The organism is Paracoccus sp. pheM1, from assembly GCF_018499825.1.
In the GTDB taxonomy this organism is placed as follows: Bacteria; Pseudomonadota; Alphaproteobacteria; order Rhodobacterales; family Rhodobacteraceae; genus Paracoccus; species Paracoccus versutus.
Genome location: NZ_JAGXCX010000003.1, coordinates 394,237 through 449,624 on the forward strand (window position 1 = coordinate 394,237; position 55,388 = coordinate 449,624).

55 protein-coding genes (2 of these 55 only partly in view) are annotated in these 55,388 nt (G+C 69.5%); 24 read left to right on the plus strand and 31 right to left on the minus strand.

What is annotated here, in order from left to right:
* From KF941_RS24625 to KF941_RS24655, 7 genes are all read right to left on the minus strand, one after another.
* Positions 1–125, minus strand: the 5' end (the start) of a protein-coding gene (locus tag KF941_RS24625; protein WP_036757377.1) for an acyl-CoA thioesterase. The gene continues 295 nt to the left of window position 1, outside the view; 125 of the gene's 420 nt are visible here — the first part of the coding sequence; the start codon lies at positions 123–125; its stop codon lies beyond the left edge, outside the window.
* A complete protein-coding gene (locus tag KF941_RS24630) occupies positions 125–577 on the minus strand; it encodes a cupin domain-containing protein (RefSeq protein WP_214274862.1) in 453 nt (150 codons plus the stop codon). The genes KF941_RS24625 and KF941_RS24630 overlap by 1 nt, the downstream gene beginning before the upstream one ends.
* 14 nt (positions 578–591) lie before the next feature.
* Entirely contained in the window at positions 592–1,728 is a 1,137-nt protein-coding gene (locus KF941_RS24635) for an acyl-CoA dehydrogenase (RefSeq protein WP_214274863.1), read from the minus strand.
* 95 nt (positions 1,729–1,823) lie between these two features.
* A complete protein-coding gene (locus KF941_RS24640; RefSeq protein ID WP_140847577.1) occupies positions 1,824–2,645 on the minus strand; it encodes an enoyl-CoA hydratase family protein in 822 nt (273 codons plus the stop codon).
* Complete coding sequence (locus tag KF941_RS24645; RefSeq protein WP_036757366.1) at positions 2,642–3,079, minus strand: MarR family transcriptional regulator; 438 nt, start codon at positions 3,077–3,079, stop codon at positions 2,642–2,644. The genes KF941_RS24640 and KF941_RS24645 overlap by 4 nt, the downstream gene beginning before the upstream one ends.
* A complete protein-coding gene (locus tag KF941_RS24650; RefSeq protein WP_214274864.1) occupies positions 3,076–3,813 on the minus strand; it encodes an SDR family oxidoreductase in 738 nt (245 codons plus the stop codon). The genes KF941_RS24645 and KF941_RS24650 overlap by 4 nt, the downstream gene beginning before the upstream one ends.
* Positions 3,810–6,095, minus strand: a complete 2,286-nt coding sequence (locus tag KF941_RS24655) for a bifunctional salicylyl-CoA 5-hydroxylase/oxidoreductase (RefSeq protein ID WP_214274865.1) — start codon at positions 6,093–6,095, stop codon at positions 3,810–3,812. Before KF941_RS24655 ends, KF941_RS24650 begins: the two co-directional genes overlap by 4 nt.
* A 140-nt stretch (positions 6,096–6,235) precedes the next feature.
* Here KF941_RS24655 and KF941_RS24660 point away from each other — a divergent pair, with 140 nt between their 5' ends.
* A complete protein-coding gene (locus KF941_RS24660) occupies positions 6,236–7,345 on the plus strand; it encodes a 3-hydroxyacyl-CoA dehydrogenase NAD-binding domain-containing protein (RefSeq protein WP_214274866.1) in 1,110 nt (369 codons plus the stop codon).
* A gap of 164 nt (positions 7,346–7,509) precedes the next feature.
* Here the strand turns inward: KF941_RS24660 and KF941_RS24665 are convergent, their stop codons facing one another.
* The 8 genes from KF941_RS24665 to KF941_RS24700 form a co-directional block, all read right to left on the minus strand.
* Positions 7,510–8,247: a fumarylacetoacetate hydrolase family protein gene (locus KF941_RS24665; protein WP_214274867.1), complete on the minus strand. Its 738-nt coding sequence runs from the start codon at positions 8,245–8,247 to the stop codon at positions 7,510–7,512.
* Positions 8,244–9,179, minus strand: coding sequence for a sugar kinase (locus tag KF941_RS24670; protein WP_214274868.1), 936 nt, complete (start codon positions 9,177–9,179; stop codon positions 8,244–8,246). Before KF941_RS24670 ends, KF941_RS24665 begins: the two co-directional genes overlap by 4 nt.
* Positions 9,157–10,101 carry a 2-hydroxyacid dehydrogenase gene (locus KF941_RS24675; protein ID WP_214274869.1) on the minus strand — a complete coding sequence of 315 codons (945 nt, stop codon included), beginning with the start codon at positions 10,099–10,101 and terminating at the stop codon, positions 9,157–9,159. The genes KF941_RS24670 and KF941_RS24675 overlap by 23 nt, the downstream gene beginning before the upstream one ends.
* The gene (locus KF941_RS24680; RefSeq protein ID WP_214274870.1) at positions 10,098–10,832 is read right to left on the minus strand and encodes an amino acid ABC transporter ATP-binding protein; all 735 of its coding nucleotides are present in this window, start codon (positions 10,830–10,832) and stop codon (positions 10,098–10,100) included. The genes KF941_RS24675 and KF941_RS24680 overlap by 4 nt, the downstream gene beginning before the upstream one ends.
* A gap of 52 nt (positions 10,833–10,884) precedes the next feature.
* Positions 10,885–11,682 (minus strand): transporter substrate-binding domain-containing protein, encoded by a 798-nt coding sequence (locus tag KF941_RS24685; protein WP_036757346.1) that lies wholly within the window; start codon positions 11,680–11,682, stop codon positions 10,885–10,887.
* Positions 11,683–11,717: 35 nt separating this feature from the next.
* Positions 11,718–12,371 carry an amino acid ABC transporter permease gene (locus KF941_RS24690; protein ID WP_208021280.1) on the minus strand — a complete coding sequence of 218 codons (654 nt, stop codon included), beginning with the start codon at positions 12,369–12,371 and terminating at the stop codon, positions 11,718–11,720.
* A gap of 4 nt (positions 12,372–12,375) precedes the next feature.
* Positions 12,376–13,044 carry an amino acid ABC transporter permease gene (locus KF941_RS24695; RefSeq protein WP_036757342.1) on the minus strand — a complete coding sequence of 223 codons (669 nt, stop codon included), beginning with the start codon at positions 13,042–13,044 and terminating at the stop codon, positions 12,376–12,378.
* A gap of 67 nt (positions 13,045–13,111) precedes the next feature.
* Positions 13,112–14,125 carry a LacI family DNA-binding transcriptional regulator gene (locus KF941_RS24700; protein ID WP_072461178.1) on the minus strand — a complete coding sequence of 338 codons (1,014 nt, stop codon included), beginning with the start codon at positions 14,123–14,125 and terminating at the stop codon, positions 13,112–13,114.
* Positions 14,126–15,062: 937 nt separating this feature from the next.
* Here KF941_RS24700 and KF941_RS24705 point away from each other — a divergent pair.
* The 13 genes from KF941_RS24705 (at position 15,063) to KF941_RS24765 (ending at position 28,122) form a co-directional block, all read left to right on the plus strand.
* A complete protein-coding gene (locus KF941_RS24705) occupies positions 15,063–15,743 on the plus strand; it encodes a GntR family transcriptional regulator (RefSeq protein WP_114535370.1) in 681 nt (226 codons plus the stop codon).
* Between the two features lie 25 nt (positions 15,744–15,768).
* On the plus strand, positions 15,769–16,749 hold the full coding sequence (locus KF941_RS24710) for a TRAP transporter substrate-binding protein (protein ID WP_214274871.1): 981 nt from the start codon (positions 15,769–15,771) through the stop codon (positions 16,747–16,749).
* Positions 16,750–16,813: 64 nt separating this feature from the next.
* On the plus strand, positions 16,814–17,320 hold the full coding sequence (locus KF941_RS24715; protein WP_072461176.1) for a TRAP transporter small permease: 507 nt from the start codon (positions 16,814–16,816) through the stop codon (positions 17,318–17,320).
* A 4-nt stretch (positions 17,321–17,324) separates the two neighbouring features.
* Positions 17,325–18,605 (plus strand): TRAP transporter large permease, encoded by a 1,281-nt coding sequence (locus KF941_RS24720; RefSeq protein ID WP_214274872.1) that lies wholly within the window; start codon positions 17,325–17,327, stop codon positions 18,603–18,605.
* A gap of 1 nt (position 18,606) precedes the next feature.
* On the plus strand, positions 18,607–19,650 hold the full coding sequence (locus KF941_RS24725; protein ID WP_214274873.1) for an L-idonate 5-dehydrogenase: 1,044 nt from the start codon (positions 18,607–18,609) through the stop codon (positions 19,648–19,650).
* Positions 19,651–19,654: 4 nt separating this feature from the next.
* Complete coding sequence (locus tag KF941_RS24730; RefSeq protein ID WP_214274874.1) at positions 19,655–20,812, plus strand: alpha-hydroxy acid oxidase; 1,158 nt, start codon at positions 19,655–19,657, stop codon at positions 20,810–20,812.
* An 18-nt stretch (positions 20,813–20,830) separates the two neighbouring features.
* Entirely contained in the window at positions 20,831–22,039 is a 1,209-nt protein-coding gene (gene uxuA / locus KF941_RS24735) for a mannonate dehydratase (RefSeq protein WP_214274875.1), read from the plus strand.
* Positions 22,036–23,484, plus strand: a complete 1,449-nt coding sequence (locus tag KF941_RS24740; RefSeq protein WP_214274876.1) for a mannitol dehydrogenase family protein — start codon at positions 22,036–22,038, stop codon at positions 23,482–23,484. Before uxuA ends, KF941_RS24740 begins: the two co-directional genes overlap by 4 nt.
* Complete coding sequence (locus KF941_RS24745) at positions 23,481–24,398, plus strand: sugar kinase (RefSeq protein WP_214274877.1); 918 nt, start codon at positions 23,481–23,483, stop codon at positions 24,396–24,398. The genes KF941_RS24740 and KF941_RS24745 overlap by 4 nt, the downstream gene beginning before the upstream one ends.
* A 140-nt stretch (positions 24,399–24,538) precedes the next feature.
* Entirely contained in the window at positions 24,539–25,171 is a 633-nt protein-coding gene (locus KF941_RS24750) for a CerR family C-terminal domain-containing protein (protein ID WP_240540616.1), read from the plus strand.
* On the plus strand, positions 25,164–26,105 hold the full coding sequence (locus KF941_RS24755) for an HlyD family efflux transporter periplasmic adaptor subunit (RefSeq protein ID WP_214274879.1): 942 nt from the start codon (positions 25,164–25,166) through the stop codon (positions 26,103–26,105). Before KF941_RS24750 ends, KF941_RS24755 begins: the two co-directional genes overlap by 8 nt.
* Complete coding sequence (locus tag KF941_RS24760; protein WP_214274880.1) at positions 26,102–27,010, plus strand: ABC transporter ATP-binding protein; 909 nt, start codon at positions 26,102–26,104, stop codon at positions 27,008–27,010. Before KF941_RS24755 ends, KF941_RS24760 begins: the two co-directional genes overlap by 4 nt.
* Entirely contained in the window at positions 27,007–28,122 is a 1,116-nt protein-coding gene (locus tag KF941_RS24765; protein WP_214274881.1) for an ABC transporter permease, read from the plus strand. The genes KF941_RS24760 and KF941_RS24765 overlap by 4 nt, the downstream gene beginning before the upstream one ends.
* Before the next feature lie 12 nt (positions 28,123–28,134).
* Here the strand turns inward: KF941_RS24765 and KF941_RS24770 are convergent, their stop codons facing one another.
* The 8 genes from KF941_RS24770 to KF941_RS24805 all read right to left on the minus strand — a co-directional run bounded on the left by KF941_RS24770 (position 28,135) and on the right by KF941_RS24805 (position 35,618).
* A complete protein-coding gene (locus tag KF941_RS24770) occupies positions 28,135–29,511 on the minus strand; it encodes an amidase family protein (protein ID WP_214274882.1) in 1,377 nt (458 codons plus the stop codon).
* A 12-nt stretch (positions 29,512–29,523) separates the two neighbouring features.
* Positions 29,524–30,258, minus strand: a complete 735-nt coding sequence (locus KF941_RS24775) for an SDR family NAD(P)-dependent oxidoreductase (protein WP_024843807.1) — start codon at positions 30,256–30,258, stop codon at positions 29,524–29,526.
* 20 nt (positions 30,259–30,278) lie between these two features.
* The gene (locus KF941_RS24780) at positions 30,279–31,019 is read right to left on the minus strand and encodes an SDR family oxidoreductase (RefSeq protein WP_214274883.1); all 741 of its coding nucleotides are present in this window, start codon (positions 31,017–31,019) and stop codon (positions 30,279–30,281) included.
* Positions 31,016–31,837 (minus strand): polysaccharide deacetylase, encoded by an 822-nt coding sequence (locus tag KF941_RS24785; protein WP_036760779.1) that lies wholly within the window; start codon positions 31,835–31,837, stop codon positions 31,016–31,018. Before KF941_RS24785 ends, KF941_RS24780 begins: the two co-directional genes overlap by 4 nt.
* 11 nt (positions 31,838–31,848) lie before the next feature.
* Entirely contained in the window at positions 31,849–32,637 is a 789-nt protein-coding gene (locus KF941_RS24790) for an ABC transporter permease (RefSeq protein WP_052096316.1), read from the minus strand.
* The gene (locus tag KF941_RS24795) at positions 32,634–33,485 is read right to left on the minus strand and encodes an ABC transporter permease (RefSeq protein ID WP_214274884.1); all 852 of its coding nucleotides are present in this window, start codon (positions 33,483–33,485) and stop codon (positions 32,634–32,636) included. The genes KF941_RS24790 and KF941_RS24795 overlap by 4 nt, the downstream gene beginning before the upstream one ends.
* On the minus strand, positions 33,482–34,543 hold the full coding sequence (locus tag KF941_RS24800; protein ID WP_214274885.1) for an ABC transporter ATP-binding protein: 1,062 nt from the start codon (positions 34,541–34,543) through the stop codon (positions 33,482–33,484). Before KF941_RS24800 ends, KF941_RS24795 begins: the two co-directional genes overlap by 4 nt.
* Positions 34,544–34,607: 64 nt before the next feature.
* A complete protein-coding gene (locus tag KF941_RS24805) occupies positions 34,608–35,618 on the minus strand; it encodes an ABC transporter substrate-binding protein (protein ID WP_231486648.1) in 1,011 nt (336 codons plus the stop codon).
* A 176-nt stretch (positions 35,619–35,794) separates the two neighbouring features.
* Here KF941_RS24805 and KF941_RS24810 point away from each other — a divergent pair, with 176 nt between their 5' ends.
* Together KF941_RS24810 and KF941_RS24815 are read left to right on the plus strand one after the other, a co-directional pair.
* Positions 35,795–36,343 (plus strand): MarR family transcriptional regulator, encoded by a 549-nt coding sequence (locus tag KF941_RS24810; protein WP_231493207.1) that lies wholly within the window; start codon positions 35,795–35,797, stop codon positions 36,341–36,343.
* Between the two features lie 3 nt (positions 36,344–36,346).
* A complete protein-coding gene (locus KF941_RS24815) occupies positions 36,347–37,549 on the plus strand; it encodes an alpha-hydroxy acid oxidase (protein ID WP_072461161.1) in 1,203 nt (400 codons plus the stop codon).
* A 203-nt stretch (positions 37,550–37,752) separates the two neighbouring features.
* On the opposite strand, the gene KF941_RS24820 is transcribed toward KF941_RS24815, so the two are convergent.
* The 5 genes from KF941_RS24820 to KF941_RS24840 form a co-directional block, all read right to left on the minus strand.
* Positions 37,753–39,261 carry a catalase gene (locus KF941_RS24820; RefSeq protein WP_214274886.1) on the minus strand — a complete coding sequence of 503 codons (1,509 nt, stop codon included), beginning with the start codon at positions 39,259–39,261 and terminating at the stop codon, positions 37,753–37,755.
* A gap of 389 nt (positions 39,262–39,650) precedes the next feature.
* Positions 39,651–40,577, minus strand: a complete 927-nt coding sequence (locus KF941_RS24825; protein ID WP_214274887.1) for an FAD-binding protein — start codon at positions 40,575–40,577, stop codon at positions 39,651–39,653.
* Entirely contained in the window at positions 40,577–41,335 is a 759-nt protein-coding gene (locus tag KF941_RS24830; protein ID WP_214274888.1) for an electron transfer flavoprotein subunit beta/FixA family protein, read from the minus strand. The genes KF941_RS24825 and KF941_RS24830 overlap by 1 nt, the downstream gene beginning before the upstream one ends.
* A gap of 35 nt (positions 41,336–41,370) precedes the next feature.
* The gene (locus KF941_RS24835; protein WP_052096011.1) at positions 41,371–43,656 is read right to left on the minus strand and encodes a 3-hydroxyacyl-CoA dehydrogenase/enoyl-CoA hydratase family protein; all 2,286 of its coding nucleotides are present in this window, start codon (positions 43,654–43,656) and stop codon (positions 41,371–41,373) included.
* Between the two features lie 13 nt (positions 43,657–43,669).
* Entirely contained in the window at positions 43,670–44,449 is a 780-nt protein-coding gene (locus tag KF941_RS24840; protein ID WP_214274889.1) for an enoyl-CoA hydratase-related protein, read from the minus strand.
* A gap of 280 nt (positions 44,450–44,729) precedes the next feature.
* Here KF941_RS24840 and bktB point away from each other — a divergent pair, with 280 nt between their 5' ends.
* Positions 44,730–45,905 carry a beta-ketothiolase BktB gene (gene bktB / locus KF941_RS24845; protein WP_214274890.1) on the plus strand — a complete coding sequence of 392 codons (1,176 nt, stop codon included), beginning with the start codon at positions 44,730–44,732 and terminating at the stop codon, positions 45,903–45,905.
* 292 nt (positions 45,906–46,197) lie between these two features.
* Entirely contained in the window at positions 46,198–47,373 is a 1,176-nt protein-coding gene (locus KF941_RS24850; RefSeq protein ID WP_072463270.1) for a DcaP family trimeric outer membrane transporter, read from the plus strand.
* A gap of 73 nt (positions 47,374–47,446) precedes the next feature.
* On the opposite strand, the gene KF941_RS24855 is transcribed toward KF941_RS24850, so the two are convergent.
* The 3 genes from KF941_RS24855 to KF941_RS24865 are packed head-to-tail and all read right to left on the minus strand — an operon-like array spanning position 47,447 to position 50,281.
* Positions 47,447–48,604, minus strand: a complete 1,158-nt coding sequence (locus tag KF941_RS24855) for an acetyl-CoA acetyltransferase (RefSeq protein WP_214274891.1) — start codon at positions 48,602–48,604, stop codon at positions 47,447–47,449.
* The gene (locus KF941_RS24860; protein ID WP_214274892.1) at positions 48,594–48,980 is read right to left on the minus strand and encodes an OB-fold domain-containing protein; all 387 of its coding nucleotides are present in this window, start codon (positions 48,978–48,980) and stop codon (positions 48,594–48,596) included. The genes KF941_RS24855 and KF941_RS24860 overlap by 11 nt, the downstream gene beginning before the upstream one ends.
* 8 nt (positions 48,981–48,988) lie before the next feature.
* Positions 48,989–50,281: a CoA transferase gene (locus KF941_RS24865; protein ID WP_231493205.1), complete on the minus strand. Its 1,293-nt coding sequence runs from the start codon at positions 50,279–50,281 to the stop codon at positions 48,989–48,991.
* Positions 50,282–50,433: 152 nt separating this feature from the next.
* Between KF941_RS24865 and KF941_RS24870 the strand changes: the two genes are divergently transcribed.
* The 6 genes in view from KF941_RS24870 to KF941_RS24895 are tightly spaced (at most 20 nt apart) and all read left to right on the plus strand, a layout consistent with a single transcriptional unit that may run on beyond the window.
* Complete coding sequence (locus KF941_RS24870) at positions 50,434–51,195, plus strand: SDR family oxidoreductase (protein ID WP_214274893.1); 762 nt, start codon at positions 50,434–50,436, stop codon at positions 51,193–51,195.
* Positions 51,196–51,215: 20 nt separating this feature from the next.
* Positions 51,216–52,496: an aromatic ring-hydroxylating dioxygenase subunit alpha gene (locus tag KF941_RS24875; protein WP_214274894.1), complete on the plus strand. Its 1,281-nt coding sequence runs from the start codon at positions 51,216–51,218 to the stop codon at positions 52,494–52,496.
* On the plus strand, positions 52,483–52,947 hold the full coding sequence (locus tag KF941_RS24880) for a MaoC/PaaZ C-terminal domain-containing protein (RefSeq protein ID WP_214274895.1): 465 nt from the start codon (positions 52,483–52,485) through the stop codon (positions 52,945–52,947). The genes KF941_RS24875 and KF941_RS24880 overlap by 14 nt, the downstream gene beginning before the upstream one ends.
* A gap of 12 nt (positions 52,948–52,959) precedes the next feature.
* The gene (locus KF941_RS24885; RefSeq protein ID WP_214274896.1) at positions 52,960–53,703 is read left to right on the plus strand and encodes a ThuA domain-containing protein; all 744 of its coding nucleotides are present in this window, start codon (positions 52,960–52,962) and stop codon (positions 53,701–53,703) included.
* A complete protein-coding gene (locus KF941_RS24890; RefSeq protein ID WP_051419585.1) occupies positions 53,700–54,593 on the plus strand; it encodes an alpha/beta hydrolase in 894 nt (297 codons plus the stop codon). The genes KF941_RS24885 and KF941_RS24890 overlap by 4 nt, the downstream gene beginning before the upstream one ends.
* Positions 54,586–55,388, plus strand: the 5' portion of a protein-coding gene (locus KF941_RS24895) for an SDR family oxidoreductase (protein WP_214274897.1). The gene runs 1 nt beyond the window's last position; 803 of the gene's 804 nt are visible here — the first part of the coding sequence; the start codon lies at positions 54,586–54,588; only part of the stop codon is in view: it crosses the right edge, with 2 bases visible at positions 55,387–55,388. Before KF941_RS24890 ends, KF941_RS24895 begins: the two co-directional genes overlap by 8 nt.

Sequence of the window (55,388 nt, forward strand, 5' to 3'; positions counted from 1 at the left end):
GCCAGCACCTCGGCAAAGAAGTTCTCGATCACCGAGTTCAGCATCTCGAAATAGCGCGGGTAGAAGACGATCCCCGCCGGGTCGCAATGGTTGAACTCGACCTGGATGCGGCGCAGATAGCGCATCAGTCATTGGCCTCCGGCGGCAGGAAATCGACCTCGTGCCGGGCCGACAGCGCGACGACGGTCGGAATGTCCGTCAGGTCGTGCAGCGCCTCGAACAGCGCGCGCAGGTTGCCGGCGGGCGAGACCCAGAACAGCGCCCGCGCCGGCTTGTCGGACTTGTTGAAATAGCCATGCGGCACGCCGCGCGGCATCCGCACCAGGTCGCCGGCCCTGGCCACCGACCAGACGCCGCCCAGCTTCACATGCAGCTCGCCCTCCTGCACCAGGATGAACTCATCCTGCGTCGGGTGGATATGCACCGGCACGAACTGGCCCGGCTCGCTGTTGGTCTCGAAGGCGAAGCTGCTGCCGCAATCCGCCTTGGGGAGATAGCGCTGGCCGAGGATGTTCCATTCGATGCCCTCGATCCCCTCGCCCTGGCGGGTGATGCCGCCGTCCAGTGCCTTGTCCATGCCGTCCTCCCTGTTCAGCCCAAGATCGCGCGGGCGATCACCACGCGCTGCACGTCGCTGGCGCCCTCGTAGATGCGCAGGGCGCGGATGTCGCGGTAAAGCGCCTCGACCGCGGTGCCGTGGCGCACGCCGTCGCCGCCATGCAGCTGCAGCGCGGCGTCGATCACCTCCTGCGCGGCCTCGGTGGCGTAAAGCTTGGCCATCGCCGCCTCGCGGGTGATGCGGGGGGCGCCCTGGTCCTTGGCCCAGGCGGCGCGATAGACCAGCAGCGCCGCCGCATCCACCTTCAGCGCCATGTCGGCCAGATGGCCCTGCACCAGCTGGTGATCGGCCAAGGTGCCGCCGCCGGCCCGCGGCCTGCGCACCCGCGCCAGGGCCTCGCCCAGCGCGCACCGCGCCATGCCCAGCGCCGCCGCACCGACGGTGGGGCGGAACACGTCCAGCACCGACATGGCGATCTTGAAGCCCTCGCCCGGCCGGCCGATCAGCGCCGCATCGGGCAGCGCCACCCCGTCCAGTTTCAGCCGCGCCAGCGGATGCGGCGCGATCACCTCGATCCGCTCGGCGATGGTCAGCCCGGCGCTGTCCGCCGGCATCAGGAAGGCCGAGAGGCCGCGCGCGCCGGGCGCCTCGCCCGTGCGGGCAAAGACCACGTAGAGGTCGGCAATGCCGCCGTTCGAGATATAGGTCTTTTCGCCCGTTAGCCGCCAGCCGTCCGGGGCGCGCTCGGCCAGCGTCGCCGTGCTGGCCACGTCCGAGCCGGCGCCGGGCTCGGTCAGCGCAAAGGCCGCGATCGCCTGGCCGGTGCGCGTCCGCTCCAGCCAGGCGCGCTGGCCGGGGGTGCCGAACAGCGTCACCGCCCCCATGCCCAGCCCCTGCATGGCAAAGGCGAAATCGGCCAGCGGGTCGTGGCGGGCCAGCGTCTCGCGGATCAGGCACAGGCTGCGCACGTCCAGCGCCTCGCCCTCGCCCGCGCCGCTATGGCGCAGGAAGCCCGCCGCCCCAAGCGCCGCGACCAGCGCCTTGCAGGCGGCATCGACATCGCCGTGATCCACGGGCAGATGCGCCACGCACCAATCCTCCAGCGCCGCCGCCAGCTCGCGGTGGTGCGGCTCGAAGAAGGGCCAGTCCAGAAAGCTGCGATCCGCCATGTCATCCGTCCCTTTCCCTGCGGGGATTTCCAAGGGGCGCGCGCGTCCCTTGGAGCGGGGGTGCGGGGGCGGCAGCCCCCGCCTTCCCCCCTCGATCAGTCGCCCTCGAACACGGGCTTTTCCCTGGCCACGAAGGCGCGATAGGCGCGTTCGAAATCGCGGGTCTGCATGCAGATCGCCTGCGCCTGCGCCTCGGCCTCGATGGCCTGCTCCAGCCCCATGTTCCATTCCTGGTTCAGCTGGGTCTTGGTGATGCCATGGGCAAAGACCGGCCCGGCCGCCAGCCGCCCGGCCAGCGCCTGCGCCGCCTCCTCCAGCGCGCCCGCGTCATGCAGCGCGTTCCAGAAGCCCCAGGCATGGCCTTCCTCGGCGCCCATCACCCGGCCGGTGTAAAGCAGCTCGGCCGCCCGGCCCTGGCCGATGATGCGCGGCAGCATGGCGCAGGCGCCCATGTCGCAGCCGGCCAGCCCGACGCGGGTGAACAGGAAGGCGCATTTCGCCTGCGGCGTCGCCAGCCGCAGGTCCGAGGCCATGGCCAGGATCGCCCCGGCGCCGACGCAGATCCCGTCCACCGCCGCGATCACCGGCTTGCCGCAGCCGATCATCGCCTTGACCAGGTCGCCGGTCATGCGGGTAAAGGCCAGCAGCCCCTTCATGTCCATGCCGACCAGCGGGCCGATGATGTCATGCACATCCCCGCCCGAGCAGAAATTGCCGCCATTCGGGGCCAGCACCACCACATCCACGTCGCTGGCATGGGCCAGCGCGCGAAAGGTGTCGCGCAGCTCGGCATAGCTGTCGAAGGTCAGCGGGTTCTTGCGCTCGGGGCGGTCCAGGCGGATGGTGGCGACGCGGTCCCGCATCTCCCAGATGAAATGCCGCGGCTTCAGCCCGGCCAGTTCGGTCGTTCCGGTCATTTCGCGCCCCCCATGCGTTTCAGGATCTCGGTCAGCAGCTCGATGTCCTCCTCGGTCAGCCCGGCAAAGATGCGGTTCACCTCGGCCTCGTGATCGGCGGCGAAGCCCTCGAAGGCCGCCAGCCCCTCGGGCGTCAGGCTGACGAAGACCGTGCGCCGGTCGGTTTCCGAGGGCACGCGCCGCGCCAGCCCGTCCCTTTCCAGCCGGTCCACCACCGCCGTCGCATTGCCGTTCGAGACCAGCAGCATCCGGCTGAGTTCGCTCATGGTGACGCCCTCGCGCCGGCGATAGAGCGCGGCCATCACGTCGAAGCGCGGCAGCGTCGTGTCATGCCTGACCCTCAGGAATTCGCGCAGCTGCCCCTCGGCCGCGCGGGTGACGCCCAGCAGGCGGATCCACAGCTTCAGCCGGCGCTTGGACAGGGGATCGCTCATGCCTCGCCCCCCGAAATGGCGATGGCCTGGCCGTTGACCCCGTCGGAGCCCGGCCCGCAAAGCCACAGCGCCGCGGCGCTGACCTCGTGCGGCTGGATCAGCCGGCCCTGCGGATTGGTCGCGGTCAGCGCGGCCAGCGCCTGATCCCGGCTCTTGCCGGTCTTGTCCATGATGGTGGCGATGGAACGCGCCGTCATCTCGGTATCCAGGAAACCGGGGCAAAGCGCGTTCACCGTCACCTGCCGCCGCGCCACCTCCAGCGCCAGGCTGCGCACCAGCCCGACCACGCCATGCTTGGCCGCCGCATAGGGCGCGACATAGGCATAGCCGCGAAGGCCCGCGGTCGAGGCCACGGCGATCAGCCGGCCCCAGCCCGGCAGCTGCGCCAGCCCCTCGCGGAAGGTCAGGAAGGTGCCGGTCAGGTTCACCGCCAGCATGGTGTTCCATTGCTCCAGCGTGGTGCGGCCCAGGGGCGCGCTGTCCGCCGCCCCGGCGTTGGCGATGACGATGTCGCAGGGGCCGGCTTCGGCGAACATCGCCTTGACGCCGGCCTCGTCGGTCACGTCGGCCACCAATGCGCGGGCGCCGGTCCGCCCGGCCACCGCCTCCAGCGGCGCCTTGCGGCGGCCGCAGATCACCACATCCGCCCCGGCCCCGGCAAAAGCGCGCGCCAGGTCGGCGCCGGTGCCCGTGCCGCCCCCGGTGATCAGCACCCGTTTGCCTGCGATGGTCATGCCCGGATCGCCTCCTGCGCGCGGCTGCGCAGCCGCAGCGCCTGGTCGCGGCCGGCCAGATAGGGCAAGGGCCAGGCGGCGGCCTCGTCCCCGGCCTCGACGGCGGCATGCAGCGTCCAATAGGGATCGGCCAGGTGTGGCCGCGCCAGGCAGACCAGATCGGCGCGGCCGGCCAGCAGGATGCCGTTCACCTGGTCGGCCTCGGTGATATTGCCGACCGCCATGGTCGCGAGCCCCGCCTCGTTGCGGATGCGGTCGCTGAACGGCGTTTGGAACATCCGGCCATAGACCGGCCGCGCCCCGGTGCTGGTCTGCCCGGCCGAGACGTCGATGATGTCGGCGCCGGCGGCCGCGAACATCCGGGCGATCTCCACCGCCTCCTCGGGCGTCACGCCCTCGTCCCCCACCCAGTCATTGGCCGAGATGCGCACCGACATCGGCTTTTCCGCCGGCCAGGCGGCGCGCATCGCCCGGAACACCTCCAGCGGATAGCGCATGCGGTTTTCCAGGCTGCCGCCGTATTCGTCCTCGCGCCGGTTCGACAGCGGCGAGATGAAGCTGGAGATCAGGTAGCCATGCGCCGCGTGCAGCTCGACCATGTCGAAGCCCGCCCGCGCCGCCATCTGGGTCGCGGCGACGAACTGGTCGCGCACCCGGTCCATGTCGGCGCGGTCCATGGCCCTGGGCACCGCGTTGCCCTCTTGCCACGGGATGGCGCTGGCCGAGATCAGCGGCCAGTTGCCCTCGGCCAGCGGCCGGTCGGCATCCTGCCAGCCCAGCTGGGTCGAGCCCTTGCGGCCGGAATGGCCGATCTGCATGCAGATCCTGGCCCGCGTCTCGGCATGGGTGAAATCGACGATCCGCTTCCAGGCCGCCTCGTGCTCGGGCGCGTAGAGGCCGGGGCAGCCGGGGCTGATCCGCCCCTCGGGCGAAACGCAGGTCATCTCGGTATAGACCAGCCCAGCGCCGCCCTTGGCGCGTTCGGCGTAATGGACGAAATGCCAGTCGGTCGGGCAGCCCTCCACCGCCTTGTATTGCGCCATGGGCGAGACGACGACGCGGTTCTCCAGCACCATGTCGCGCAGGCGGAAGGGCGCGAACATCGGCCGGCGGCCCTTGCGCCCGCCGGCGCGTTCCTGGAACCAGTCCTCGGCCCGGCCCAGCCATTCGGGGTCGCGCAGGCGCAGGTTCTCGTGGCTGATGCGCTGCGAACGGGTCAGCAGCGAATAGGCGAATTGCAGGGGTTCCATGTCCAGGTAGCGCTCGACCTGCTCGAACCATTCCAGGCTGTTGCGGGCGGCCGATTGCAGGCGCAGCACCTCGACGCGGCGCTCTTCCTGATAGCGTTCGAAGGCGCGCTGCATGGTCGGTTCGGAATGCAGGTATTCGGCCAGGGCGATGGCGCTGTCGAAGGCCAGCCGCGAGCCGGAGCCGATCGAGAAATGCCCGGTCGCCGCCGCATCGCCCATCAGCACGACATTCTCGTGATACCAGCGCTCGCAGATCACCCGCGGGAACTGGATCCAGACCGCCGAGCCGCGCAGATGCGCGGCGTTCGACATCAGGTCATGGCCGCCCAGGTGGCGGGCAAAGATGCGGCGGCAGGTCTCGACCGCTTCCTCCTTGGACATGTCGGCAAAGCCCAGCTTTTCCCAGGTCTCGGGCAGGGTCTCGACGATGAAGGTCGCGGTGTCGCCGTCGAACTGGTAGACATGCGCCCAGACCCAGCCATGCTCGGTCCGCTCGAAGATGAAGGTAAAGGCGTCGTCGAATTTCTGATGCGTGCCCAGCCAGATGAACTTGCAGCGGCGGGTGTCGATGTCGGGCTGGAACACCTGCGCATATTCGGCGCGCACCAGCGAATTGATGCCGTCGCAGCCCACCACCAGGTCATAGTCCTTGCGGTATTCCTCGGCCGACTGGAACACGGTCTCGAAACGCAGCTCCACCCCCAGCTCGCGCGCGCGGGCTTGCAGCAGGACCAGCATCTGCTTGCGCCCGATGCCCGCGAAGCCGTGCCCGCCCGAGACGGTGCGCACCCCGTCATGCACCACGGCGATGTCGTCCCAATAGGCGAAATGGCTGCGGATCGCCTCGGTGCTGGCGGGGTCGTTCTGCTGCATCCGCCCCAGCGCGTCGTCCGACAGCACCACGCCCCAGCCGAAAGTGTCGTTGGCCTTGTTGCGCTCCAGTACGGTGATCGGGTGCGAAGGGTCGCGCAGCTTCATCGAGATCGCGAAGTAAAGCCCCGCCGGCCCGCCGCCCATGCACAAGATCTTCATTGCCCGCCTCCCTTGCGCCTTTTCGGCCCGTTGCGTGGACGCTGCCAGCGAATCGGATTCGTTTCAAGTTTAAAATTTCAAGCTTGAAACGATTTTCCCGCGTGGCATGATGGGCCAGGGACAGGGGCGGAGATTCCGACATGACCACCATCGCCGTGATCGGGCTGGGGACGATGGGGCTGGGCATCGCCCAGACCTATGCCGCCGCGGGCCTTGCCGTGCTGGCCACCGATGCCGTGCCGAAGGCGCGCGAGACGGCGCTGGACCGGCTGCGCGCCAGCCTTGCGCCGCGGGTGCGGTCGGGCAAGCTGGCGCAGGCCGACCTGGAGACGCTGCTGGCGCGCATCACCGTGGTCGACGGCCCCGAGGCGATGGGCCGCGCCGATCTGGCCATCGAGGCGGTGGTCGAGCGCATCGAGGTCAAGCGCGCCCTGTTCGCGGCGCTTGAGACGGTGCTGGCCCCCGATGCGGTGCTGGCCAGCAATACCTCGTCGCTGTCGGTGGGTGCCATGGCCGAGGGGCTGGTCCGGCCCGAGCGCCTGCTGGGCCTGCATTTCTTCAACCCGGCGCCGGTGATGAAGCTGGTGGAACTGGTGGCGCATCCCGGCACAGGCGCGGCGGCGCTGGAACGTGCGCGCCGGCTGACCGAGGCGGCGGGCAAGACCGTGATCCCATGCCCCGACCGGCCCGGCTTCATCGTCAACCGCTGCGCGCGGCCGTTCTATGGCGAGGCGCTGGCGCTGCTGGAGGAAGGCCGCACCGCCGCCGAAATCGACGCGGCGATGCTGGCGGCGGGCTACGCCCTGGGCCCCTTCGGGCTGATCGACCTGGTCGGCGCCGACATCAACCTGGCCGCGACCGAAAGCCTGGCGGCGGCGATGCAGGGCCATCCACGCTATCACGTCTTCGAGGCGCTGCGCCGGCAGGTCGCCTCGGGCGATCTGGGGCGCAAGACCGGGCGGGGCTTCCTTTACCCGGAAACGCCCGATCCCGCCCCCGACGATGCCGTCGCCCTGCGCATCGAGGCCACGCTGGTCAACGAGGCCGGCTGGCTCCTGGCCGAGGGCGGCACCACGCCCGACGGCATCGACACGGCGCTGCGGCTGGGCCTGAACTTCCCGCGCGGGCCGTTCCAGATCCTGGCCGCGCGGGGGCGCGAGCAGGTGCTGGACCGGCTGGAACGACTTGCCGCCCAAGCGCCGGTCCATCTGCGCGGCCGTTACCGGCCCGCCCCCATGCTGGCGCGCTGACCTTAGCAGGCCGCTGAAAAAGGTTTTGAGAGGGCGGCGCAGCGGAAATCGTTCCGGATCCAGCTGATATCGGCCCGAAAATGGGGTGTTTTCGGCAAATTTGAGGCGGATTTCCCGGTTCCCCGCCCGCGCTGTCCTGTCGCAAGGACTTTTTCAGCAGCCTGTCAGGCCCCTACGAAACGGGCCGAGACCTCGGCCCCGCCGGCGCGGGCGCGCGCGATCCGGGCGCCGTCCAGCGGCAGGGGGCCGATCCGCGCGCCGGTGATGATGACATCGCCGCGGCAGAGCGGCAGATCCTGCGCCGCCGCGTGGCCGGCCAGCCAGGCCAGGAAATCCGCTGCCTCGGCCAGGCTCGCCACGGCCTCCGGGGCCGCGACCCGGCGCCCGTCCAGCCAGAGTTCGATCCCCAGCGGGCCGGTCATGCCGTCGCGCCAGCCGGGCAGCACATCGCCCAGCACGATCCCGGCCGAGCCGAAACCGTCGGCCATCAGCTCCAGCGGCTGCGCCGCCTTGCGGTCGGCAAGGCGCGGGGCGACCAGTTCGAAGGCCAGCCGGACCTCGGCAATGGCAGCCGCCGCCGCGGAAGGGCCGGCGCCCGCCGGCAGGTCGGCGCCAAGGATCAGAGCGGTCTCGACCTCGATACAGGCATCGGCGGGCAAGGGCAGGCAGGCGCCCGTTCGCACGGTTCCCTGCCCCGGCAGCGCGCCGGCATGGCGGTCGCGCCCGGCCAGCAGCGCCATCTTCCAGGCACCGCCGCCAAGGGCGCGGATCACCGCCCTTTGCACGGCATAGGCCGCGGCGGTATCGGGCGGCGGCGGGGTCAGGCCCGGCAGGCGCGGCGCGCCGCGGTGGACCGCCAGCAGGGCGCGGGCGGCGGCCTCGGGATCGAAAGCGGCGCTCATGTCGCCACCCTCAGGCCCAGATCGGGCATGGCGCTGCGCGGAATGACCGCGCCGGGATGGGCGACGACGACCGCGGCCAGGCGGGCGGCAATGGCCACAGCCGCGGCCGGGGGCAGGCCGGCGTCGCAGGCGGCCAGCCAGCCGGCGTTGAAGCTGTCGCCGGCGCCGGTGGTATCGACCGCCGCAACCATGGGGGGCAGCGGGTGGGACTCGATCCGGTCCTGGCCGGGCGGGCGGCGCAGCACCTCGCCGCCGCCGGTGGTCAGAACGATCTCGGCCCCGCCCAGCCCGGCCAGGGCCGCCATCGCCCCGGCCGGGTCCGGGATGCCGAAGCAGGAGGCCAGGTCGTCCAGCGAGGGCAGGACCAGCGTCGCCAGGGCGGCCGCCCGGCCGATCACCGCGCGCGCCGTGGCGGCATCGGGCCAAAGCGCGGGGCGGTAATTCGTGTCCAGCACGATCCGCCCCCCCGCCGCCTGCCGCCGTTCCAGCGCGGCCAGCAGCCGCTCGCGGCTTTCGGGCAAAAGGATCGCCAGCGTGACGCCGGACAGAAGCACCGTCCCCGCCTCGGCCACGGCGCGCAACGCGGCATCGCCATTGTCGAACATGCGCCGCGCCGGCGCCTGGTCGCGCCAGTAAAGAAAGCTGCGCTCGCCCCGCGCATCGGTCGAGATGAAGCTCAGTCCGGGCCGGCCGCCCGGCTCGGTGCCGCACAGATCGGCAATGCCCTCTTCGGCCAGCACCTCGCGCAGCCAGGCGCTCATCGCGTCGTCGCCCAGCCGCGACAGGTAGCCGACCGAGCCGGCGGGCAAGAGCCGCGCCAGATAGACGGCGCTGTTCAGCGTGTCGCCGCCCGCGCGCCGGTCGAAGGTCGAGGGCGCATCGCGGCGGGCGGTGAACTCGACCAGCGGCTCACCGATGCAAAGGTAGCGCATCCTGGACCTCGTAGGGGGTGGGCAGCGGCCGGCCGGCGAAATGGGCTGCGATATTGTCCAGCACCAGCTGCGCCATCGCGCGCCGCGCCTCGGCCGTGGCCGAGCCGATATGCGGGGTCAGCACGCAATTGGGCGCATCAAGCAGCGCCTGCGGCACGTTCGGCTCATCGTCGAAGACGTCGAGCCCCGCCCCGGCGATGGTGCCCGCATCAAGCGCCTGCGCCAGCGCCCCGGCATCGACCACCGGGCCGCGGGCGACATTGACCAGGATGCCGTCGGGGCCAAGCGCCGCCAGCACCCCGGCATCAACCAGGCCGCGCGTATCCTCGCCCCCGGCGGCGGTGACGAAAAGCAGGTCGCAATCCCGCGCCAGCGCCAGCGCATCGGGGCGGAAACCGTCCGGCGCGCCGGGCTTTTCGCGGCGGGCGGTATAGAGCACGTCCATCCCCATGCCGCGCAGCAGGTCGGCCAGCCGGCGCCCGATGCGACCATAGCCGAGGATCCCGGCGCGGCGCTCGAGCACCGAGCAGCCGAGGCCCAGCTTGCCGCCCGCGGACCACTGGCCGGCACGGACGAAGCGGTCGCCCTCGGCGATGCGGCGGCCGGCGGCCAGCGCCAGGCCAAGCGCCATCTCGGCCACCGCCATCGACAGCACGTCGGGGGTGGTGGTGACGGCGATGCCGCGATGCCGCGCCTGGGCCAGGTCGACGGCATCGACGCCGACGCCGTTCACCGCGACCAGCCGCAGCGCCGGCAGCCGCGCCATCTGCGCCGCCGTGATCCCGACATTGCCGGCGGTCAGCACCACCTCGACATCCGCCGCTGCGCCGATGTCGCGGACCACCTCGTAGTCGGCGGCAAGGCGGTCGGCCATGTCCTGCGGCTTCAGCTCGGCCAGGGCCAGGATGCGGGGGCGGGTCATGCGATCTGGCCCAGGAAGTTCTGCAACCGCTCGTTCCTGGGGTTGCCAAAGAATTCCGCCGGGGCGTTCTCTTCGACGATCACGCCCTTGTCCATGAAGATCACCCGGTCGGCCACGGCGCGGGCGAACTCCATCTCATGGGTGACGCAAAGCATGGTCATCCCCTCGCGCGCGAGGTCGATCATGGTGTCCAGCACCTCCTTGACCATCTCGGGGTCGAGCGCCGAGGTCGGTTCGTCGAACAGCATGATCCGCGGCTTCATGCACAGCGCGCGGGCGATGGCGACGCGCTGCTGCTGGCCGCCGGACAGCTGCGCCGGATACTTGTCGGCCTGTTCGGGGATGCGCACCCGCTCCAGGTATTTGCGCGCCGTCGCCTCGGCCTCGGCGCGCGGGATCTTGCGGGTCTTCATCGGCGCCAGGACGCAGTTCTCCAGCACGGTCATGTGCGGGAACAGGTTGAAGGACTGGAAGACCATGCCGACATCCTGCCGCACCCTGGCGACATTGTCGCCGCCGGCGGTCAGTTCCACCCCGTCGACGACAATCGTGCCGGATTCGATGGGCTCGAGCTGGTTGATGGTGCGGATCAGCGTCGACTTGCCCGAGCCCGAGGGCCCGCAGATGACGATGCGCTCGCCCCGCGACACGGTCAGGTCGATGTCGACCAGGGCGTGATAGGCACCGTAATACTTGTTCACGGCGCGCATGATGATGGCATGTTCGGTCATGTGGCTTTCCCCTGGGATGGCACGCGGCCGGGGCACGGCCGCGCGGCGCGCGTCACTGGGCGTTCCTGACGAAATCGGGCAGCGGCTCGCCCAGCCATTTCTGATGGATCTGGTCCAGCGTGCCGTCGGTTTTCGCCTGGTCCACGAAAGCGTTGATCTGGTCCAGCAACGCATCCGACCCCGGCGCGACGGCAATGCCCTGCACCTGGCTCGACAGGTCGAACTTCTTGTCGAAACGGTCGCCGGCGACGCCCGCGACCTGCGAGAAGACCACGTTCGACAGCCCGATCAGCCTGACCTGGCCCGACATCAGCGCCTGCACCGCGCTGGCGTCGTCGTCGAAGCGGCGGATGTCGGTGCCCTGCGGCGCGACCGCGGTGACGCCGGTGTCCTGGGTCGAGGCGCGGGCGACGGCAAGGGACTGGCCGGCCAGCCCCGCGGCATCGGCCACCTCGAGCCCGCTGTCGCCATAGACGGCGATGCTGATCCCGGCATAGGGTTTGGAGAAATCGACCTTCTCCGCCCGCTCGGCGGTGATGCCCAGCGAGGCGACCAGCACGTCCACCTGCCCCGAAAGCAGATAGGGGATGCGGTTCGGCCCGGTCACCGGCACGATCTGCGCCTGCACGCCCAGGAATTCGCCAAGCGCCTTGGCCACGTCGGCGTCATAGCCGTCGGGCTTGCCCGAGGCGTCCTGGATGCCGAAGGGCGGGAAATCGACCAGCATGCCCACCCGGACGGCGCCGGCATTCTTGATCGCGTCAAGGTCGGCCGCGCTTGCGGGCAGCGCGAGCCCCATGGCCAGCGCGCCGGCGGCCAGGGCGGTAAAGATGCGACGGTTCAGTTTCATGGTTTCCTCCTCCGTGAAATCGTCTGCGCGGGGCTTTAGCGGGTGATCGCCAGCCGCATGCGCGCCTCCATGTGCCGGGCCAGAAGCGACAGCGGCCAGCACAGGACGAAATAGAGCGCGGCCACCGTGCCGAAGACCAGGAACGGCTTGAAGGTCGCGTTGTTGATGATCTGCCCGGCGCGGGTCAGCTCGGTGAAGCCGATGATCGAGGCCAGCGAGGTGCCCTTGATCAACTGCACCAGGAAGCCCACGGTCGGCGCGGTCGCCAGCCGCATCGCCTGCGGCAGCACGACATGGCGCATCCGGTCCCGGTAGGACAGCGACAGCGCCACCGCCGCCTCGGTCTGGCCCGGCGGCACCGCCTCGATCGCGCCGCGCCAGATCTCGCCCAGGTAGGCGCTGGCATGCAGCGTCAGCGCGACGGCCGCGGCCAGCAGCGGGTCGATGGGCAGGCCAAGGACGGCAAGGCCGAAATAGACCAGGAACAGCTGCATCAGCAGCGGCGTGCCCTGGAACACCTGGATGAAGCCCGCCGCGATCCGGCGCCGCAGCCGGCCCTGGGCGGTCCGCGCCAGCGCGACGGCCAGCCCGCCGATGGCGCCGCCAAGGAAGGCGATGACGGACAGGATCAGCGTCCAGCGGACGGCCGAGACGATGAACAGGATGTCGGCAGAGGAAAATTCGCGGATCATCTCAGCGGCTCGCAGGATAGGTGAAGAAGGCGCGGCGGATGGCGGCGAACAGGGTCGAGAACCCCAGCGCCAGCACGAAATACAGGATCGTCAGCACCAGGTAGATCTCGAAGCTGGCGAAGGTGCGGGCGTTCAGGTCCGCCCCAGCCGAGGCAAGGTCGTTGGCCGAGATGACCGAGACCACGCTGGAGGTCAGCATCAGGTAGATGAACTGGCTGGTCAGCGACGGGTAGATGTTGCGCAGCGCCGGGACCATGACGACATAGCGAAAGATCTGGGCGGGGCTGAGGCCCAGCGCCCGCCCGGCCTCGATCTGGCCGCGGGGGATCGATTCGATGCCGGCGCGGATGATCTCGGTGCCGTAGGCGCCCACATTGACCACCAGCGCCACCAGCGCGGCGGTGTTCGGCGACAGGCTGATGCCGGCGGCGGGCAGGCCGAAGAAGATGAAGAAGATCTGCACCAGGAACGGCGTGTTGCGGATCACCTCGACATAGACATCGACCAGCCAGCGCAGGGGCCGGATGCCCGAGGTCTTGGCCACCGCGCCCAGGACCGAGACGACCAGCCCCAGCACCATGGCCATCAGCGACAGCCGCACCGTCAGCCAGGCGCCGTAAAGCAGCAGGTCGAGATTGCCGAAAACCGGCTGGAAGTTGAACTGATACATCTGCCCTCCCCTGCTGATGCGTCGATTCCTGCAATTTAGAACGATCTAAAACGAATGAATGCAAAAGTCAACCCGCCTCGGGCCCGCTGCTTTCCCGGATCACCAGCCGCGGCGCCAGGATCGCGCGCTCGGGCGGCGCATCGGGGTCGGCCAGCCGCCGGGCCAACAGGCGCGCGGCGGCGACGCCGATGCCGGCGGGGTCCATGGCGACGCTGGTCAGCGGCGGATAGGTCAGCTCGGCCAGCGGCAGATCGTCCAGGCCGACCACGCCCAGGTCGCGCCCAGGTTCCAGCCCGGCGCGGCGCAGGCCCAGCATCAGCCCGGCGGCAAGGACGTCGTTGAAGCACAGCACCGCCTCGGGCCGGCTTTGCAATGCCAGCACCTCGGCGGCCGAGCGCGCGGCGCCCTCCCAGGTCAGGTCGGCCTCGACGATGCCGGCATCCTCGGCGCCGGTCTCGGCCAGGGCGCGGGCAAAGCCGGCCAGCCGCTCCTCGCGCGCCGAGGTGCGGGCGCCGACCGACAGGAAGGCGATGCGGCGGCGGCCCAGCCGCACCAGGTGCTGCACGGCCAGCCGCACGCCCTCGATATAGTCGGCGCCGGCGTAGTCGGTGGCCCCGCGGTCGATCTCGCGCAGCGACTGCACCATGGGCAGACCCCAGCGGCGCATGCGCGCCGGCAGGTCGGGCGGCGTCCCCGCCGCCGGGCACAGGATCACGCCGTCGACGCCATGGCCGCGAAAGCGTTGCAGGATGTCGTCCTGGCGCCGCGGATCGTCCTGGCTGTTGGCCAGAAGCACGACCCGGTCGTCCTCGCCCATCACCCGCTCGACGCCGGCCAGGAACTCGGTGAAGAACGAGTTCACCAGGTTCGGCACGATCACCCCCACGGTGCGGCTGCTGTTGTTGCGCAGCCGCGCGGCGCCGATGTCGCGGACATAGTCCAGCTCGGCCATGACCTGCTCGACCTTCTCGCGGGTATGGTCGGCGACCAGGGGCGATTTGCGCACCACCAGCGACACGGTGGCCCGCGATACCCCGGCCATTCGCGCGACCTCGTCCAGCGTGACCCGTTTGCGCTGCATGCCGATCCCCCCTTCATGACGTCCCCTCATGGCTTTCGTGCCGGCGGGCGGGATGTCAAGCCCGCAGCGGATCGTCCCTTGTCGCGGGCCTTGCCCCAGGCCCGGCCGGCGCAGGGAATGGCCTTGCAAGATCGGGCGCTCGGCAAGCTGGTCCTGCCGGAAGCGCCGCTCGCATCGCCGAATGTCTGGACAGTTCCGCAAGGGTCGGCGCGCCGAGCACCCCGCCCGCAGCTGCGCCCCGGATAAGGCCGGCTCCGCCTGCCAGGCACTGATCCCGCCGGGCCAGTCACCAGCTGCATTCCCGCCTGAACCGACGTCACGCCAGACCCATCCCTGCGCGGCGCAGGCATCTGCATGTCTTCCCGAAGGATTTTCCCATGACTGGGCCTCTTGCCGCCCTGCTGGGCTCAGCCGCCGCCCTTGCCCTGCCCGCCAGCCTCGCACCAACTGCCGCTCATGCCGTTCGCACGGCCAGAAGCCCAGGATGCGATCTTTTTAGGAAGCTCGCTTTTTGCCGCAGGGTGCCGCGAAGCGCGCGCCAGATCGCGGGTCGCCAGACCCGGTTCGGGCGGACGGCCAGGATCGGGAGCCGCATCGTCTTCGCCATGGCCGATCATTGTGCCGGTCGGCGCAGAGGTCGCCTCGCCATCGGCAGAAGGGCCCGCTCTGTGGCCATACCCATTGCCAGGCCCAGGGTCAGCCGCACCGTCTCGCTTCCCTACCCTTGCGAAGCCCGGACGGAGACCAGCGTCCTGCTCAGAGGGCTGGCCGAGACCGGCAAGGGATAAGCAAGCGGGCAGCGGGGGAAATCCGGTCGCCACATGGCGGACGGATGATCTAGCATGAAGGGGGCGAGAACGGCTTCAGCAGCTCGCCGCGCTGTTTTCTATTTACTAGTATGCAAGTATGCAATACATCCGGGCGAGGGAGAAGAATCATGTCCATGCAGCCGAATATCGACTTCACGCTTTCGACCGCGCCGCAGGTCTATGACTGGCTGCGCGACGCGATCCTGCGCGGCGAACTGCCGCCCGGCACGCGGCTGAGCGAGACCGAGATCGCCAACCAGGTCGGCGTCAGCCGCCAGCCGGTGCGCGAGGCCTTCATCCGCCTGACCGCGGACGGGCTGGCCGAGGTCCGGCCCCAGCGCGGCACCTATATCCGCCGCATCTCGGTCTCGGCGGTGCTGTCGGCGCGGCTGATCCGCGAGGCCGTCGAAAGCGACCTGATCCGCATGCTGGCCGAACAGGCCGACGACAGGCTGCTCGCCCGCCTTGACCAGGAGATCGAGGAGCAGAGCGTCGCCGTCGCCCGCAACGATGCCGAAACCTTCGTGCGGCTGGACGACCGCTTCCACCGCCTGCTGGCCGTGGCCGCCGGGCAAGAGGCGGTCTGGGAGGTGCTGGAAGGGCTGAAATCGCAGATGAACCGCCTGCGCTACATCACCGCGCGCACCTTCGACATCCAGAAGCTGATCGGCCAGCACGCCGAGATCGTGGAGGGCCTGCGCAACCACGACCCCGGCCTGGCCGAAGCGGCCATGCGCCGCCACCTGCGCGAATTGCTCAACGACCTGCCCGAGATCTCGCGCGCACGCCCCGAACTTTTCATACCCTGACCCCGCATCATCCCGGAGGAGAACGATGATCACCCTGAACCGCCGCCGCTTCGCGGCGCTGGCCGTGGCATGCCTGACCGCCGCTTCCGCCATGGGCGCCTCGGCCGCCGAACTGACGCTGAAGCTCGGCCATCTCGCGAACGAGCAGAACTCGTGGCACAAGGCATCGCTGAAATTCGCCGAAGAGCTTGACCGCCTGACCGAGGGCCGCATCGCCGTCGAGGTCTTTCCGAACGACTCGCTGGGCCGCGAGATGGACCTGATCAACGGCATGCAGCTGGGCACGGTCGAGATGACCATCACCGGCGAAAGCCTGCAGAACTGGGCGCCCATGGCCGCGCTGCTGGCCATTCCCTATGCCTATCAGTCGCTTGAGCACATGGACGAGGTCGCCGGCGGCGAGATCGGCAAGCAGATCGAGGCGCAGGTCATCGAGCGCGCGCAGGTCCGGCCCATCGCCTATTTCGCCCGCGGCCCGCGCAACCTGACCGCGAACCACCCCATCACCTCCCCGGCCGAGCTGAACCGGATGCGGCTGCGCGTGCCCAACGTGCCGCTGTTCGTCGACACCTGGACCGCGCTTGGCGCCCAGCCGACGCCGATGGCTTTCTCGGAGGTCTTCACCTCGCTGCAGAACGGCACCATCGGCGGGCAGGAAAACCCGCTGGCGCTGATCCAGGCCGCCTCGCTGAACGAGGTGCAGAGCCATGTGAACCAGACCGAACACGTGCGCAGCTGGATCTACCTGACCATCGCCGAGCAGGTCTGGCAGCGCCTGTCCCAGGAGGACCAGGCCCATGTGCTGGAGGCCGCCCGCATCGCCCAGGAATTCGAGCGCGAGCAGTTCCTGCAAGACGAGGACGCCATCCGCGCCGACCTGGAGGCCAAGGGCATGACCTTCGTCGAGGTCGACCAGAAAGCCTTTGCCGACGGCTCGCGCGATGCGGTGATCAACAGCGTCGACGACAGCATCCGCCCCGTCGTCGAGGACCTGTTCAACCATTGACCGGCAACGGGACGGAGCCGGCGCGAACACCCGCGCCGGCATCTTCCCCCAAGGGTTTGGAACCATGAAAAACCTGGCACTCTTGCAACGCGGCGTCGCGGCGGCCAGCCGGTTCGCGGTGGGCATCGCCTTCTTCGCGCTGATCGTGGTGGTCACGCTTCAGATCGCCACCCGGACCTTCGGCCTGCCCTCGCCGGTCTGGACCGAGGAACTGTCGCGCTACCTGCTGCTCTACATGACCGCCTTCGGCATCGGCCTGTCGCTGATGACGGGCGAACTGGTGAACGTGGACCTGCTGCAGGAAACCGTCTCGGAAGCCCGCGCCTGGTGGATGCGGCTGATCGCGGCGATCTGCACCGCCGCGCTTGGCGGGGTGATGATCTGGCCGGCCTGGAAATTCACCACCATCGGCGCCTTCCAGCGCTCGCCCAGCCTGCGCTGGCCGATGGACATCATCCACGCCTCGGTGCTGGTGCTGTCCGTCCTGCTGTTCCTGTTCGCGCTGCTGCGGGTGGTCGGCATGATCGCCGGCACCGACGACGGGCGCCCCCATCTTGCCGAGGAAGCCTGAGCCCATGGATCTTTTCCTGCTTCTGACCACCTTCTTCGTGACCCTGGCGCTTGGCGTGCCGGTCGCGGTCTGCCTGGGGCTTGCCTCGCTGGCCTATATCCTGACGGCGGGCCTGCCGGTCGTCATCATCCCGCAGCGCATGTATGCGGGCATGGACGTCTTTGTCCTGCTGTGCATCCCCGGCTTCATCCTGGCCGGGAACCTGATGAACTTCGGCGGCATCACCGAGCGCATCATCCGCCTGGCCAATGCCATGGTGGGCTGGATGCGCGGCGGGCTGGCCATGGCCAACGTTGCGGATTCGATGATGTTCGGCGGCGTCTCGGGCACGGCCGTCGCCGATGTCGCGGCGACCGGCGGCGTCATGATCCCCGGCATGAAGAAATCCGGCTATCCCGGCGATTTCGCCGCCGCCATCACCGCCGCCTCGGCCACGGTGGGGCCGATGCTGCCGCCCAGCGTGCCGATGATCATCGTCGGCGCCCTGTCGGGCATCTCGGTCGGCCAGCTGTTCCTGGCCGGCGCGGTTCCGGGCGTGCTGATGGGCATCGGCATGGCGATCACCTGCTACATCCTCGCCGTGCGCCGCAACTATCCGCGCCAGCAATGGCAGGGCTTCGGCGAGCTGATCGCGGCCTTCCTCGCCGCCTTCTGGGCGCTGGCCATGACCGGGCTGATCATCGGCGGCCTGCTGACCGGCATCGCCACGCCGACCGAGACCGCCATCGTCGCCTGCCTTTACGCCTTCGTGATCGGCACCTTCGTCTATCGCGAGCTGCCGATCCGCGCGGTGCCGCGCATCATCGTCAACAGCGCGATCTCCTCGGCCGGCATCCTGGCGCTGGTGGGCTTCGCCAATGTCTTCGGCTCGATCCTGGCGTCCGAGCGCATCCCGCAGATGCTGGTCAGCAGCGTGCTGGCGATCACCGACAACCCGATCCTGGTGATCCTGCTGATCAACGTGCTGCTGCTGGTCATCGGCATGTTCATGGAGACCATCGCCGCGCTCATCATCCTGTTCGTGCCGCTGCTTGGCCTGGCGACCAGCGTCGGCATCGAGCCGCTGCATTTCGCCACCTTCGCTGTGCTGAACCTGATGATCGGCCTGACCACGCCGCCGGTGGGCGTCTGCTTGTTCGTCGCCTGCAACATCGCCCGCGAGCCGCTGGCCAAGGTCATCAGCGCGGTCATCCCCTTCCTGATCTCGAACATCATCGTGCTGCTGCTGGTGTCCTACTACCCGCCCTTCGCCACCTGGCTGCCGACGACGCTGATGGGGAACTGACATGACACAGGAGATCGCCTGCCGCCTGCATGCGGCCCATGACCTGCGGATCGAGCCCCTGGCCGAGCCGCAGCCCGCCGAGGGCGCCGCCCTGGTCCGCGTGCTGCGCGGCGGCATCTGCGGCTCGGACCTGCATTACTACCATGACGGCGGCTTCGGCCCGGTCCGGGTGCGCCAGCCCATCGTGCTGGGCCACGAGGCCGCCGGCGTGGTCGAGGCCGCGCCCGAGGGGTCCGGCCTGGTGCCGGGGCAGCTGGTGGCGCTGTCGCCCTCGCGCCCCTGCGGCGAATGCGACTATTGCCGCGCGGGAGCCGAGCGGCATTGCCTGGCCATGCGCTTCAGCGGCTCGGCCATGCGGCTGCCGCATGAGGACGGTTTCTTCCGCAACCGGCTGTATCACCCCGTCGGCCAATGCCTGCCGCTGCCCGAGGGGGCAAGTGCCCAGTCCGCGGCCGGGGCCGAGCCGCTGGCCGTCTGCCTGCACGCGTTGAGCATGGCGCCCGACCTGTCCGGCCAGCGGGTGCTGATCACCGGCGCCGGTCCCATCGGCGCGATCTGCACCGCGCTGGCCCGGCTGCGCGGCGCGGCCGAGGTCGTGGTGACGGATGTGCAGGACTTCACCCTGGGGATCGCCGGCCGCATGGGCGCGGACCGGGCGGTGAACGTGGCCGAACAGCCCGACGCCCTGGCCGACCTGGCCGAGGGCAAGGGCCGGGTCGACGTGGTCCTGGAATGCTCGGCCAATCCGCATGCCATCGCGCAGGCCATCGGCCTGGCGCGGCCGCAGGCCACGATGGTCCAGATCGGCGTCGGCGGCACCCTGCCCCTGCCCCTGAACCTGATCGTCGCCAAGGAATTGCGCCTGGTCGGCACCCATCGCTTCGACCGCGAGTTTGCCGAGGCCGTGCGCATGATCGGCGCGGGCCAGATCGACCTGTCGCCCATGGTCACGCAGGTTCTGCCGGCGGCCGAGGCGCAGCGCGCCTTCGACCTGGCCGGCGACCGGGCGCAGGCGGTCAAGGTGCAGCTGGATTTCGGGGCCTGAACCCATGCCGGTCATCACCGAGATCGAGGATCTGCGCCGCCTGCACCGGCGGCGCGTCCCGCGCATGTTCTACGACTACGTGGATGTCGGCGCCTGGACGGGCAGCACCTATCGCGCCAACCGCGCCGATTTCGAACGCATCCTGCTGCGCCAGCGCGTCGCCCGCAACATAGAGGCCCGCAACCTTGCCACCACCATGCTGGGCCAGCCGGTCTCGATGCCCCTGGCGCTGGCTCCGGTGGGCCTCTTGGGCATGCAGCACCCGGATGGCGAGATCCACGCCGCCCGCGCCGCGCAGGCTGCCGGCGTGCCCTTCACCCTGTCCACCATGTCCATGTGCTCGCTCGAGGACGTGGCGCAGGCGACCGGCGCGCCGTTCTGGTTCCAGCTCTACACCCTGCGGGACGAGGCGTTCCTGGAGGACATCCTGGAGCGCGCCCGCCGCGCCGGGGTGACGGCGCTGGTGCTGACGCTGGACCTGACCATCCAGGGCCAGCGCCACAAGGATCTGAAGAACCGCATGACCGCGCCGCCGCGGCTGACGCTGCCGAACCTGATCGACATCGCGCTGCATCCCCGCTGGGCGCTGGGGATGCTGGGCACGCGCCGGCGCAGCTTCGGCAATATCGTCGGCCACGCCCGCGGCGTCGAAAGCCTGGGCGACCTGATGGACTGGACCGCGCGCCAGTTCGACCAGCGGCTGGACTGGGCGCGGGTGGAACAGATCATCCGCAAATGGGGCGGGCCGGTGATCCTGAAGGGCATCAACGACCCCGAGGACGCGCGGCGCGCGCGGGACACCGGCTGCGACGCGATCCTGGTCTCGAACCACGGGGGACGGCAGCTCGACGGCGCGCCCTCGACCATCCGCGCCCTGCCGGCGATCCGGCGCGCGGTCGGGCCGGACTTTCCGCTTTATCTCGACAGCGGCATCCAGTCGGGACAGGAGGCGCTGAAGGCCATCGCCCTGGGCGCGAACGCCGTCTTTGTCGGCCGCGCCTTCACCTATGGGCTGGGCGCCATGGGGCAGAAGGGCGTCGCGGCGGCGCTGGCCATCCTGCGCCGCGAAATGGACATCACCATGGCGCTTTGCGGCGTCAACGACATCAAGGATTTCGGTCCCGGCTGCCTGTGGCCGGACGACCGCGGCAATGCCGCCTGAGGAACAAGGAAAACGTGAATGCGACATACCTGGCGCTGGTTCGGCCCCAAGGATCGGGTCTCGATCGACGACATGCTGCAAGCCGGGGTCCAGGGCGTGGTCACCGCCCTGCACCACGTCCCGACCGGAACGGTCTGGTCCCCCGAGGAAATCGCCCGCCGGCAGGCCGAACTGGCGGTGATGGCGGACGGCGCGCCCTCGGGCCTGAAATGGGAGGTGGTGGAAAGCCTGCCGGTCAGCGAGGCGATCAAGACCCAGACCGGCGACTGGCGGGCGCATGTCGCCAACTGGATCACCTCGATGCGTCACCTGAAGGACGCCGGGGTCGAGGTGATCTGCTATAACTTCATGCCGGTTCTGGACTGGACCCGCACCGACCTGGCCTGGCGGCGGCCGAACGGCGCGCGCTGCATGCGCTTCGACTTCACCGATTTCGCCGCCTTCGACATCCATATCCTGCAGCGCAGGGGCGCAGCCGAGGATTTCCCCCAAGAGATCCGCGAGGAAGCCGCCCGCCGCTTTGCCGCGATGGACGATGCCCGCCGCGAAGAGCTGGCCGGCAACGTGGTCTTCGGCCTGCCCGGCGCGGCCGAGCATTTCAGCCTAGACGACGTGCGGGCGCTCTTGGAAAGCTATGCCCCGGTGACGGACGCGGTGCTGCGCCGGCATTTCCACGACTTCCTGGAACAGGTGGTCCCGGTCGCGCAGGAGATCGGCGTGCGGCTCTGCTGCCATCCCGACGACCCGCCCTTCGGCCTGCTGGGCCTGCCGCGCGTCATGTCGACCGAGGCGGATTACGCCGAGCGCATGGCCGCCGTGGACCTGCCGGCGAACGGCATCACGCTTTGCTCGGGCTCGCTGGGGGCGCGGCCGGACAACGACCTGCCGGGCATGATGGAGCGGCTGGGCGACCGGGTGCATTTCCTGCACCTGCGCAACGTGCGCCGCGACAGCGACGCGATCCGCGGTTCCTTCTTCGAGGACGAGCATCTGGGCGGCCAGACCGACATGGTGGCGCTGGTCGCCGCCGTGCTGCGCGAGGAGGCCAAGCGCCGCGCCGCCGGCCGCGCCGATGCGACAATCCCGATGCGCCCCGACCACGGCCAGGACATCCTGGACGACATCGGCCGCGGCGGCCAGCCCGGCTATCCCGCCATCGGCCGGCTCAAGGGCCTGGCCGAGCTGCGCGGGGTCGAGCTGGCGCTGAGCCACGGGGCGCGGCCATGAGCCCGCGCCTGGCCAACCTTGCCGACCTGCCGCCCGGCGTCGCGCGGCCGCGCTACGACCGCGCCGCGCATGGCATGGGCATCCTGCATCTGGGGCTGGGCGCCTTCCATCGCGCGCATCAGGCGGTCCATACCGACGACGCGCTGGCGGCCGAGGGCGGCGACTGGCGCATCCTCGGCGCCAACCTGCGCAGCCGCGAGATCCCGGATGCGCTGAACGGGCAGGACGGGCTTTTCACCGTGCTGGAGCGTTCGGAAAGCGACCGGGCACGGGTGATCGGCGCGCATGGCCCGGCCATCGGCGGCGATGCGGCGGCGATCCTGCGCGCCGCCTGCGATCCCGCGATCCGCATCCTGTCGCTGACCGTCTCGGAAAAGGCCTATGGCATCGACCGCGCGGCCATGGATGCCGATCCGGCCCATCCCGCGGTCGCCGCCGATCTGGCGCAGCCGCAGGCGCCGCAGGGCGTGCTGGGCATCATCCTGGCCGCCCTGGCGGCGCGGCGCGAGGCCGGGGCCGCGCCCTTTGCCGTGCTGAGCTGCGACAACCTGCCCGACAACGGCGCGCTGCTGCGTGCGGGCGTGCTGGGCCTTGCCCGCCGCCGCGACCCCGACCTGGCCGGCTGGATCGCCGATCACGTCGCCTTTCCGGCGACCATGGTGGACCGCATCACCCCGGCCACGACCGCGCGCACCCTGGCCGATGTCGAGGCGCTGACCGGCCATCGCGACCTGGCCGCGGTCGAGACCGAGCCCTTCAGCCAATGGGTGATCGAGGACCACTTCCCGCACGGCCGCCCGGCATGGGAGGCCGGCGGCGCGCTGGTCGTGCGCGACGTCCGCCCGCATGAGGCGATGAAGCTGCGGATGCTGAACGGCAGCCATTCGCTGATCGCCTATGCCGGGCAGATGCTGGACCTGCCCCATGTCCGCGACGCCATGGCCGACCCGCCGTTGGCGGCTCTGGTCCGGCGCCACATGCAGGCGGCAGGCGCGACCCTGCCGCAGGGCGCCGGGCTCGACCTCGAAGCCTATGCCGCGGCGCTGCTGGCGCGCTTTGCCAACCCCGCCATCGCCCACCAGACCCGGCAGATCGCCATGGACGGCACCGAGAAACTGCCGCAGCGCTGGTTCGCCCCCGCGGCCGAACTGCTGCGAGCCGGCGGCGACGCCCGCCCCTTTGCCTTCGCCACGGCGGTCTGGCTGGCATGGCTGGCCGGGCAGGAACAGGCGCCGGACGATCCGCGCGGCGCGGCGCTGCTGGAGCTGGCCCGCAAGGCGGGCGGGGACGACGAGGCCCTGGCCCGCTCGGTCCTGGGGCTGCCGGGGCTGGCGCCGCCTTCGCTGGTCGGCGATGCCGCCTTCACCGGGACGGTGCGGCAGGCCGTGACCCATATCCGCCGCGACGGGTTGCGGGCGGCCATGGCGACGGAGTTGGCATCGTGACCGGCAAGTCCATCCTTTCCATCGGCGAGGCCATGGTCGAACTGTCGCCCTCGGGCCAGGGCGGGCTGTGGCGGCTGGGCATCGCCGGCGACACGCTGAACACGGCCTGGTATCTGCGCCGCCTGCTGCCGGCCGACTGGCGCGTGGCCTATTGCAGCCGCGTGGGCCTGGGCGAATTCTCGCAGCAGATGGTCGATTTCCTGGCCGCCGAGGGGATCGACGCGACCCATGTGGGCCGCGACCCCGGCCGCGAGATCGCGGTCTATGCCATCTCGCTGAAGGATGGCGAGCGCAGCTTCAGCTATTGGCGCGACACCTCGGCGGCCAAGGGCCTGGCCGACGATCCGGCGGCGCTGGCCTCGGCGCTGGCAGGGGTCGGCATCGCCTATTTCTCGGGCATCACCCTGGGCATCCTGCCCCCGGCCGGCCGCGCCGCACTGATCGGGGCGCTGGCAACCGCGCGCGCGGCGGGCACGCAGGTGGTGTTCGACCCGAACCTGCGGCCCCGGCTCTGGCCCGACGCCGCCGCCATGTGCCGCGAGATCCAGGCCGCGGCGGCCGTCGCCGACCTGGTCCTGCCCAGCTTCGACGACGAGCGCAGCTTTTTCGGCGATGCCGATCCGCAGGCGACGGTGGCGCGCTATCTGGCACGCGGGGCCGGGCAGGTCGTGGTCAAGGCGGGCGGCGACGCCATCCGCTATGGCGGGCGCGAAGGCGCGGGGCTGGTCGAGGGCCTGCCGCGCGAGGTGCCGGTGGACACCACCGCCGCCGGGGACAGCTTCAACGCCGGCTATCTGGCCGCGCGGCTGGACGGCGCCGACATCCCCGCCGCCATCCGCCGGGCGCATGACCTCAGCCGCCGGGTGATCCGCCATCGCGGCGCATTGGTGCCCGAGGCGGTCGCGCAGGGCTGAGCCCCGGCCGCCCATGGCCCTGCCGCGGCAGGCGCCGGGCGGCCTTTTCGCATCCTGCCCAAAGGGCGGATGCCTGCGGGCTCGACTCCGGGCCGAAAATCCTGTATCAATCGTTTGATTGACATTTCGGCGTGATCGGCATGGACCCGCATCCCACCCGCCTTTCCCTGATCGGGGCCGCCATGCAGCAATTCGGCCGCGGCGGGTTCCAGGCTGCCTCGACGCGGGCCATCGCCGCGCAGGCGGGCACCAACATCTCGTCCATCGCCTATCACTTCGGCGGCAAGGACGGGCTGCGCATCGCCTGCGCCGATGCGGTGGCCGAGCGGGTGGCACAGGTCGCCCGGCCCCTGCCCGGCTTGCAGGACCGGCCGGACCCCCGCCACGCCCGGCTGCTGCTGCGGCGGCTGGTGCGCCGGATCGTCACCTTCATGATCGTCAGCCCCGCGGCCAGCGACGCGGTGGCCTTCGTGCTGCGCGAACTGGCCGAGCCGGAAAGCCCGGTGCTGGACCGGCTTTATACCACGCTGATCGAACCGCGCCACCGCGCGCTCTGCGCGCTCTGGTCCTCCGCGACCGGCGAACCGGCAGAGGCCGAGGAGGTGAAGCTGGCCGTGTTCTCGCTGATCGGGCAGGCGGTCTATTTCCGCGTGGCCGCGCCCATCGTCCAGCGCCGGATGGGCTGGCGGCATTATGCACGGGCCGAGGCGCGGGCGATCACCCGGCGAATGCTGGCCAACCTGGACCGGATGACCGGGGGCGCGGATGGCTGATTTCATCTGCTCGCTGGCCTTTCTCGCCGCGCTGTTTTCCCATTGCGGCCCGCCGCCGCCCCTGGGCACCGGCTATGCCGAGGGCGAGCATGTGCAGATCGCCCCCGTGGCGACGGCCCGGATCGAGGCGCTGGCCGTGCAGCGCGGCGACCGCGTCGAGGCCGGGCAGGCCGTGGCCATGCTGGAAACCCGCGACGCCGCGCTGGCGCTGGCCGCGGCCGAGGCGGCCCAGGCCCGCGCCGCCAGCACCCTGGCCGACCTGGAGAAGGGCGGCCGCGCGCCCGAGATCGCCGCCATCGAGGCGACGCTGGCCTCGGCCCGCGCCAATGCCGAACGCATGGCGCGCGAGGCGGCCCGGCAGGAGCGGCTGCTGGCGCAGCGCGTCAGCGCGCCCGCGCAGCGGGACGACGCCCGCGCCGCCGCCGACATGGCCGAGGCGGCGGTGCGCGAAGCCGAGGCGCGGCTGGCCGTCGCCCGCCTGCCCGCCCGCCCCGATGCCATCGCCGCCGCCCGCGCCGCCCTGGCCCAGGCCGAAGCCGACCGGCAGGCGATGGCATGGCAGCTGCAACAGCGCCGGCTGACCGCCCCCGCGCCAGGCACCGTCACCGACATCCTGCGGCATCCGGGCGAGATCGCCGGCCCCTCGGCGCCGGTGCTGGCCTATCTGCCGGACGGCGCGGTCAAGCTGCGCTTCTATGTGGCCGAAGCCGATCTGGCCGCGCTTTCGCTGGGAACGAGGCTGACGGTCGGCTGCGACGGCTGCGCGCCCGCCGGCGCCACCGTCTCGTTCATCGCCGACGAGGCCGAGTTCACCCCGCCCGTCCTTTATGCCCGCGACGCGCGGCAGAAGCTGGTCTACCTGGTCGAGGCCCGCCCCGATCCGGGCAGCCCGCTGAAGCCCGGCCAGATCGTCGAGCTCTGGAAGGCGCCATGACCCAGGCCACCGCCATCGACGTGACCGGGCTGACGAAATCCTTCGGCGGCAGGACGGTGGTGGACGATGTCGCGCTGCGGGTGGCCGAGGGCGAGATCGCCGGCTTCCTGGGCCCGAACGGCTCGGGCAAGACCACCTGCATCCGCATGATCTGCGGCTTGCTGACGCCCGACGCGGGCAGCGGCAGCGTGCTGGGCCTGGACGTGCGCCGCCAGCAGCGCGCGATCCGCCGGCAGGTCGGCTACATGACGCAGAAATTTTCCTTCTACGAGGATCTGTCGATCGAGGAGAACCTGGCCTTCGTCGCCGGGCTCTACGGCCTGCCGCGGCAGGCCGTGCGCGACACGCTGGAGGATCTGGGCCTGACCTCGCGCAAGACCCAGCTGGCCGGCAGCCTCTCGGGCGGCTGGAAGCAGCGGCTGGCGCTGGCGGCCTGCATCATGCACCAGCCCCGCCTGCTGCTGCTGGACGAGCCGACCGCCGGGGTCGATCCCAAGGCCCGGCGGCAGTTCTGGGACGAGATCCACGCCCGCACGCTGGGGGGCATGACCGTCCTGGTCTCGACCCATTACATGGACGAGGCCGAGCGTTGCCACCGCATCAACTACATCGCCTATGGCCGGCTGGTGGTCTCGGGCACCGTGGCCGAGGTGATCGCGGGCGCGCGGCTGGTCACGCTGGGCGTGCAGTCCCCCCGGCCGGGCGAGCTGGCCGAGCGCCTGCGCCGGGCGCCGGGCGTCGAACAGGTCGAGCCCTTCGGCACCGCGCTGCACGTCACCGGCACCGACCGCGACCGGCTCATGGCAGCGCTGGCGGCCGAGGGCGTCGCCGGCCGGCCGGTCGAGACCAGCCTCGAGGACGTGTTCATCCGGCTGATGGAACAGTCCCAGGACAACATGCGATGAGCTTTTCGCCGACACGGCTGCGGGCGCTGCTGCGCAAGGAGTTCATCCAGATGCGCCGCGACCGCGTGACCTTCGCCATGATGCTGGGGGTGCCGATCATGCAGCTTCTGCTGTTCGGCTATGCGATCAACAGCGACCCGCGCGACATGCCCACGGCCCTGGTCGCGCCGGTGCAGGATCGGTTCGGCCGCAGCTTTGCCGCGGCGCTGGAGAACAGCGGCTACTATCGCATCACCCACCCCCTTGCCACCGCCGACCAGGCCGAGCGGCTGATGACCCGCGGCGAGGTTGCCTTTGTCGTGACCGTGCCCGCCGATTTCGGCCGGCGGATGGAACGCGGCGACCGGCCGCAGATCCTGGTCGAGGCGGACGGCTCGGACCCCTCGGCGACCAGCGGCGCCGTCGCCGCGCTTCCCGGCATCGCCGAAAGCGCCTTTCGCCGCGACCTGCCGGCCGGGTCGGCGCGGACCGCGCCCGAGATCGTCACCCATCGCCGCTACAACCCCGAGGCGGTCACGCAATACAACATCGTCCCCGGCCTTCTGGGGGTGATCCTGCAGATGACCATGGTGATGATGACCGCCATGGCCCTGACCCGCGAGATCGAGCGCGGCACCATGGAGAACCTGCTGGCCATGCCCGCCACCCCGGCCGAGATCATGATCGGCAAGATCACCCCCTTCCTGACCGTCGGCGCGGTGCAGGTGCTCGTCATCCTGGGCGCGGCCTGGGCGATCTTCGACGTGCCTTTCGCGGGTTCGCTGGGACTGCTGCTGGCGGGGGTGATGGTCTTCGTGCTGGCGCTGGTGCTGCTGGGCTATCTGATCTCGACCGCGGCGCGCACGCAGATGCAGGCGATGCAGATCGCGATCTTCATCTTCCTGCCCTCGGTGCTGCTGTCGGGGTTCATGTTCCCGTTCCGCGGCATGCCGGGCTGGGCGCAGGCCCTGGGCGAGGTGCTGCCGGTGACGCATCTGCTGCGGCTGGTGCGCGGCATCATGCTGAAGGGCGCGGGCTGGGCCGATGTCGCGCCGCAATTCGCCGCGCTCGCGGCCATGGTGGCGGTGCTGGGCACGCTGGCCCTGCTGCGGTTCCGCCGGACGCTGGACTGACCGGCGCGCCCGTCAGGCGAGTTGCATCACCGTATCCGCCAGCCGCAGCAGCATCCGGTCGCGATACCAGGGCGCGCAAAGCTGCAAGGCCACCGGCAGCCCCGCCCGGGTCCGCCCCCAGGGCAGCGAGATCGCGGGATGGCCGGTCAGGTTCTGCGGATAGGTGAACGGATACCAGGCCCCGCGGATGGTGCCGGCGGGCTGGCCGTCGATCTCGATCTCGCCCATCGGGTCATAGCCCAGGGCCAGCGGCGGCGCGGTCAGCACCGGCGAAACCAAGAGGTCGAAGCGGGCGAAATGCGCCTGCATCATCTGGAACAGCCGCGTCCGCGCCGCCGAGGCCTCGGCCAGATCCACTGCGGAATAGCCCTGCCCCAGCCGCGCCGTCTCGACCAGCGAGGGGGCGACCAGATCCTCGCGCCCGGCAAAGGCGGGGGCGGCGCGGGCGGCCAGCCCCACCCGCAACAGGGTCAGGAACACCGGCTCGAAACTGCGGAAATCCAGGTCGGCCTCTTCGACGACGGCGCCCTCGGCCTCGATGCGGTGCAGGGCGGCCTGGGTGATCTCGGCCGTCTCGCGCTCGACCCGCGCGCCGGCGGTGGGGATCCAGCCGATGCGCAGCCCCCTGAGCCCGCGCCCGTCGTCGGGATGGAGTTGCACGGCCGCCTGGCCATAGGGGTCGCGGGGGTCGGGGCCGGCCATGGCCTGAAAGAACAGCGCCGCATCCGCCACGGTGCGCGCCATCGGCCCGGCAAAGGAATTGGCGGCGAACAGGTCGGGCAGCGCCAGATGCGGGATGACGCCCAGCGTCGGCTTCATGCCGACGATACCGCAGCAGGCGGCCGGGATACGGATCGAGCCGCCGCCATCGGTGCCGATGGACAAGGGGCCCATGCCCGCCGCCACCGCCACCGCCGAGCCGGAGCTGGACGCGCCCGCCGTCACGCCGGGGTCGATCGGGTTCAGCGTCAGCCCGGTCAGCGGCGAGCTGGCGGTCTGGGCATGGCCGAATTCCGGCGTCGTGGTCTTGCCGATCATGATGCCGCCGGCGGCGCGGGCGCGGGCGACCGAGACCGCATCCTCGTCCGGCACGCTTTCTGCGAACAGGCGCGAGCCCATGGTGGTGCGCACGCCAGCCGTGGCCAGCAGATCCTTGACCGAATAGGGCACGCCATGCAGCAGCCCCAATTCGTCGCCGCGCATCACCGCCGCCTCGGCCGCCCGCGCCTCGGCCCGCGCCGCATCGGCGGCGACGGTGACGAAGGCGTTGAGGTCGCGGCGCGCCTCGATCCGCTCCAGCGCCGCCTCGGTCGCCTCGACGGGCGAGATGGCGCGGCGGCGGATGGCCTTGGCCAGGTCAACGGCGCTCAGGTCGGCGATCTCGGTCATCGCGGGCTCCTTTCAGATCATCCAATGGCCGCCATCGACCAGCAGCGTCTGGCCGGTGATGAAACGCGCCTCGTCGCTGGCCAGGAAGGCGACGGCGGCGGCCACGTCCTCGACCGCGCCGACGAAGCCGACCGGGGTCTTGTCGACGATCTGCTGGATCACCTGCGCCGGCACGCGGTCATGCGCCGCGGTGCGGATGGCGCCCGGCGCCACCGCGTTCACCGTCACGCCATGCGGCGCCAGTTCGCGGGCCAGGCCGCGGGTCAGCCCGATCACTCCCATCTTGGCGGCGGCGTAATCGGCCAGCCCCGGCTCGCCGGTAAAGGCGGCAAGGCTCGACATGTTGACGATGCGCCCGGCGCCGCGCTCGCGCATCGCCGGGGCCACCAGCCGGGCCATGCGCATGGCGCTGACCAGCGAGATCTCCAGCACGAAGCGCCAGACCTCCTCGCGCGAGTCGCAAAAGGGCGCGCTGCGCTCGCGGCCGCTTTGGCCCAGGTTGTTCACCAGCACGTCCACCGGGCCGAGTTCGGCCAGGAAACGGTCGTGGAAGCCGGCCAGGGCGGCGGCGTCCGTGCAATCGCCCTGGACCAGCAGCAGCCGCCCGCCCGCCTCGGCGGCGAGCGGCGCGGTGTCGAGGTCCATGACCCCGACCCGCGCGCCCTCGGCCAGCATGCGGCGGGCGATGCCGCCGCCGATGCCCGCCGCGCCGCCCGTCACCAGCACGGTCTTGTCCCTGAACCGCATGCATCCCGTCATGGCCGGCCTCAATGAAAGGTGCGGCCGCCATCGACCGCCAGGGCAACGCCGGTGACATAGGAGGATTCGCCGCTCGTCAGCCACAGGATCGCCGCGGCGATCTCGGCCGGATCGGCGATGCGGCGCAGGGCATAGCGGTCGCGCACCGCCTGCAACTGCGCCTCGGCATCGCCCGCCGGGTCGATCGAGCTGCGCAGCAGCGGCGTGTCGACGGCGCCGGGGCAGACCACGTTCACGCGGATGCCGCTGTCCGCCAGCTCCAGCGCCAGCGATTTCGAGAACATCTGCAACCCCGCCTTGGAGGCGGCATAGCCGCTGCGCAGCCGCAAAGGCACCAGACCCGCGCCCGAGGACAGGTGGACGATGGTGCCGCCCCCCGCCTGCCGCAGATGCGGCACCGCAGCCCGGCACAGCTTCATCGCGCCGGTCAGGTTCACGGCGATCAGCCGGTCCCAGGCCTCGTCGGTGATCTGCTCCAGCGCCGCCACCAGATCCAGGCCCGCGCAATTGACCAGCCCGTCCAGCCCGCCCAGCGCCCCGGCCAGCCGCGTCACCGCCGCCCCAAGCGCGGCGCTGTCGGTGATGTCGGCCACCGCGGCCGGCACCTGCAACCCATCCAGCGCCGCCCCGTCGCGGTCGATCACCGCGACGCGGGCGCCCTCGGCCAGGAAGCGCGCGACAGTGGCCCGGCCGATGCCCTGCGCGCCGCCGGCGATCAGGATGCGGCGGCCGGTCAGCGCCCCGCTCATGCCGCAGCGCCCTCCAGGCGCGGGCGCATGTCGGCGACCATCTCGTCGCAGCGGCCCATCCACACGTCGCCCTTGTCCAGCGCGCGCCGGATCAGCTGCTCAAGCACCCACAGGCGCGAGGGCTGGCCGATGATCTGCGGATGCATGCCGACCATCATCATCCGCCGCTCGGCATGCAGCATGTCCAGCTCCAGCGTCCACGCCTCAAGCAGGGCCGAGGGCGCCTGCATGGTCCGGCCCGGCAGCACGATGGAATATTGGAAGAAGGGCGCGTCATCCAGCACCCAGCGGAAGGGCAGTTCGACCAGCCGGGTCCGCTGCCCGTCCACCTCGTGCAGATAGGGCGAATCGTCGTCGAAGAAGTTCGAGGAATAGTCGAAGCCGTGTTCCAGCATCAGCTGCATGGAAATGTCGCTGAGTTCGGCCGCGGGCGAGCGCCAGCCGCGCGGCGCCTGCCCGGTGGCGCGCCTGATCGCCTCGAAGCCGCGCTCCATCTCCTCGCGCTCTTCCTCGTGGCTGAGGTTCAGGATCCAGCGGTGCGAATAGCTGTGGTGGGCGATCTCGTGCCCGCCTTGCAGGATGCGCTCGACCAACTCGGGGCGCTGGTCCACGACCAGGCCGGGGATGAAGAAGGTGCTGCGCAGGCCGTAGCGGCGCAGCAGGTCCAGCACGCGGTCGGTGCCGACCTTCCAGCCATAGGCGCCCTGCGACATCAGGATCGGGCGCCTGGCATAGGCCGGGTCGCGCGCCGTCCACATCGTCTCGGCATCGAGGTCGAAGGTCAGAAACAGCGGAAAGCCCTTGCTGGTCAGATGCATGGCTGGTCCTTTCAGACGAATTTGTGAAAGCCGGTCCAGCGCTCGGCCAGCAGCAGCACGATCACGGTGGCGACGATCAGCAGGGTCGAGATGGCGGCGACGCCCGGATTGACCCCCATCTCGACCGAGCTGAAGATCAGGATGGGCAGCGTGGTCTGCCGGGCGCTGGCCAGGAAGATCGTGACCGGCACGTTCTCCATCGAGGTGACGAAGGCGAACAGCGCCCCGGCGACCAGGCCGGGCTTGATCAGCGGCAGCGTGACCAGCCGGAAGGCGGTGAAGCCGTCCGCGCCCAGCACCCGCGCCGCCTCTTCCACCGAGACGTCAAGGCCCGAGAGGCTGGCCAGCGCCGAGCGCAGGATATAGGGCACGGTGATGACGACATGGGCGACGATCAGCACCAGGAAGCTGCCGCGCAGGCCGACCAGCGTCACATATTGCAGCATGGCCACCCCGATCACCACCGAGGGCACGATCAGCGGCGCCATCAGCAGCGCGGTGATCGCCTCGGATCCGGGGATGGCCTTGCGAAACAGCGCATAGGCCGCCGCGACGCCCAGGGCCAGCGACAGAAGCGTCGAGCTGACCGCCAGGATCAGGCTGTTGCGGATCGCCCGGATATAGACCGGATCGCTCAGCACCTCGGCGAACCATTTCAGCGTCCAGCCCTGCGGCGGGATGGTCAGGTAGGAGGTCTCGCTGAACGAGGTCAGCACGACCACCAGCACCGGCACCTGCAGGAAGGCCACGACCAGCAGCGCGACGATGGAAATGGGCAGGGTGGGTTTCATGTCGCTCATGCCATGCCCGCCCATCTTTTCGTCATGCGGCTGGAGAGCCAGATGATGACCAGCGTCGAGGCCGCCAGCGCAAAGGACAGCGCCGAGCCGCTGGGCCAGTCCAGAAGCTGCATGTATTCGTCATAGATCAGCGTCGCCATCACCTGATAGGTCGGCCCGCCCAGCATCCTTGGCGTGACCAGCGCCGAGATGGTCAGCACGAAGACCAGGATCGAGCCGCCGATGATGCCCGGCGCCGTCAGCGGCAGGGTGACGGACCAGAACACATGCGTCCGGCTGGAGCCCAGCGTCGCGGCCGCCGCCTCGACGTCGCGGGGCACGTTCTGCAGCGCGGCGACCAGCATCAGCACCATGAAGGGCAGGTAGATATGGGTCAGCCCGATCAGCAGGCCGGTCATGTTGAACATCAGCTTCAGCGGCCGCTCGATCAGGCCCAGGTCGATCAGCAGGTTGTTGACCACGCCGCGATTGGTCAGCAGCACGATCCAGCCGAAGGAGCGCACCACCAGGTTCAGCATCAGCGGAAAGATCACCAGAAGCGTCAGCGGCAGCCGCCAGCGCGGATGGCCGCGCACGATCAGATAGGCGACCGGATAGCCGGTCAGCAGGCACAGCACGGTGACGCCCAGCCCCAGCGCCAGCGTGCGCAGCACCACCTCGCGATAATAGCCGTCGGTGGCGATGCGCAGGTAGTTTTCCCAGGTGAAGCTGCCCGCGATCATGCCCTGCCCCGGCTGGTATTCTTGGAAGCTGGTCGGCAGCAGCAGCACCAGCGGCACCACGAAGGACAAAAGCAGCACCAGCAGAAGCGGCGCGATCAGCAGCCATGCACTGCGCTGGCCGGTCATGACGCGGCCCCCTGCGGCAGCACGATGATGTCGCGCGGCCGGATCGCCAGATGCACCGGCTCGCCCGGCGCGAGGCTGGCGGTATCCTCGGCCGAGGGCACCTCGACCACGATCTCGGCGCCATGGGCCAGCCGCACCACCAGCTGCACCTGCGGCCCCGAGAAGGCGCGCAGCGCCACGGTGCCCGCCAGCGCGCCCGGCTCGGGCGTGCGCAGGACGCGGATCGCCTCTTGCCGCAGAAAGACCTCGGCCTCGCTGCCCTCGGGCAGGTCCAGCCGCTCGGGGCGCAGCGCCAGACCGGCGCCAAGCGCGACGGTGCCGGCCTCGATGCGGCCTTGCAGCCGGTTCGGCTTGCCGATGAAGCTGGCGACGAAGGCGTTCGCCGGCCGGTGATAGATCTCTTCGGGCCTGTCCAACTGCTGGATCACGCCGCCATGCATGACGCCGACGCGGTCCGACAGGCTCAGCGCCTCGGCCTGGTCATGGGTGACGAACAGCGTGGTGATGCGCAGTTCCTGCTGCAGCCGCTTCAGCTCGATCTGCATCTCGTCGCGCAGCTTGGCGTCGAGGTTGGACAGCGGCTCGTCGAACAGCAGGATACTGGGCCGCGGCGCGATGGCGCGGGCCATCGAGACGCGCTGCTGCTGGCCACCGGAAAGCTGGCGCGGGAAACGCGCGCCATAGCCGCCCAGCCGGACCATCTCCAGCGCGGCATTCACCCGCTCTTCCAGCGGCTTGCCGGATTCGCCCTTGCGGCGCAGGCCGAAAGCGACGTTCTCGAAGACGGTCATATGCGGAAACAGCGCATAGGACTGGAACACCAGCCCGATGTTGCGCTTGTTGGGCGGCAGGCGCGTCACGTCGCGCTCGCCGATCATGATCCGCCCCTCGGTCGGCTCCAGCAAGCCGGCGACCATGCGCAGGATCGTGGTCTTGCCGCAGCCCGAAGGCCCGAGGAGCGAGACGAACTCGCCCTCGGCGATCTGGAACGAGGCGTTCCTGACCACTTCCGTCTTGCCATAGCGCTTGACGATGTTGCGCAGGGAAAGGTTGCTCATCTCACCTCGTCGGGGCTTTGGATGGGTTGCGGTCGGTCCCGGCAGGAAACCCGCCGGGATCGGCTCAGCGCAGCACTTCGCGCTGCCAGCGGCGGGTCCAGTCGGGCATGACCACGGCCATCTCGGCCGGGTCCAGGAACAGCATCTGCCCGGCCTGCTCGGCACTGGGCAGGATGGTCGCCAGGTCGTCCGACAGCACCACCTTGCTGTTGACCGGGCCGATCACCTGCGCTTCCGAGAAGCATTTCTGCGCCTCGACCGACAGCACGGTGTCGATGAATTTCAGCGCCAGCTCCTGCTGCTGGGCACCCTTGGGGATCGAGATGGTCGGGCGGATGCCCACCGCGCCTTCCTGCGGATAGGCGACGGCCAGCGGCAGCCCGCCCTTGATCGCCACGCCGGCGCGGTCGGGATACCAGACCGCGATGTCGATCTCGCCCCGCTCGAACAGCGAGACCACCTGGTCGGCCTGGGTGTGCAAGAGCACCGCCGATTGCGCCAGCGGCTTGATCTTGGCCAGGCCGGGGCCTGGGTCTTGCAGCGTGCCGCCCTCCATCTGGTTCAGCGCGGCCAGGAATTGCCAGCCCGCGGTGGCCGAGACGTCGCCGATGGTGATCCGGCCTTCGTATTTCGGATCGAACAGGTCGTTCCAAGAACTCGGCGGCGTGGCCACGGTGTCCTTGTTGTAGACGATGGTCGTCGCGCCCAGCATGGCGGCGACATAGGCGTCGCCCTTGCCCCAGGCGCCCTCGATGATGTCGGGTGCATTCGCCAGCGTCGCGCGGTCCAGCGGCACCAGCAGCCCTTCGTTCGCCATCTGCACCGCGAAGGCGTCGTCGGCAAAGACCACGTCCATGTCCGACTGCCCGGCGGTCGCCCTGACCGAGGCCGCGTGCTGCGCCGAACTGGCCGGCTTCAGCAGCACCGAGGCCCCGGTGGCCTGGGTAAAGGGCTGGACATAGCAGGTCTCGACGTTGTCGGCGAAAGAGCCGCCGAAGGCGCCGACGACCAGCTCCTGCGCGGATGCGGCCGCGATCGGGCCAAGCGCGGCAGCCGCCGCGACCGTCGTCGTCAATGCGAATTTTCTGAACACAAGCAAACCTCCCCGCCTGGTTGTTCTGGCCGGTCGCCGCAGGCGCTCGACAGGAACCGACTCTGCCAGTCTGGCATATATCTTTCAGTAAAGATACCAGAAAGCCACTTGAAAGATACAATTCCAATGCCGTCGCGGATGGGGTAATGACGAAGGGCATGCGCATCATTCAGCGGCAAGGGCACAGCTTGGACGAGGAACCGATAAGATACTGGGAAAACGACCGGATCGGCCGCGGCATGCGGCAATGGCGACGCGAGGTGCCGCAGATCGACAGCAGCGGCAAGGCGGTGGTCGGCCGCGTCCTGCACCTGCAAGAGGTCATCATCGACAAGGTGAACCGCAACCTGGCGCGATTCGGCCTGAAGTTCCCGACCTATGCCATCCTGGCCACGATCCGCGTCAGCGGCCCGCCCTATCGCATGACGCCGAGCGAGCTGCTTGCCGCCATCGTCATCTCTTCGGGCGGGCTTTCCAACCTGCTGCGCAAGCTGGAAAAGGACGGGCTGGTGCAGCGCAGCGCCGACAAGCGCGACGGCCGCGGCGTCATCGTCGAGCTGACCGGCAAGGGCATCGCCCTGACCGATGAGAGCATGGCCGCCCATGCCGCGCTGGAGCGCGAGCTGATCGCCGCATTGTCGCCGCAGGACCGCGAGAACATGGCGCGGATGCTGAGCATCCTGATCGCCACCAACAGCGCGGGATAGCGGATGGACCGCACCCGCCACGCCGTCAACATCGACGAGATCGAACAGGCGGCGCGACGCTACCTGCCGGGTTTCCTGTTCGATTTCATCGCCGGCGGCGTCGATGGCGAGGCGGGGCTGGACCGCAACCGGCAGGCATTCGCCCGCCACCGGCTGGTGCCGCGCTATCTGCGCGACGTCTCGCGCCGGTCGCTGGCGACGCGCATCCTGGGCCGCGACTACGCGATGCCCCTGGGCATCTCGCCCACCGGCCCGGCGCAGCTGTTTCGCCGCGATGCCGACCGGATGCTGGCCCGCGCCGCGCGCGAGGCCGACATTCCCTTCATCCTGTCCGGCGCCGCCGGCGCCTCGCTGGAAGAGATCGCCCGGATCGCGCCGGATCACGGCTGGTTCCAGCTTTATCCGGCCCGCGACCGGGCGATCACCCGCGACCAGATCCGCCGCGCCGCCGATGCCGGCACCCCGGCGCTGGTGCTGACCGTCGATACGCCGGTGACGCCCAAGCGCGAACGCCACCTGCGCAACCGCATCTCGGTCCCCTTCCGGCCCGGCCCGGCGCTGTGGCCGCGGCTGGCGAAAGAGGTGCTGCTGCACCCCGAATGGTTCCTGCGCTTCCTGCTGGGCGGCGGGATGGAGACGATGGGCAACTGGGCGCCCTATGCCCCCAAGGGCGCCGGCGCCTCGGACGTGGCGGCCTTCTTCTTCGACCAGGCCTTCGTGCCGGGCGACAGCGGCACGCTGTGCTGGCGCGACCTGGAGACCTGCCGCGCGCTCTGGCCCGGCCCGCTGGTGGTCAAGGGCATCCTGCACCCCGAGGATGCCCGCCGCGCGGCCTCGCTTGGCGCGGATGCGATCCTGGTCTCGAACCACGGCGGCAAGGCGCTGGACGCGGCGCCCGCGGCGCTGGACATGCTGCCGGCGATCCGGCGCGCGGTCGGCCCGGATTATCCGCTGTTCCTGGACAGCGGCGTCCGGCGCGGCTCGGATGTGGTCATCGCTTTGTGCCTGGGCGCGGATTTCGTCTTTGCCGGCCGGCCGACGCTTTACGGCACCGCCGCCGGGGCCGAGGCGGGCGCGCGCAAGGCGCTTGCCATCCTGCAGCAGGAAACCGACCTGGTCATGGCCGGTATCGGCTGCGTCTCGCCGGCGGAACTGGGTGCGGACTGCCTGGCAGGCGGGGCCGGCAATGAAGAGGCGACGTCCTGACCGGACGGTCCCGCCCGTGGTTGTCCGGTGGCAACCCTTCGGACCGCAGGTCGGGCGGGTCGTGAAGACCCCGGAACGCTGGCCCGGCTGAACGCCGCCACCTGGGCCGGTCGCCCCGCAACCCCAGCTGGAGATCGGTGTCGGGGGCACCCCGGCATCGGCAAGGCCCGCCCGCCGTTGCGGCGCGGGCGGGCCCGGTGCGATCAGCCCTCGCCCATGCCCTCGGCCGGCTTGGTGGCGACCCCGCCGCGCACCTTTTGCTCGATGCGCCGGCCGGTTTCGGGGTCGATGCTTTTCCAATAGTCGAAGGCGCGGCTCAGCACCGGCTCGCGCACCCCGCCCAGCAGGCTGCCGGCCACCGTCTCGACCAGGGCGGCACGCTGCGCATCGTCCATGACCTCGCGCACAAGGGTGCCCGGCTGGGTGAAATCGTCGTCGTCAGCACGCAGCGTATAGGCGCTGCGGACCATGGCGCCGTCGGCCTCCCATCCCTCGGGCACCGGGCCTGTCGCATCGGCCCAGGGGCGGCCGGCGCTGTTCGGGGCATAGGTCGGGGCGCTGCCGCTGTGGTGATAGGCCATCTGCCCGTCGAACATGTAGCTGTTCACCGGCACCTTGGGCTGGTTCACCGGCAGCTGGTGGAAATTGGTGCCGATGCGGTTCCTTTGCGCGTCGTTATAGGCGAATGCGCGGCCCAGCAGCATCTTGTCGGGCGACAGGCCGATGCCCGGAACCGTATTGCCGGGCGAGAAGGCCGCCTGCTCGATCTGGGCAAAGAAGTTCTCGGGGTTGCGGTTCAGCACCATCCGGCCGACGCGGACCAGCGGATAATCGGCATGCGACCAGGTCTTGGTCAGGTCGAACGGGTTGATGCGATAGGTCCTGGCGTCCTCATAGGGCATGATCTGCACCGACAGGATCCAGCTGGGATGATCGCCGCGGGCGATGGCGTCGAAAAGGTCGCGGCGGTGGAAATCGGCATCCGCGCCGGCCATGGCCGCGGCCTCGGCATTGGTAAAGAAGGCCATGCCCTGTTCGGTGTGGAAATGGTACTTGACCCAGAACCGCTCGCCCGCCGCATTCACCCACATATAGGTATGCGAGCCATAGCCGTTCATGTTGCGCCAGGTGCGGGGCAGCCCGCGCGCGCCCATCAGATAGGTGACCTGATGCGCGCTTTCGGGATTGTTGGTCCAGAAGTCCCATTGCATGTGGTTGTCGCGCAGGCCGGAATCGGCAAGCCGCTTCTGGCTGCGGATGAAATGGGGAAACTTCATCGGATCGCGCACGAAGAAGATCGGCGTGTTGTTCCCCACCAGGTCGTAGTTGCCCTCGGCCGTATAGAATTTCAGCGAGAAGCCGCGCACGTCGCGCCAGGTATCGGGGCTGCCCATCTCGCCCGCGACGGTAGAGAACCGCGCCAGCATCTCGGTCGTGGCGCCCTTCTGGAACAGCGCCGCGCGGGTATAGGCCGAGACGTCCTCGGTGGTCTCGAACAGGCCGAAGGCGCCGGCGCCCTTGGCATGGGGCTGGCGCTCGGGCACCTTCTCGCGGTTGAAATGCGCCATCTGTTCCAGGAAATGCACGTCATGCAGCAGGATGGGGCCGTCGGCACCGATGGTCAGCGAATTGCGGTCGCTGGGCGCGGGCGCGCCGGCGCCGGTGGTGGATTGCACGGCGTTGATGTTTTCGGGTTTGCCTTGATCTGACATGGGTGCCTCCTGACAGGTCTGGGAAAAAGCCGGGTCGCGGAAGGGGCGGCACCCGAACCGGCACCGCTCGCCCGCAGCTTGCCTGCCAGCCTAGCGGGGCTTGGCGCGGAAGTCTCGCCCCATGGTGGGGGTCGGTGGCATAATCCGCCGGGCACCTGCAGCGCGGGGTTTCCGCGCCGCGCGGGTTTCCAGCGGGCCGCCGGGCCGCCGCCGACGATCACAACGTCGTATTCCATCGACTCGCGTTCAATTTCGGACATGGCTCGGCCTCCCTGGCTGGCTGGTGGCGGTTGCGGGGTGGGGCGGGGGGCTCTGCCCCCCGCGCCCCTGCGGCCCCTCGATGGGGCCGCAGGGACGCTCCCCCCGGAGTATTTGCGGAACTGAGAAGTTCAGAGCTTGCCGGTCAGTTCCGGCACCAGGCCGAACAGGTCGCCCACCAACCCGTAGTCGGCGACCTGGAAGATCGGCGCCTCCTCGTCCTTGTTGATCGCAACGATCACCTTCGAATCCTTCATCCCCGCCAAGTGCTGGATCGCCCCCGAGATGCCCACCGCCACGTAGAGCTCGGGCGCCACCACCTTGCCGGTCTGGCCCACCTGCCAGTCGTTCGGCGCATAGCCCGAGTCGACCGCAGCCCGCGAGGCGCCCACCGCGGCGCCGAGCTTGTCGGCAAGCGCCTCGATGATCGCGAAGCTCTCCTTCGAGCCCAGGCCGCGGCCGCCCGAGACCACCCGCTTGGCCGAGGTCAGCTCGGGGCGGTCGCTCTCGGCAACCTCGTCGGCAACCCAGGCCGACAGGCCGGGATCGGCGGCGGCGGCGGTCTCGGTAATGCTGGCCGAGCCGCCCTCGCCGGCCGCCTCGAAGCTCGCCGTGCGGATGGTGAAGACCTTCCTGGCGTCCTTCGAGCGCACCACCTGGATGGCGTTGCCGGCATAGATCGGGCGCTCGAAGGTCTCGGCGTCGATGATGGCCGAGACGTCCGACAGCACCATCACGTCCAGAAGCGCCGCCACGCGCGGCATGACGTTCTTGGCGTCCGTCGTCGCCGGGGCGGCGATGTGGTCGTAATCGCCGGCAAGGCCCACGATCAGCGCCGCCGTCGGCTCGGCCAGGCGGTGGCCGTAGAGCGCGTCTTCCGCCACCAGCACCTTGACGACGCCGGCGATCTTCGCGGCCTCCTCGGCGGCCGCTTTCGCCGAGGCGCCGGCGCAGAGCACCGTGACATCACCCAGGCCCTTGACCGCGCCCACCGCCTTCGCCGTCGCGTCGCGGTTCAGCACCCCGTTCGTCACCTCTCCAAGCAGCAGAACAGCCATCAGATCACCCCCGCTTCTTTGAGTTTGCCGACCAGCTCGTCCACCGAGCCGACCTTGATGCCGGCCTTGCGGCCCTCGGGCTCGCGCACCGAGACCACCTCGAGCCGCGGCGCGACGTCGACGCCGTAATCGGCTGCGGTCTTTTCCTCCAAGGGCTTCTTCTTCGCCTTCATGATGTTCGGCAGGCTGGCGTAGCGCGGCTCGTTCAGGCGCAGGTCGGCGGTGACCACCGCCGGCAGCGCCACCGCGATGGTCTGCAGCCCGCCGTCGACCTCGCGGGTGACTTTCGCTTTGCCCCCGTCGATCTCGAGCTTCGAGGCGAAGGTCGCCTGCGCCCAGCCCAGCAGCGCCGCCAGCATCTGCCCGGTCGCGTTCATGTCGTTGTCGATCGCCTGCTTGCCGGCGATGACCAGCTCGGTGTCCTCGGCTTCGGCGACCTTGGCGAGGATCTTCGCCACCGCCAAGGGCTCGATGTCCTGCTGCACGTCATCCGTAGCGGTGACGAGAATGGCGCGGTCGGCGCCCATCGCCAAGGCCGTGCGCAGCGTCTCCGCCGCCTGCTTCACGCCGATGCTGACGGCGATGACCTCGGAGGCCTGGCCCTTCTCCTTCAGCCGGATCGCCTCCTCGACCGCGATCTCGTCGAACGGGTTCATCGACATCTTCACATTCGCAAGATCGACGCCAGACCCGTCAGCCTTCACACGGGCCTTCACGTTGTAGTCGATCACGCGCTTCACGGGGACGAGAAGCTTCATGGTTTTTCCCTTCCTTGTTCGCATGCCGTCGCGGATCAGTTCCGCAGCGGCTTGCCGGTCCCGAGCATGTGTTCCATCCGCGCCCGCGTCTCGGGCCGGTCGACCAGCTCGAACAGCACCTGCCGCTCGATCGCCATGTTCTCGGCATCGCTGCGGCTGCCGCCGCCGCCCAGGACGCGGGCCAGGCCCCGCAGCACATGGCGGTCGTAATCCGAACCCTCGCCGGCCAGGTCGGAAAGATCGAGCCCGTCGGGCAGCGTTACCGCCAGTCCCGCGGGCGGAGCATAGCCCTGCCGGGCCATTTCGACCGCCATCCGGTGCGCGCTGGCCAGCAGCAGGTCGCGGTTCATCACCAGCCGGTCCTGCGGCAGCAGGATGCCCGCCGCAAGCGCCTCTTCGGCCGAGCCGGATTGGGATGCCGCAAAGATCGTCGCGGCCGCACGCCGCGCCGCATCGTCGGGAGCCAACCCGGCCTGCAATCCGCGCGCCAGCAGGCAGGTGCAGCCGCCCCAGGCCGGGATCAGGCCGACCAGCACCTCGGGCAGGCCCATATGCACCTCGGCATGGGCGACGATGCAATCGGCGTGCAGCGCCAACTCGCAACCGCCGCCCAGCGCAAAGCCGTGAACCGCCGCGACGACCGGCGCGGGTGCATGGCGCAGGCCCAGGAACAGGCGCTGGCCGCGGTCGATGAAGGCTTCCAGTTCGTCGCGGCGCCCGCCCTCGATCAGCGAGAGGATGAAGCGCAGGTCCGCCCCGGCCGAAAAGGCGCGGGGATCGTCATTGCCGATCACCAGCCCCTGCAGCCGCGCGCCCAGCAGGGGCAGCGTCTCTTCGATCACATCCAGCACCTCGGGGTGCAGGCTGTTCATCTTGGTGTGGACCTGCAACAGGCCGATGCCGCCGCCCGCATCCAGCAGCGAAGCCGAACCGTTGCCCAGGATGGCCCTGCCCTGCGCCCGCAGCCCGGCGGCCGTCAGCGGCACCTCCCGCGCCGCGCCGGCGGCGGGTGCGGCAAGGAAATGCCCGTCGCGATAAAAGCCGCCCTTCTCGGCCGCCTGCGCCAGCAGCGGGGGAACGGGCAGGCCGGCCGAATGCAGATGCGCCGCCACCCGGTCCAGCCCCCACCTGTCGGCCAGCACGAAGGGGCCCTGCCGCCAAGCATATCCCAGCTGCATGCCGGCATCGACATCCGACGGGTCGGCGGCGATTTCGGAGGCGTGATCGGCGGCATAGGCCACCACCTCGCCCAGCACGGCGCGGGCATAGCCGCCATGCCGGCCGGGATCGGCCAGCAGCGCCGCCAGGTCCTTGCCGCCGCCGGGCAGCTTGCCCGGCGCGACGGGCGCGGCGGGACGCCAGTCGCCGGTCGCAAGGTCGCTGGCCTCGAGCCCCGCCTCGGTCTTGCGAAAGAAACCGCCGCCCGACTTGCGGCCGAAGCGGCCCTGCCCGACCAGGGTGCGAAACAGCGGATCGGCCGCGATGTCATAGCGGTGGAAACGGTCCGTCGCCGGCAGTCCATCGACCAGGCTGCGCCAGACCTGCGGCACCAGGTCGAGGCCGATCAGGTCGAAAAGCCCGAAGACGCCGGTGCGGGGGATACCCATCGCCTGGTGGACGGCATCCGCCTGTTCCACGGTCAGGCCGTGTTCGCGCGCCAGCAGCGCGGCGGCGGCCATCCAGAAGCAGCCGATGCGATTGGCCACGAAGCCGGGCGTGTCGCGGCAGTCGATGACGGTCTTGCCCAGCAGTTGCCGGGCCGCCTGCCGCGCGCGCTGCAGCAGCGCCGGATCGGTTTCCGGGGTCGAGACGATCTCGAGCAGCGGCATCAGCCGGGGCGGGTTGAAGAAATGCGTGATCAGGAAGGCGCGGCGGAAGGCGTCGGACATGCCCTCGACCAGTTGCGAATGCAGCAGGGTCGAGGTGTTCGAGGACACGATCGACCCCGGTTTGCGCAGCGCGTCGATGCGCGCGTAAAGGTCGCGCTTGATGTCCAGGCGCTCGACCACCGCCTCGACGATCCAGTCGGCCTCGGCCAGAAGCGGCAGGTCGCGGACGACATTGCCGGTGACGACGCGGCCCGGACCGGCCGGCCCCATGAAGCCCTGGATCCTGACCTGCCGGGCCAGCCCCGCCTGCGCGGGGGCATCCGGCGCGCCACCTTCGGGCCCCGGCATGTCCAGCAATATGACCTTCAGCCCGGCATTGGCGAATTGCGCGGCGATGCCGCCCCCCATCGCCCCGGCGCCGATCACCGCGACGCAGGCGATGTCGCGCGGCAACCCGGCCCAGAACGCCTGGCTGGCCATCATCTTGGTCATGTCTGTTTCCCCCTCAGTTGCCGGTGAACCGGGCCGGCCGTTTCTCGAAAAAGGCAGAAAGCGCCTCGGCGAAATCCGCGGTTGCGGCACAGGTCTTGAAGGCCTGTTTCTCGGCCTCCAGCGTCGCGGCGTAATCTCGCCCGAAACTGTCGCACAGCAGATGCTTGAGCGCGCCCGAGGCACCGAGGGCAAGGCCGGCGAGGCGCGCGGCAAGCCTTGCACCTTCTTCTTGCAGCGCCGCGTCGGGGACGACGCGGTTCACCAGCCCCCAGTCCAGCGCCTGCCCGGCCGGCACGGCGCTGCCTTCCAAGGCGATCCAGGCGGCGCGGCGCAGCCCGACGATGCGGGGCAAGGCCCAGGTGATGCCGCAATCCGCCGGCGCACCGACCCCCAGATAGGCAAAGCTCAGCACCGCCGATTCGGCGGCCAGCGCAAGATCGGCCGCCAGGGCCAGGGACAGGCCCGCCCCCGCGACCGGCCCGTGCAGAAGCGCGACGGTCAGCGCATCCGATTCGGCCAGCCGCGCCAGGGCGCGGTTCATCGGCGCGATGATCGCCTCGGCCTCGGCGGCGCGATCCTCGGCCCGGCGGAAGGCGGCAAGATCACCCCCCGCCATGAAGGCCCGGCCGTTGCCCGAAAGCGTCAGCACCCGCACCCCCGCGTCCAGGGCCTGGGCGACGGCGGCCTCGAAGGCGCGCGCGGTGGCCTGGTCGATGGCATTGAGCGCCTGGGGCCGGTCGAAGACGATGCGCCCCAGCGCGGCGTCGAGATGCAGTCGAAGAGGTTCGGTCATCGCAACTCCTTGCAAAAGCCCGCAATGGCGGCGGGCTGGAAAGCCCCTCCTGCCGCGCCCTGATTGCCATGGCCGGCGCGGCTGGGCAAGATATATATACAAACTTCTCTTATAAAAATACAATTATCGGAGCGATCCTGCAGCAACAGCAGCTTCTGCGCCGCAGCTATATAATATTTTTCATTGATTCTATGTATTCATATGGTAGTTGATACATACACAATTTCTGCCAGCCGGCCCTGCTGCATCGCCGCGGAAGGGTCGCAACAAGGGATCATCCATGAACGACATCGTCATCCTGTCCGGGGTTCGGACCGCCATCGGCGGCTTCGGCGGAGCGCTTTCGGGGCTTGCGCCGCACGCCTTGGGCGTCATCGCCGCCCGCGCCGCCATCGAGCGCGCCGGCATCGAGCCCGCCCGGATCGGCACGACCGTCTTCGGCCATGTCATCAATACCGAGCCGAAGGACATGTACCTGTCCCGCCTTGCCGCCATCGGCGCGGGCGTGCCCGACACCACCCCGGCCCTGAACGTGAACCGGCTTTGCGGCTCGGGTGTGCAGGCGGTGATCTCGGCCACGCTGGCCCTGCGCCATGGCGAGGCGGATTTCGCGCTGGCTGGCGGCGCCGAATGCATGTCGCGGGCGCCCTATGCCGTGCAGGCGGCGCGCTTTGGGCAAAAGATGGGCGATGCGGCGATGGTGGACATGCTGGTCGGCACGCTCAGCTGCCCCTTCGGCACCGGCCATATGGGCATCACCGCCGAGAACGTCGCGGCCGAGCATGGCGTCTCGCGCACCGATCAGGATGCTTTCGCGCTGGAAAGCCAGCAGCGCGCGGCACGGGCCATCGCCGCGGGCCATTTCAGGGACCAGATCGTGCCCGTCGAGCTGCAGAGCCGGCGCGGGGTAGAGCTGTTCGACCGCGACGAACACCCCAAGGAAACCTCGCTGGCCGCGCTGGAGCAGCTGAAGCCGGTGTTCCGCAAGGACGGCTCGGTCACGGCCGGCAATGCCTCGGGCATCAACGACGGCGCGGCGGCCTTGGTCCTGGCCCGCGCGGATGCGGCCGAAAGGCTGGGCCTGACGCCGATCGCGCGCATCCTGGACCATGCGATCGCCGGGGTGCGGCCCGAGGTGATGGGCATCGGCCCGGTCCCGGCGGTCCGGCAATTGCTTGAGCGCACCGGGCTGAAGGCCACCGATTTCGACGTGATCGAATCGAACGAAGCCTTTGCCGCCCAGGCGGTTGCGGTGACGCGGGCGCTGGACCTGGACCCGGCCCGCGTCAATCCCAACGGCGGCGCCATCGCCCTGGGCCATCCGGTCGGCGCGACGGGCAGCATCCTGCTGGTCAAGGCGATCAACGAACTCAAGCGCATCGGCGGGCGCCGCGGCCTGGTGACGATGTGCATCGGCGGCGGACAGGGCATCGCCCTGGCCATCGAGATGAACTGAAGGGTCCGAAACCGGACCCTGGAACTTGATGCAGGCTGCGTGAAAACGCGGCCTGCCTGGTCGTTCCATTTCACTCAACCAATTGAAATAACATCAATAATTCTCATTCGTCCTGCAAATAATCCTTGCCCGTTGAACACATTTTTGTCAGTTTCAGTATGCGCAATATGAATATTTGTATGCGTAACTGAGCAGATTCGACAAAGGACCGCCGCCCGCAATCCGGGCGTGACCGTTCCAGCGGATCGACGACACCGCCATGTCCAGGCAAGGACGGTTTGGGAGGAATGGAATGAAAATCAAGGGAAAGATCGGCTCCGTCAGCCAGATGGCCGCGGCAGTCCTGATCGGAGGGACAGGCGCGGCAGCCGCGCAGGATCTGACGGTTCTGGAGGCACGCATCGCCGCGCTGGAGAACCGCCAGGCCGAAAGCGGCCAGTTGACCCTGGCGCCCGGTGTAAAACTGACGTTTTACGGGTATACGAAACTCGACCTCATCACGGACAACAACTACGATCTGGGCGCGACCACCGGGGCCATGGCCGGGGTGACGGCCGGCAGCCCGCTGGAGGGTTCGGGCTCGAATGCCCATGCCTATGAAAGCCGGCTGGGCCTGCGCGCCAGCATCGACACCGACATCGGCGAGGTGAAGCTTACGCTCGAAGGAGACTTCTTCGGCAGCGGCGGCAATTTCCGCCTGCGCCACGCCTATGGCGAGGTCGGGCCGCTGCTGGCGGGCCAGACCTGGACCAACTGGGTGCCGGCCGAAGGCGGCCCCGCCGCGGTGCAGGACTTCAACGGCCTGGCGGGCGGCAGCTATTACCGCACGCCGCAGGTCCGCTATACCTTCCGGCCCAACGACCAGTGGCGCTTCGCCGTCGCTCTGGAAGAGGATTACGCGCCCGGCACCGCCTCGCGCGTCGCCGTGTCCGGTTTCGCGGGCTATGCCAACGGGCCGCTGAAGATCGGCATGGGCGCGATCTCGCGCGGGCTGGAGACCAGCAGCTTCGGCGACGTCACCGGCTTCGGCTATGCCATCGGCGCCGATTACGAAGCCTGGCAGGGCGGCAAGCTGCATGCGCAATATATCGGCGGCAAGGGCATCTCGACCCTGCTGAACAACGCCGGCTTCTCGGGGCTGGAAGTGGGGACCGCGGGCAAATACGCCTTTGACGTCGATGCCGCGGGCGACCCGGTCAAGGCCAAGGGCGTGAAGCTGGGCGTCACCCAGAAGCTGGGCGAGAAAAGCGACCTTTCGCTGGCGCATGGCTTCCAGCGGTTCGACGATTTTGCCGGCGCCCTGGGTAGCCATACCAAGGAAATCAACTCGACCCACGTGACCTATCGCTACTTCGCGACGAAATCCGTGATGCTGGCGGCCGAGGCCGCCTATGTCGAGCGCGAGCAGTTCGACGGGGCGAGCTTCGACAATACCCGCCTGCAGGGCGTGGTGAAGTTCACCTTCTGAAACACCAAGGCCCGCCATGCCGGCGGGCCTTGTCCTTTCGCGAGGTTGGTCCTTTCGCCTGGGCCGAGCGGGCTCAGACCGTATCCATGCTGCCCAGGATGACGCTGGTCTGCGAGGACAGCACCCCGCCGTTGCCGTGGCACAGCGCAAGATCGGCCGCCGCCAGCTGGCGCTCGCCCGCCTCGCCGCGGATCTGGCGCACGGCCTCGACCAGCGTGAACAGCCCATACATGCCCGGATGCACGCAGGACAGCCCGCCGCCATTGGTGTTGACCGGCAGCGCGCCGCCTGGCGCGATGGCCCCGTCCTGCACGAAGCGGCCGCCCTCGCCCTTGGGGCAAAAGCCCAGGTCTTCGAGGAACAGGATCGTGTTGATGGTAAAGGCGTCGTAAAGCTGCACCATGTCCATGTCGGCGGGGCCGTAGCCCGCGGCGGCATAGGCGCGCTGGCCTGACAGCTTGGCGCCGGTGACGCAAAGATCCGGCATGGCGGCGATTTCCTTGTGCGTGGTCTCGGCCCCGGCGCCCAGCACCGCCACCGGCTTCTTGCGCAGGTCGCGGGCGCGGGCCCGCGAGGTCACGACCACCGCCGCCGCCCCGTCCGTGACCAGGCAGCAGTCCAAGGCCCCCAGCGGCGAAGAGACGATACGCGCGGCCAGGTATTCCTGCATGTCCAGCGGCTCGCGCCGGAATGCCTCGGGGTTCAGCTGCGCCCAGGCGCGCGCGGCCAGCGCCACCGCGCCCAACTGCTCCCTGGTGGTGCCATAGTCGTGCATGTGGCGGCTGGCGGCCAGCGCATAGCCACCGATGGGCATGCGCGCGCCATGCGGCGCCTCGTAGACCGAGCCGCGCAGGGCCGAGACCAGCCGTCCCGCCGCCGTGCGCTGGTTCGAGCCATAGCAGATCAGCGCCGTGTCCATGTATCCGGCCGAGATCATGAAGCAGGCCGTCATCAGGTGGTTCAGAAAGGACGAGCCGCCGGTGCGGTTGTTGTCCACGAACCGGGCGCCGACACCCAGATATTCCGCAACCGCCAGCCCGCCCAGCAGATCCTCGGGCAGGCAGGTGAAAAGCCCGTCCACGTCGGCAAGGCCCAGGCCCGCATCCTCGAGCGCCAGAAGCCCGGCCCTGGCGGTCATCTCGAGCGCGCTGTAGCCCTCGCACAGGCCGATGCCGAAGGTGGCGGCCCCGGCGATGGCGCAGGCGGCGCGCGGAAAGGCCTTATCCTTCATCCTGTTCCCCTTGCGGCACGAAGAACACATGCGGCGGCTCGCTTTCGCCGGCGATCACCGCGCGCAGGCGCTGGCCGATCGCGACCGGGGCCACGGCCTGGATCCGCGACAGCAGGCGGAAACCCTCGTCCATCTCGACGATGGCGATGATGCGGCTGGGCGCGGGCGGCTTTTGCGGCTGCTCGGTCACGGCATGGACCCGGCCCCGACCCGAGGATTGCGCCCATTCCAGCGCCGCCCCGTCGCCGGGCGCGGCTAGGCGGGGCGGAAAGACCGCCCGCCCCTCGGCCGTGCGCTGATAGCAGAAGCGGCCATCGCGCAGGGCTTGCAGATATTCGGCCTCGGGGCCCAAAGACGCTGTGGATGGTGATGCCATGCCTGCCCTCAGATGATCGCTTCGTCGCGCAGCTTCTCCAACTCCTCGGCGGAAAGCGAGAGGCATTGCCGCAGCACCTCGTCGCTATGCTCTCCGGCAAGCGGGGGGGCCGAGCGATAGCTCACCGGCGTCTCGGACAGCCGCAGCGGGCTGCCGACCAGACGCACGGTGCCGGTGACGGGATGCTCCATGGTCACGAACATGCCGCGCGCCTGGAGCTGGGGATCCTCTTCGATGTCGGGCATCTCGTTGATCGGCCCGCAAGAGACCTTGGCGGCAAGGATCCTTTCCATCCAATGCGCGCGCAGGTTGGTGGACAGCACCGCGTTCATCTCGGCCGTCAGCGCCACGCGGTTCTCCAGCCGGTCGCGCGAGCGCAGGAAGCGCGGATCCTCGGCCCATTCCGGGTGGCCCAATGCGCCAGCCAGCCGGGCGAACTCGCGGTCGTTGAAGGTCGCGATCAGGATGAAGCCGTCGGCGCATTCGAAGACGCCGTTCGGCACCGCGGTCGGATGCTCGTTGCCGGTGCGGGGCAGCGGTGCGCGCGCGTTCAGCCACGAGCCGATATTGTTCATCAGCAGCGCCACCTGGCTGTCGAACAGCGCGATGTCGATATGCTGGCCCTGCCCGCCGTTCTGGCGATGCAGCAAGGCCGCAAGGATGGCGATGGCGGCATTGTTGCCGGCGGTGATGTCGGCGATGGGCACGCCCACGCGGGTCGGGATGCCGCCATCCGCCTCGGGCTGGCCGGTGACGGCCATCTGCCCGCCCATGGCCTGCACCAGGTAGTCATAGCCCGAGCGGTCGTTATAGGGCCCGGTCTGCCCGAAGCCGGTGATCGAGCAATAGATCAGCCGGGGGTTGAGCTTGCGCAGATCCTCGTAGCCCAGCCCGTATCGCGCCAGGGTGCCGGTGCGGAAATTCTCGATGAACACGTCCGATTCGGCGGCAAGCCGGCGCAGAAGCGCGGCCCCCTGCGGGCGCGAGAAGTCCAGCCCGATCGAGCGCTTGTTGCGGTTGACCATCTGGAAATAGGTCGATTGCTCGGGCGCGCCGGGGCGGCCCTCGACCCAGGGCGGGCCCAGGGTGCGCAGGTCGTCGCCATCGCCCACGCGCTCGATCTTGATGACGTCGGCGCCCAGGTCGGCCAGGGTCTGCGCCGCCAGGGGTCCGGCCACGACCCGCGTCAGGTCCAGCACCCGGATGCCCGAAAGCACGCCCCGGCAGTCGATCCGGCCTTGGCCGACCGTCGCATCGGTGGCGCATATGTCGAGTTCTTGCATGTCTGTCTGTAGGGTCATGGTTCCTCTGCCCAAGGCTATGCCAAGCAACTTCCGCTTGATTGAATATACAATAGCAATGATTCATTATACAAGAAAAGTATTGTTATTGTTTTTCGCAAGCGGGCATGTAATATTCCGGCAGCAAGCGAAGAACGTCAGCGGAGAGCGCAATGGATCTGCGGTTGAAGGGCCTGAAGGCGGCAGTGACCGGGGGAACTCGGGGAATCGGCAATGCGATCGTGCATGTCCTGGCCGAGGAAGGCTGCGCCCTTGCCACCTGCGGCCGCGCGCCCGAGCGCATCGAATCGCTGCGCCGACAGATGGACGCCGCCGGAGTCCGTTTCCATGGCGAAACCGTCCAGGGCCGCGACGGCGAGGCCATGCGCAACTGGATGAGGAACTCGGTCGAGGCCCTGGGCGGGCTCGACATCTTCATCGCCTCGCTGTCCGCCGGCGGCGGCACGGACGAGGAACGCTACTGGTATCGCAATTTCGAGATCGACCTGATGTCCGCCGTCCGCGGCGTCGAAGAGGCGTTGCCCGCCCTGCGCCGGTCGCAAAGCCCCTCGATCCTGATCCTGGCGACCATGGCCGCGTCCGAGACCTTCGTCGCGCCCATGGCCTATAACGCCATCAAGGCGGCGCTCGTCACCTGGTCCAAGCAGCTTTCCCAGCAGCTTGCCCCCGAGGGCATCCGCGTCAACTGCCTGTCGCCCGGCCCCACCATGTTCAAGGGCTCAAACTGGGAAATGATCCGCGTCGCGCGGTCGCGCATCTATGACAACGCCGTCCGCCAGCAGCCCACCCGGCGCATGGGCACCGCCGAGGAGATCGCGCGCTCGGCCGTGTTCCTGGCAAGCCCGGCCGCGTCCTGGTGCAACGGATCGCATCTGCTGGTGGACGGCGGCTTTTCCAAGCGCGTCCCGTTTTGAATCTCAGGAAGGTTCCTTTCATGGCCATCGAACGCATCAAGCCGACCGATTTCACCCGCACGCCGGCCGCGCCTGCCGCGAAACCCGATTTCGGCACGGCGATGATCCCCAAGGAACGCTATACCTCGGCCGAATACATGCGCCTGGAATGGGAACGCATGTGGACCAAGGTCTGGCTGCTGGGCTGCCGGACGGACGACATCCCGAATCCCGGCGACTACCACGTCACCACCATCGGCAAGGAAGAGATCATCCTGGTCCGGCAAAAGGACATGTCGGTGCGCGGCTTCTACAACGTCTGCCTGCACCGCGGAAACCGCATCATGGTCGGCGAAGGCAACGCGACCAGTTTCAAGTGCCAGTATCACTTCTGGGAATACGGGCTGGACGGCGCGTTCGAGAACATCCCCGACCTCGAGACCTTCCCGCAGGGCGCGCCGCCCTGCAAGGGCCTGCGCGAGGTGAAATGCGACAGCTGGAACAGCTTCGTCTGGTTCTCGCTGGACCCCGAGGCCGAGCCGCTGCTGGACTATCTTGCGCCCCTGCCCGAGCACCTGGAACCCTATCACTTCGAGCGCATGGTCAAGGTCGCCGACATGACCGTGGAATGGGACTGCAACTGGAAGACCTCGGTCGATGCCTTCAACGAATCCTATCACGTGCAGGGCATCCACCCGGAATTGCTGTATTTCATCGAGGACAAGGACGTCCAGATCGACTGCTACGGCAGGCACAACCGCTATCTGGTGCCCTTCTCGACCATCTCGCACCGGGTCGAGGAAACCACCGAGATCCCGCATCTCATCAAGCACGCGATGAAAGAGGCGGGCATGAACCCCGCCGATTTCGACGGCCGCGTGACCGAGGTGCGCAAGGCGCTGCAAGCCTTCAAGCGCAAGCACGGCCCCGAGATGGGGCTGGATTACAGCGACTTGAACGACGACCAGCTGACGGACGATTACCACTACAACATCTTCCCGAACCTGACGCTGAACACCCATGCCGACGACCTGATGCTGTTCCGCCAGCGCCCGCATCCGACCGATCCCAACAAGATGTTCTTCGACCTGTTCATCTTCAAACTGCTGAAGAAGGACGAGCCGCGCCCGAAAAAGCCGCGCCACGAACAGTTCAGGCATGGCGAGAAATCGCTGGGCCTGGTGCTGGACCAGGACGCCTACAACCTGCCGGGGGTGCAGGCGGGGATGAACTCGGACAGTTTCGGCGGGCTGTGGATCGGCGACCAGGAACTGCGCATCCGCCATTTCCATCACGTGCTGGAATCCTATGTCGGATCGTGACGCCAAGCCCCCGCGCCGCTGGGAAGACCTGACCCTGGGCGAGGAAACCCGCTCGCGCGAGATGCTGGTCGAAGAACAGCCGATGATCGCGTTCGCCACGCGCTACGACCCGCAATTCTTTCACATGGACCCGGAAACCGCGGACCAGTCGCTGTTCGGCGGCGTGATCGCCAGCGGACTTTACACCGCCTGCCTGTGGCGCATCCTGGATCACGAGGTGAATGGCGACATCGCCTGGGTCTGCGGCATCGCCTGGGACAATGTGCGCTGGTCGCGCGCGGTGCGGCCGGGCGACCGGATCGTGGCGCATTCCCGCATCGAGGCGCTGCGCCCCTCGGCCTCGCGGCCCACCGTGGGGCTGGCGACGCTGCGCCACGCGCTGACCAACCAGGACGGCGAGACGGTGTTTTCCTTTGTCTCGACCGACATGGTCTATCGGCGGGGGGCTTAGGCGATGCGCCCCATGCGCCGGGTTCTGCTGGTGGTCGGCGGGCTTTACCACGACCTCGACTTCGTCCGGCTGGAACTGCTGGCGCACCTGGCCCGGCGCGAGCATCTGCGCGTCGATCTGCGCCACGACTATTCCGACCTGGACGCGCTGGAGCGTTGCGATGCGCTGATCACCTATACCGCCGCGCTTTTGCCCGACGCGGCGCAGACCGCGGCGCTGGCCGATTGGGTGGGGCGCGGCGGGCGCTGGTTCGCGCTGCACGGCACGAACTCGGCCATCCAGATCCGGCCCGACGGCAAGGTGCTGACCCCGGCGATGGAACCGCTGCTGTTCGACCTGCTGGGCAGCCAGTTCCTGGCCCATCCGGTGCCCGGCCGCTATCGCATCCGCCCTGTCGGGGTCCATCCGCTGACCGAAGGGATCGAGGCATTCTTCCTGGAGGACGAGCATTATCTCCAGCGCCATGCCGAGGGGAACCTGGTCTTGCTGGCCTCGGAGTTCCAGGGCGAGACAGCGCTGTTTCAGACCCGCGACTGGCCCAAGGGGCAGCATCAGAGCTTTTACCTGCGCCCGCGCGGCAAGGGCGGCGTGCTGTATCTGACCCCCGGCCATGCCAGGGGGCGCTATGACATGCAGCCCCTGGCCGACACCTATCCCTTCGTCGAGCGCGGCGCCTGGATCCTGCCGGTGTTCCACCGGCTGATCGGGCGCGGCATCGCCTGGCTCGACCGCGACCTGCCGGAGACCCTGCCATGACAAAGCCCGAGATCCTCGAGTTCCGCACATCGGACGGGCTGCGCCTGGAGGCGGAAAGCTATGGCGCGGGGCCCACCATCCTGCTGGCCCATGGCGGCGGGCAGACCCGCTATTCCTGGCGCGGCGTCGCGCAGGCGCAGGCGGAAAAGGGCTGGCGCACCGTCGCGCTGGACCTGCGCGGCCATGGCGCCAGCGATTGGGATCCGGCCGGGGACTACAGCCTGGAACGCTATGGCCGCGACATTGCCGAGGTCGCGCAGCAACTGGGCGGCGGCATCTATCACGTCGGCGCCTCTCTGGGCGGCAACGCGGCGCTGGCCGCGGTCGGCCGCTATGCGCCCGAACTGTTCCGCGCGCTGGTGCTGGTCGATGTGGTGCCGCAGGTGGACAAGACCGGCGTGGCCGAGGTGCTGGGCTTCATGGGCAGCCACCTGGACCAGGGCTTTGCCGACCTGGACGAGGCATCGCGCGCCGTCTCGGCCTATCGCAAGCAGGCGCCGCGCCCGGCCGGCCAGGCCTCGGGGCTGGCGCGCTATCTGCGCAGGCGCGACGACGGGCGGCTGGTCTGGCATTGGGATCCGGCCTTCGTGCGCGGCAGGCGCCACGGGCGGCTGACGCCGGACCTGGCGCAGCGGCTGGACCGCGACCTGCGCAACATCACCTGCCCGGTCCTGCTGCTGCGCGGGCTGGACAGCAACCTGGTCACGGACGAGGCCGAGGCCGCCTTTCGCCGCAGCGCGCCCGAGGCGCTGGTCTGGCACGTCGACGATGCCGGACACATGGTCGTCGGCGACAACAACTCGCAATTCGCGGGCGATCTGGACCGTTTCCTGAACCTGGTCCGCAACCGCGAAACAGCCATCGCAAACCAGGGGAGAGCGAATGCCTAGACTCGAGGGAAAGCGCGCCGTGATCATCGGCGCCGCCGGCAAGGACAATCTGGGCCAGGTGCTGGCCCGCCGCTTTGCCGCCGAGGGCGCGCAAGTCACCGTCGCCGGCCGCCACCAGGACGTGCTGGCGGAACTGGCGGCCGAGATCGGCGGCCATGCCGTCACCGCCGACATCACCCGGACCCAGGACAACGAGGCCCTGGCCGAGGCGGCCCTGGCGCGGATGGGCGGCATCGACATCGCCGTGAACTGCACCGGCTGGGGGCTGCTGGTGCCCTTCCTCGACACCACGCGCGACGAGCTTGAGCAGATGACGCGGCTGCAATTCATCGGCCCGTTCGAGTTCTTCCAGTCCATGCTGCGGCGGATGGCGGATGGCGGGTCGATCGTCCAGGTTTCTTCGGCCACGGCGCGGATCATGATGGACGACCACGCCGCCTATATGGGCACCAAGGCCGGGATGGACCACGTCATCCGCTGCATCGCCAACGAGTTCGGCGCGCGCGGCATCCGGGCCAATTCGGTCTCGCCGGGCTTTACCGCCTCGCCCATGACCGGCCGCGCGGCAAGGAACGATGCGGTGGTCGGCGCATTCGCGCGGGAATACCCGCTGGGCCGCGTGGGCACGCTTGAGGACACGGCCGAAGCGATCGCCTGGCTTTGCACCGATGCCTGTTTCCTGACCGGCGAGAACCTGCAGGTCAACGGCGGGCTGACGCTGCGCCGCAACCCCACCAATGCCGAGATCGCAGGCGCCGTGCAGGCCGCGAAGGCCGCCCGCGCCGCCGCGCAATA

Coding starts and splice junctions, on each gene's coding strand:
- KF941_RS24630 (WP_214274862.1), bottom strand. CDS start 577: ATGGACAAGGCACTGGACGGCGGCATCACCCGCCAGGGCGAGGGGATC.
- KF941_RS24635 (WP_214274863.1), bottom strand. CDS start 1,728: ATGGCGGATCGCAGCTTTCTGGACTGGCCCTTCTTCGAGCCGCACCAC.
- KF941_RS24640 (WP_140847577.1), bottom strand. CDS start 2,645: ATGACCGGAACGACCGAACTGGCCGGGCTGAAGCCGCGGCATTTCATC.
- KF941_RS24645 (WP_036757366.1), bottom strand. CDS start 3,079: ATGAGCGATCCCCTGTCCAAGCGCCGGCTGAAGCTGTGGATCCGCCTG.
- KF941_RS24650 (WP_214274864.1), bottom strand. CDS start 3,813: ATGACCATCGCAGGCAAACGGGTGCTGATCACCGGGGGCGGCACGGGC.
- KF941_RS24655 (WP_214274865.1), bottom strand. CDS start 6,095: ATGAAGATCTTGTGCATGGGCGGCGGGCCGGCGGGGCTTTACTTCGCG.
- KF941_RS24660 (WP_214274866.1), top strand. CDS start 6,236: ATGACCACCATCGCCGTGATCGGGCTGGGGACGATGGGGCTGGGCATC.
- KF941_RS24665 (WP_214274867.1), bottom strand. CDS start 8,247: ATGAGCGCCGCTTTCGATCCCGAGGCCGCCGCCCGCGCCCTGCTGGCG.
- KF941_RS24670 (WP_214274868.1), bottom strand. CDS start 9,179: ATGCGCTACCTTTGCATCGGTGAGCCGCTGGTCGAGTTCACCGCCCGC.
- KF941_RS24675 (WP_214274869.1), bottom strand. CDS start 10,101: ATGACCCGCCCCCGCATCCTGGCCCTGGCCGAGCTGAAGCCGCAGGAC.
- KF941_RS24680 (WP_214274870.1), bottom strand. CDS start 10,832: ATGACCGAACATGCCATCATCATGCGCGCCGTGAACAAGTATTACGGT.
- KF941_RS24685 (WP_036757346.1), bottom strand. CDS start 11,682: ATGAAACTGAACCGTCGCATCTTTACCGCCCTGGCCGCCGGCGCGCTG.
- KF941_RS24695 (WP_036757342.1), bottom strand. CDS start 13,044: ATGTATCAGTTCAACTTCCAGCCGGTTTTCGGCAATCTCGACCTGCTG.
- KF941_RS24700 (WP_072461178.1), bottom strand. CDS start 14,125: ATGCAGCGCAAACGGGTCACGCTGGACGAGGTCGCGCGAATGGCCGGG.
- KF941_RS24705 (WP_114535370.1), top strand. CDS start 15,063: ATGTCCATGCAGCCGAATATCGACTTCACGCTTTCGACCGCGCCGCAG.
- KF941_RS24710 (WP_214274871.1), top strand. CDS start 15,769: ATGATCACCCTGAACCGCCGCCGCTTCGCGGCGCTGGCCGTGGCATGC.
- KF941_RS24715 (WP_072461176.1), top strand. CDS start 16,814: ATGAAAAACCTGGCACTCTTGCAACGCGGCGTCGCGGCGGCCAGCCGG.
- KF941_RS24720 (WP_214274872.1), top strand. CDS start 17,325: ATGGATCTTTTCCTGCTTCTGACCACCTTCTTCGTGACCCTGGCGCTT.
- KF941_RS24725 (WP_214274873.1), top strand. CDS start 18,607: ATGACACAGGAGATCGCCTGCCGCCTGCATGCGGCCCATGACCTGCGG.
- KF941_RS24730 (WP_214274874.1), top strand. CDS start 19,655: ATGCCGGTCATCACCGAGATCGAGGATCTGCGCCGCCTGCACCGGCGG.
- uxuA (WP_214274875.1), top strand. CDS start 20,831: ATGCGACATACCTGGCGCTGGTTCGGCCCCAAGGATCGGGTCTCGATC.
- KF941_RS24740 (WP_214274876.1), top strand. CDS start 22,036: ATGAGCCCGCGCCTGGCCAACCTTGCCGACCTGCCGCCCGGCGTCGCG.
- KF941_RS24750 (WP_240540616.1), top strand. CDS start 24,539: ATGGACCCGCATCCCACCCGCCTTTCCCTGATCGGGGCCGCCATGCAG.
- KF941_RS24755 (WP_214274879.1), top strand. CDS start 25,164: ATGGCTGATTTCATCTGCTCGCTGGCCTTTCTCGCCGCGCTGTTTTCC.
- KF941_RS24760 (WP_214274880.1), top strand. CDS start 26,102: ATGACCCAGGCCACCGCCATCGACGTGACCGGGCTGACGAAATCCTTC.
- KF941_RS24765 (WP_214274881.1), top strand. CDS start 27,007: ATGAGCTTTTCGCCGACACGGCTGCGGGCGCTGCTGCGCAAGGAGTTC.
- KF941_RS24770 (WP_214274882.1), bottom strand. CDS start 29,511: ATGACCGAGATCGCCGACCTGAGCGCCGTTGACCTGGCCAAGGCCATC.
- KF941_RS24775 (WP_024843807.1), bottom strand. CDS start 30,258: ATGCGGTTCAGGGACAAGACCGTGCTGGTGACGGGCGGCGCGGCGGGC.
- KF941_RS24780 (WP_214274883.1), bottom strand. CDS start 31,019: ATGAGCGGGGCGCTGACCGGCCGCCGCATCCTGATCGCCGGCGGCGCG.
- KF941_RS24785 (WP_036760779.1), bottom strand. CDS start 31,837: ATGCATCTGACCAGCAAGGGCTTTCCGCTGTTTCTGACCTTCGACCTC.
- KF941_RS24790 (WP_052096316.1), bottom strand. CDS start 32,637: ATGAGCGACATGAAACCCACCCTGCCCATTTCCATCGTCGCGCTGCTG.
- KF941_RS24795 (WP_214274884.1), bottom strand. CDS start 33,485: ATGACCGGCCAGCGCAGTGCATGGCTGCTGATCGCGCCGCTTCTGCTG.
- KF941_RS24800 (WP_214274885.1), bottom strand. CDS start 34,543: ATGAGCAACCTTTCCCTGCGCAACATCGTCAAGCGCTATGGCAAGACG.
- KF941_RS24810 (WP_231493207.1), top strand. CDS start 35,795: ATGCGCATCATTCAGCGGCAAGGGCACAGCTTGGACGAGGAACCGATA.
- KF941_RS24815 (WP_072461161.1), top strand. CDS start 36,347: ATGGACCGCACCCGCCACGCCGTCAACATCGACGAGATCGAACAGGCG.
- KF941_RS24820 (WP_214274886.1), bottom strand. CDS start 39,261: ATGTCAGATCAAGGCAAACCCGAAAACATCAACGCCGTGCAATCCACC.
- KF941_RS24825 (WP_214274887.1), bottom strand. CDS start 40,577: ATGGCTGTTCTGCTGCTTGGAGAGGTGACGAACGGGGTGCTGAACCGC.
- KF941_RS24830 (WP_214274888.1), bottom strand. CDS start 41,335: ATGAAGCTTCTCGTCCCCGTGAAGCGCGTGATCGACTACAACGTGAAG.
- KF941_RS24835 (WP_052096011.1), bottom strand. CDS start 43,656: ATGACCAAGATGATGGCCAGCCAGGCGTTCTGGGCCGGGTTGCCGCGC.
- KF941_RS24840 (WP_214274889.1), bottom strand. CDS start 44,449: ATGACCGAACCTCTTCGACTGCATCTCGACGCCGCGCTGGGGCGCATC.
- bktB (WP_214274890.1), top strand. CDS start 44,730: ATGAACGACATCGTCATCCTGTCCGGGGTTCGGACCGCCATCGGCGGC.
- KF941_RS24850 (WP_072463270.1), top strand. CDS start 46,198: ATGAAAATCAAGGGAAAGATCGGCTCCGTCAGCCAGATGGCCGCGGCA.
- KF941_RS24855 (WP_214274891.1), bottom strand. CDS start 48,604: ATGAAGGATAAGGCCTTTCCGCGCGCCGCCTGCGCCATCGCCGGGGCC.
- KF941_RS24860 (WP_214274892.1), bottom strand. CDS start 48,980: ATGGCATCACCATCCACAGCGTCTTTGGGCCCCGAGGCCGAATATCTG.
- KF941_RS24865 (WP_231493205.1), bottom strand. CDS start 50,281: ATGACCCTACAGACAGACATGCAAGAACTCGACATATGCGCCACCGAT.
- KF941_RS24870 (WP_214274893.1), top strand. CDS start 50,434: ATGGATCTGCGGTTGAAGGGCCTGAAGGCGGCAGTGACCGGGGGAACT.
- KF941_RS24875 (WP_214274894.1), top strand. CDS start 51,216: ATGGCCATCGAACGCATCAAGCCGACCGATTTCACCCGCACGCCGGCC.
- KF941_RS24880 (WP_214274895.1), top strand. CDS start 52,483: ATGTCGGATCGTGACGCCAAGCCCCCGCGCCGCTGGGAAGACCTGACC.
- KF941_RS24885 (WP_214274896.1), top strand. CDS start 52,960: ATGCGCCGGGTTCTGCTGGTGGTCGGCGGGCTTTACCACGACCTCGAC.
- KF941_RS24890 (WP_051419585.1), top strand. CDS start 53,700: ATGACAAAGCCCGAGATCCTCGAGTTCCGCACATCGGACGGGCTGCGC.